A 56133-nucleotide genomic window follows, 5' to 3' on the forward strand; every position below is an offset into this window, starting at 1 on the left:
GCATGCGCAAGCTATTAACCGTGCTCAACGCCATGGTTCGCGACAACGCCTCGTGGCATCTGGAACATGCGACATCCGCTTGACTGCCAACACAGTTGCTCACCTCAATCCTCTCCCCCGTGCACAAATCGGTGAACGGGGGAGAGGAGGCGAAGGCAAGGTCAGGGGCTCAGAGAGCGCTGACGAACGCATAAGCGAACAACGCACAGCCCACCAACCCTAGAGCGACCGAGGCCCACCAGGCCGGGCGCTTGCGCGTGAGGGCGGCCACCGCACCGAGTGCGATACCTACCTGCAACAGCGCCACCGCTTCCGCATAACGATGATGCTGATGCATCAGGTGATCGGCCTCGGCCGATTTGGCGTCGCGCTCGTGTTCGAGTTCGCGAGCCTGGACATCGATTTCGTGCTGTTCCTTGAGGTAGCGGGCCTCATTCTCGGCGAGGTTGGCCGGAGGCGGCTTGTCCACCGCCGTCCAGGCGCCTTGCGCGTTGTGGGCTATCGCGGCCTTGAGGCCTTTCGCCTGGTAATACGCCCACGCATCCGAAGCCTTGGCCTGCAGCGCAGTGGCTTCGGTCTTGAGGATCAGGGCTTCGTTCGCCGTGCTGCCAGCCTGGAGGGAGGTAATGGCGGCCAACGCTGCGAACACCGCCGTGCTGAGCGCAATGGTGCGAAGCAGGTTGCCGCTTTCGCGCTCGACCTCTTCCGCGATGGCCTCGCGGAGCTTGTCGGTATCGATTTCAATCTCTTCGGGCATGGTGTGCGAATCCCCTGGGGCTGGTGGGCGCATTCTACGCGCGCGGTACACATCCTTCGGAATGAGTCGCTTGATGGCGGCACGCTTTCTTGTGATCGGACAAGTCGCGTGGGAAAAAACTTACATGGATGTGCGGCGATCTCCGCTTGGTCGGGCCTGGGGATCGGAGCAAGCTTTCCATGCCCCGCGAGTCCGGCGGTGGGCGAGCCCCGCCTGCGCCAGCCGATGACCGGGGTGTTTTTCTGCATAGCTCATGCCCCTGAGCCTACGCTTGGCGCCCCGCAGTCTGGGGGCGCCTTTTCTATTTGGGGCGACGCTTTCCGCTGCCGTTCCGGTCGGGTCGCACAGTGATGTCTCCGGAAGATCAGAGCGGACATCGTAGGTCGGCCGCCTTGGTTGAGCACCTTCAGTTCGCGTCGGGCGAGATACCCATGGGTGAGAATGCTCTTGGATCATTTGAGCAAAAACATAGGCTTGAGTTCTGATTCTGAGGCGGGAAGGGCGAGGTTTCAGGTCGTAATCGCGGTAGTTCCAACGCGTGATCTAGATAGAACTGACATGTAAGTAGTCTCTCGCCTACAAGTATTTGCGTCGGTAGCCGATAGGACGAAACCGATAAGAAAGGCACTCTTTCGTGGCTCGGTAAGTCAGGCAGAGGCGGCTTCGTCCGTTGGAATCTTCCGATGACCCAGTGTTCTTATTCCTGCCCAGGTGCGCAGATGATCATTTACTCGCTTAAGCAGTCCGATGAAGGCCATTGGAGTGTGTGTCGTTTGGGCTTTTCCCTGTTCAGCAATCTTCGACTGGGGCCGGCCATTACCTTGGCGCGCGAAGTAGCGCGCGACGAACACGCACGATCGGGGCGCCCGGTGTGCGTCGAGATGTCGGGCCCGGAATCCACGATCCGGCTGGCTCAATACGCGCGGCCTCAGCCGGAACCTTTCGTCGCCGCCGCTTGATGGTCGAAGCGGGAGTACCACGCCGGTTTTTCGCGTGGAGATAGTGCGTGGGCCTCAACGCTTGGCCCCGCCGCTTGTTTCACTTTATCGATCTAGGCAAAGTGCCCCGGTCTATCTGCCGGATTCCGCTCATGCCTATGTCGATCCGCCGCATCGCCGCCACTGTGCTGGCGATGGCCGTTCTGCCGCTGCAAGCGGCCACCTTGTTGATTAATGCACACGTGCACACGCTGGATCCGGACAAGCCGGAGGCCAGCGCGCTGGCTTGGGGGGATGACGGTCGTCTGCTGGCCGTGGGCAGCGCCAACGAATTGCAGGCGCAGTACCGCGATGCCAAGCAGGTGGATGCGCGTGGCGCGACGGTGATTCCCGGTCTTATCGATGCGCATGGGCACCTGCTCTCGCTCGGCACGATTCGCAGCCAGGCGGACCTGGTCGGTGCGCGCTCCAAGGCGGAGGTGCTGAAGCGTTTGCAAGCCTGGGCCGCCAAGCTGCCGAAGGATGCATGGCTGGTCGGTCACGGCTGGGATCAGAACCTGTGGCCGGAGAAGCATTTTCCGAGCGCAGCGGATCTGGATGCGGCGTTCCCCGATCGCCCTGTGTACCTGGAGCGCATCGACGGCCACGCGTCATGGGCGAACACGGCGGCGATGAAGCAGGCGAAGAAGTCGCTCGATGGCGATTGGCAGCCGGATGGCGGCCGCATTCTTCGCGTGGGCCAGCGAGCCAGTGGCGTGTTGGTGGATGGTGCGCAAGCGCTGGTGGGGGATGCCATTCCGCCGCTGACGCCTGCACAGACACGCGAGGCCTATCAGCGCGCTTTCAAGGAAGCCGTGGCCGCGGGTCTGACCGGCGTGCACGACGCAGGCGTGAGCCTGGAAGATTTCAAGGTGCTGCAGCAGATGGCGAAGAACGGCGAGATTCCGTTGCGCCTCTACGAGATGGCCGACGGCAATCACGCAGCGCTGGATTGGCTGTGCGCGCAAGGCGGGCAGTGGGCCGACCCAAACGGTCGCCTGCGCATGCACACCGTGAAGCTGTACATGGACGGTGCCCTGGGCAGTCGCGGTGCGGCGTTGCTTACTGACTACAGCGACGATCATGGCAACCGCGGCATCTTTGTGACTTCACCGGAGGATTACCGCGTGGCTGTGGAAAAGGCGCATGGCTGCAAGGTGCAGGTGGCAACGCATGCGATCGGCGATCGCGGCAACCGTACGGTGCTGGACATCTACCAGGCTGTGCTGGGCAAAGATGCGGACACCGATCACCGCTGGCGCGTGGAGCACGCGCAAATCGTCGCGCTGGACGACATTCCGCGTTTCGGCAAGCTGCGCCTGATTGCTTCGATGCAGCCGACCCACGCCACGTCCGATATGCCGTGGGCGGAGCAGCGTCTCGGCGCCACGCGTTTGAAGGGCGCCTATGCCTGGCAGCGCTTTTTGCATGAGCGCGTGCCGCTGGCGTTCGGTTCGGATTTCCCGGTGGAGAGCGTAAACCCGATGCTGGGGTTGTATGCCGCGATCACGCGGCAGGATCTGGCGGGCCAGCCGCCAGGCGGTTGGCTGCCGGACCAGAAAGTCAGCCGTATCCAGGCGCTGGTCGGGTTCACGCGCGCCGCGGCCTATGCGTCCTTCATGGATCACGAGGTGGGCATGCTCAAGGCGGGCATGCGCGCGGACTTCGTGATGCTCGATGCCGATCCGCTGACCATCGAGCCGCGCCAGATAGCTGACCTGAAACCGCTGAGCACCTGGGTGGACGGCAAGGCGGTTTACCGCGCCGACGAAAAAGCCAACACCGCGCGGTGATCTGCGCGGCGTTGGCCTGGGGGGAGGGGAGCTGCCGTGCTTAGGCGGCCTTGCGGGCCATGACGCCGATCGAAGCCTGGGCAGTCGTCAGCGCCTCGGCCTTGTGGTCGGCGCTGACGTTGACGCCTTCCGCACGGACGAATTCCACGTCGGTGATGCCGATGAAGCCGAGTACGGTGCGCAGGTAGGGTTCCTGGAAATCCATCGGCGCGCCGGCCGTGCCTTCGCTATAGATGCCACCGCGGCTGGAGGCGATGATCACGCGCTTGCCCTTGGCCAGGCCCTCGGGGCCGTTCTCGGTGTAGCGGAAGGTCTTGCCGGCCACCAGCACGCGGTCGATCCAGGCCTTCAGTGCGCTCGGGATCGAGAAGTTGTACATCGGGGCACCGAGCACGATGACATCGGCGGCGAGGAATTCCTCCATCACGTCGTTGCCGAGCAGGGCGGCCGGATCGGCGGCGTCGGCCACAGGAGTCCAATGCGGCAGGGGCTGAGCGATCAGGTCGCGATAGGTGACTCGGGTACCCGGCTGTTCGCGGACCAGCTCGGCTACGATGGAAGCGGTGAGGCCGCGGGAAACGGAATGGTTGCCCAGCGAGCTGGCGTCGATATGCAGGAGTTTCATGGCAATTCCTCGATCACGAGCCGGTCTGGCCGGCGACGGGAATAACGATATACTTTGAACAATGGATCGATAAGACAGCGCTTCTAGAACTAATTGTTCGATATTGGAAACAGTGATGACCGTACTGGATGGCGCCCTGCAGGATCTGAACGACCTGTACTTCTTTGCCTCGGTGGTGGAGCACAGTGGTTTCTCGGCCGCGGGCCGTGCGCTGGGCATTCCCAAGTCCCGCCTGAGCAAGCGCATCGCGCAGTTGGAAGAACGCCTCGGCGTGCGCCTGTTGCAGCGGACCACCCGGCGTTTCGTGGTGACTGAAGTCGGTGAGCGCTTTTACACGCATTGCCGCGCCGTGCTGGAAGAAGCGCGGGCTGCGCAGGATGCGGTGGACGAACTACGAGCCGAGCCGCGCGGCGTGGTGCGCGTGAGCTGCCCGAACTCGCTGGCGCAGACCATCGTGGCGCAAGTGCTGCCAGACTTCCTCGCGCAGCATCCCAAGGTGCAGGTGCGCCTGCAGGCGACCAACCGTCGAGTGGATTTGATTGGCGAGGGTGTGGACGTGGCTATCCGCGTGCGCAGCAAGCTGGATACGGATGCCACCCTGGTCATGCGTACCTTCGGCCAGTCGCGCGTGTTGCTGGTGGCCAGCCCGACCTTGCTGAAACAGGTCGGCCGGCCGCAGGTGCCCGGCGATCTGTCGGCCATCCCCGCGCTGGCCATGAACGAGCACGAAGGTGCGCAGAGCTGGGAACTGCTCGATGCGCAGGGCGAGCGGACGGTGGTCGACATCAAGCCGCGTTTGATCTGCGGCGATTTCGCGGTGCTGCTGGAATCAGCGCGACGTGGTGTCGGCATCACGCTGTTACCTGAGTTCGTGTGCGCGCCGGCGATTATGTGTGGCGATCTGGAAGTGGTGCTGCCGGACTGGAGCGTGCCGCAGGGCACCATGCACTTCGTCTATCCCAGCCGCCGTGGCCTGTTGCCGGGTGTGCGTGCCTTCGTGGATTTCCTGGCGGACCGGCTGCCCACCGCCACCCTGCAGACTCAAGAGGACTGCACTAAGCGGCCGCTTACGCCAGTCTGAATTGCACCGCGTGCTAGCATCCCGTTTGGCCTTCCAAACCTCCGAGCCCATGCATATCGAAACCAAGCTTCCGAAGGTGGGTACCACCATCTTCAGTGTGATGAGTCAGCTTGCGCTGGAACACAAAGCCGTCAATCTGGGGCAGGGTTTTCCCGATTTCGAGCCGCCGCAAGCGTTGCGCGATGCGATTACGCGTGCGATGGCCGAAGGTCGCAATCAGTATGCACCGGGTATCGGGCTGGCACCGCTGCGCGAACAGATCGCGCTGAAGACCGAGCGCATGTATGGGCGCAAGGTCAGCGCCGATACCGACGTTACCGTGACTTCCGGTGCCACTGAGGCACTGTTTTCCGCGATCGCCGCCGTGGTGCGTGCGGGCGACGAAGTGATCGTGTTCGATCCAGCCTACGACAGCTACGAGCCGGCAATCGACCTGCAGGGCGCGAAGGCCGTGCATATCCCGCTGACCGTGCCGAGCTTCTCCATCGACTGGCAGCGTGTACGCGATGCCATCACGCCGCGTACGCGGATGATCCTGATCAACAGCCCGCACAATCCGTCGGGCGCTGTGTTGTCGGCGGCCGATCTTGATGCGTTGGCCGCGATCGTGCGCGATACGGAGATCGTGGTGCTCTCCGATGAAGTGTACGAACACATCGTGTTCGACGGCGCGCACCACCAGAGCGTGTTGCGCCATGCCGAGCTGGCCGAGCGCAGCATCGTGGTGTCCTCGTTCGGCAAGACTTATCACTGCACTGGCTGGAAACTCGGTTATGCCGTGGCGCCGAAGGCGTTGTCGGCGGAGTTCCGCAAGGTGCACCAATACCTCACGTTCTGCACCTTCCATCCGGCGCAGCTCGCGTTCGCGGAATTCATGGTCAGCACGCCGGAACACTATCTGGAGCTTCCGGCGTTCTACCAGGAAAAGCGCGACCGCTTCCGCGCGCTGCTCAAGCCGTCGCGACTGAAATTGCTCGATGTGCCGGGCGGTTACTTCCAGTTGGTCGATTACTCGGCGATTCGCGACGAGCCGGACGTGGCCTTCTGCGAGTGGCTGGTGAAAGAGGGCGGCGTGGCAGCGATCCCGTTGGCGCCGTTCTATGAGACCGCGCCCGATACGCGACTGGTGCGCCTGTGCTTCGCCAAGAGCGATGCCACGATGGAGGCTGCGGCGGAGCGTCTATGCAAACTCTGAGAGTGAGCTTGGTGCAAGGTGCCACGCGCTGGCACGATGCGCCGGCCAATCGCGAATACTACGGGGCGCTGGCACGTAGCGTGGCCGGCCAGAGCGATCTGATCGTGTTGCCGGAGACGTTCCTTTCCGGCTTCAGCAACGACACGCGCGCCAGCGCCGAAACCATGGATGGCGAAGGCGTGGCATGGCTGCGCGCGCTGGCGGGCGAAGTGAATGCGGTGATCTGTGGCAGTCTCGCGATTCGCGAGGGCGACACGGTATACAACCGCCTGCTATGGGTGCGGCCCGATGGCAGCTATGCGCAATACGATAAGCGACATCTGTTCCGCATGGCCGGCGAGCACACACGCTATGGCGGCGGCAGCGAACGGCTCATCGTCGAGTTGAAGGGATGGCGGATTCTGCCGCAGGTCTGCTACGACCTGCGCTTCCCGGTGTGGCTACGCAATCGTCGCCTGGAAAGTGCCGCGGGCGGTATGGAATACGACCTCGCCTTGTTCGTCGCCAATTGGCCGGCGCCGCGTCGGCAGCCGTGGCGCACACTGCTGCGTGCGCGTGCGATCGAAAACCTGAGCTACGTGGTCGGCGTCAATCGCGTGGGCGTGGATGGCAACGATCATCCCTATGCGGGTGATAGCGCAGTGCTTGATCCGATCGGCGAGCCGCTGCTGGAACTGGGTTCGCAGGAACAAGTGGTGACGGTGACGCTCGATCCCGCGCCGCTGCTTGCACATCGCGAACGCTTTCCCGCTTGGATGGACGCGGACGAGTTTTCGTTGCGCCTGGACTAAGCGCCCGCCCGCAATCCCTGTAGGAGCGCACCCTGTGCGCGACAGGCTTCCGACGAATGAACCGCCGCCCTGGTCGCCCACAGGGTGGGCTCCTACAGATACGCAAAGGCCGCCTTTCGGGCGGCCTTTGTTCGTGCGTTCAAAGAATGTCGAGGACGGCTTCGGGCGGACGGCCCAGCGCGGCTTTGCCGTTAACGACGACGATCGGGCGCTCGATCAAGCGCGGATGCGTAGCCATCGCTTCGATCAATGCGGTGTCACTTAGCGTGGGATCGTCCAATCCAAGTTCGGTGTACTCGGATTCACCCTTGCGGATCAGCTCGCGCGGGGTCATGCCGAGCTGATCGAGGAGCTGGTTGAGCTCCTCTGCGCTGGGCGGCGTGTCGAGGTAGTTGATCACCTCGCATGCGCAACCGCGCTCCTGCAGCAGGGCCAAGGTGGCGCGCGACTTGGAGCAGCGGTTGTTGTGGTAGATGCGGACGTCGGTCATGGGGCTGCGTCAGCGCTCAACGATTGCCGCTGCCGCCGCGATTGCCGCCACGTCCACCACCGCCACCGCCGTGCGGGCGACCACCGCCACTACCGCCACCACCATGCGGACGGCCACCGCCGCCGCCATGGCCTTGCGGGCGATTACCACCACGTGACTGAGGACGGCCACCCTGGCCTTGGCCTGGACGACCGGCGCCAGCAGCGCCTGCCTGGCCACGGCTACCGCCGCCAGCAGCGCCTGCCGGACCGCGGTTACCGCCGCCAGCCGCACCTGCCGGACCACGGTTGCCGCCACCGGGGCCGCGATTGCCACCGCCAAAACCAGTGTAGGGGCTGCCGCTGCGACCTTCGCCGGTACGCGCACCGGCCGGCTTGCCGGCGCCACCGGTACGACGATTGTTGCCGCCACCGGCGTAACCACCGCCGCCTGCCTGGCCACCACCGTAGCCGCCGCGGCCACCTTCGCGACCGCCTTCACGGCTTTCACCGGCAAACCAGGTGCGAACCGACGGCAGCTCCTGACCAGGGGCCACGCCGCGCTTGCCGCCCGTTTTGCGGCGACCGGCGCCAGCTTGGGGGCCGCGCTCGGGGCGAGCCACGTTGCCGTTCACTTCCTTGCCCGGATGGCGGCGCTGCTGCTTGCCGCGTACGGGTTCTTCGCGGATGCGGTCGAAGGCGCGCAGTTCGCGGGCCTCGTCGTGATGGGCGCTGCTCCATGCGGTGCCGGTGCCGCGCTCCGGACGGTATTCGGTGACATTGCGGGTGGCGCGGCGCTGGTGCAGCACGGGACTCAAGGTGAGCACCGGCTGCGGTGCGCCCAGACCGCTGACCTGGCGCAGCTGCTTGACGGCTTCCTCGCCCAAGGCTTCGCAGTCGCCGCGGCGCAGTGCGCGCGGCAGTTCCACGCTGCCGTAGCGGATGCGCTTGAGGCGGCTGACCAGGAAGCCCTGCGAATCCCACAAGCGGCGCACTTCGCGGTTGCGGCCTTCACGGATCACCACACGGAACCAGCTGTGGCTGCCGCCGCGGCTGATCACGGCGATTTCGTCGAAGCGGGCAGGGCCATCTTCCAGCTCCACCCCGGCTTTCAGCTTCTCGATGATTTCGTCCGGCACTTCGCCGTGCACGCGGCAGAGGTACTCGCGCTCAAGGCCGCTGCGCGGATGCATCAGTGCGTTGGCCAGCTCGCCATCGGTGGTGAGTAGCAGCAGGCCGGTGGTGTTGATGTCGAGGCGGCCCACGGCGACCCAGCGCGCGCCCTTCAGTCGCGGTAGCTGTTCGAACACGGTGGGACGGCCTTCGGGATCGTCGCGAGTGGTCATCACGCCTTCGGGCTTGTGATAGACCAGCACTTCGGTTTCGTCGCGGTTGTCGGTGGCGACGACGAACTGCTTGCCGTCCAGCACCACGCGGTCACCTGCGTGCACGCTCGCGCCAATGCCGGCGGCGGCACCATTCACTTCGACATCGCCGGCCTGGATGCGCTGTTCGAGCATGCGGCGCGAGCCGAGTCCGGCATTGGCCAGTACTTTATGCAGGCGCTCTTCCAGGGCGGGCGTGGTGGCGTCGGTGCGCGATTCGCGCTTAAGGGTCAAAACGGATTTTTGCGGCGCATTCATGCGCGGTACTCCTCGGTATCTTTCGTGGCGTCGCCGTGGTCGGCGTCCGCGGGGTTCCCTGCCTCGGCGGCAGTGACGGTATGGGTCTCGGCAGGCGTGGCCTCGCCGGGTTCGGAAGGCGCAGTGTCGGTCGCGGCCGTCTGCGTGTACTCGGTGACCGGTTCGAGCGGGGCGTGAGCCTCGTCTTCGATGGCGGTTTCAGTGTGATGTTCCTGGCCGGCGACGTTGAATTCGATGTCGTCGGTGTCTTCGTTCGGGGTTTCGTGCGGGGCTTCTTTTGGTGTGGCTTCCGCGCCACTGTCTTCAGTGCTTTCGAGTTCCTCGTCGGGATCGATCGGCAGGTCGCGGACGACGCGTACCGGCATCGGTTCCTCGACGAAACGCAGTTGCGGATCTTCCATGTCGCGGATTTCGGAAAGCGGTGGCAATTCGTCCAGCGACTTCAGGTTGAAGTAGTCAAGGAAGGCGCGGGTGGTGCCGAACAGCGCCGGTTTGCCGGGCACGTCGCGGTGGCCCACCACGCGGATCCATTCGCGCTCTTCCAGCGTCTTGACGATGTTGGAGGACACTACCACGCCGCGGATCTGTTCGATTTCCGGCCGGGTGATCGGCTGGCGGTAGGCGATCAGCGAGAGCGTTTCCAGCAAGGCGCGGGAGTAGCGGCTGGGCTTTTCGGTCCACATCCGCGAGATCCACGGGTGCACGTCCTGGCGCACCTGGTAGCGGAAGCCGGAGGCCACTTCGCGCAGCTCCACGCCGCGACCGGTGCAATCCTCGGCCAGCGCTTCCAGCGCTTTGGCGATCTGCTCGCGGTCGACTTCGTCTTCCTCGCTGAACAGGTCGCCCAGCTGCTGCACGTTCATCGGCTGGCTGGCGGCGAGCAATGCCGCTTCGATAATGTTTTTGAGTTGCTCGATCTGCATGGCCTTGATCGGATGCGGATGCTTTCAGGTACCGACTCAGTCGGCGGCGGAGGCCCGTTCGGGGGCGGCCTCTTCGAGAATTTCTTCGGCGTGCGAGATTTTTGCCTTCACGTAGATCGGAGCCAGCGGCTCCTCCTGCACGATTTCCACAAGCATTTCCTTGGCCAACTCCAGCATGGCCAGAAAGGTCACCACCACGCCGAGCCGGCCTTCCGTGACGTCGAACAGCGTCTCGAAGCGGTGGAAGGTGCTGTCGTCGAGCTTGCTCAGCAGTTCGCCCATGCGCTGGCGCACACTGAGCGCCTCGCGCTTGATGGCGTGATGTCCGAACAGTTCGGCGCGGTGCATCACATCCTTGAGCGCCAGCAACAGCTCCTTCAGATCCAGCGGCGGCGGCAGCTTGATGACCGTGCGCTCGCCGGTATCGGCGTGTACGGCCACCGTGTCGCGTTCCATGCGGGGCAGGGCTTCGATGTCTTCCGCCGCCTTCTTGAAGCGTTCGTACTCCTGCAATCTGCGTACCAGTTCGGCGCGGGGGTCTTCCTCGATGCCTTCTTCCGCAGGCGGGCGAGGCAGCAGCAGGCGCGATTTGATCTCCGCCAGGATGGCCGCCATCAGCAGGTATTCGGCGGCCAGCTCCAAGCGCATCACGTCGCGCATCATGTCGATATAGGTCATGTATTGCCGGGTGATCTCGGCAATCGGAATATCGAGAATGTCCAGGTTCTGCCGGCGGATCAGGTAGAGCAGAAGATCTAACGGCCCTTCGAACGCCTCCAGGATGACTTCCAGCGCATCCGGGGGGATATACAGGTCTTGCGGCATCTGCAACATCGGTTCGCCGCGCACGATGGCCAGCGGCATTTCCTGCTGTTGCGGTACCGACGCAAATGCGTCCTGCGGTGCTGTGACCGGCTGAGGCTCGACTGGCTCAGTGCTCATCAATACATGTCGTTGGGCCGTCCATGACGGCTTGCAGTGCGTTCAACACGTTCGGAACCGTTAGGTTCCACCGGCATTCGCTCAGGAATGTCCCCACTCGGGTGGTGGCCATCTGGCGAACACCCGTGAAACTCATCGCACGATGCCTAGCCGAGGCGCAGTAGGCGCCACCGTCGCGGTACCCCTTGATAAAACCGTGCCAGGGCGGTTTCGATCAGGTTGGCCGTGAGTGACCCTTGTGCGCCTCGATCCGGCCGCCTCAATCCGAACCAGGGTCGCGATAAAGGCACAACCCGAAACACGTGATAGCTGCGTCACGAGCTGTTCAAGAGGTCTGCTGAGTGCATCGGGCGGGTGCTTTGGCTGTCGGGACTAGACCGGCAGGCGTGCACCCTCTGACCCACGCGTTGCCAAGATTAGCGGCTGGGCAGCGTCAAGTCTAGGGATGCTCTGACCCATTCTGCGTCTATGCCGCTTGCGCAGAATGGATCAGAGCATCCCTGGTACACAGCTATGGGGTCTCACAGGCAAAATAGCGGGGCATGCCCGCCGCTGAACGCTCGATCATCCACGTCGATATGGACGCCTTCTACGCGGCGGTGGAGCAGCTCGACCGGCCCGAACTGCGTGGCAAAGCGGTGATCGTGGGTGGCCTGGGTCCACGAGGCGTGGTCTCCACCTGCAGCTATGAGGCGCGCCGTTATGGCGTGCGCTCGGCGATGCCGACGGTTCAGGCCCGGCGGCTTTGCCCGGAAGGGATCTACCTGGTGCCGCGCCCGGCCCGCTACGAGGCGCTGTCGGAGCAGGTGTTCGAAGTGTTTCACCAGGTGACGCCCCAGGTCGAAGGCTTATCGCTGGACGAGGCTTTTCTCGATGTCAGCGCCAGTTTGCGGCTGTTGGGGACGGTCGAGGAGATCGGCCGCTGGATCAAGCAGGCCATTCACGAACGCACGGGCCTGATCGCCTCGGTCGGCATGGGGCCCAACAAGCTATTGGCAAAGCTGGCCAGCGAGATCTCCAAGCCGGATGGTTTTTTGCGCCTACGGGCTGGCGAAGCGGCCACCCGGCTGGCCCCGTTGCCGGTGGGGCGCCTGTGGACCGTAGGCAAGGTGACCGAGCAGGCGCTGCATCGTCATGGCATACGCACTATCGGTGAATTGGCAGCATGTGACCCGGCGCGTCTGACCCGTGCGCTCGGACGTCAGGCGGCCATGTTGCAGGCGCTTGCGCGTGGGGAAGACGAGCGCGCGGTAGAGCCCGTGCGGGCCGAACAGTCCATCGGGGCTGAACATACCTTCGATACCGACCTGGAGCAGCGGGTACTGGCCGAATCCTGGCTGTTGCGCCAATGCGAGCGCGTCGCGGCACGCGCCCGGGCAAGGGATTTACGCGGCATCACCGTGACGGTGAAGCTGCGCGAGCCACCGTTTGTCACGTACACGCGCCAAGCCCAATTGGGGGCTCCCAGCGCATCGGTTACCGAGATTTACGAGGTGGCACGCCGCTTGCTTAGCCTCTGGTGGCAGACGCAGTCGAGACCGCGCCTGCGCCTGCTCGGTGTGAGCCTGTCGGGTTTCGGCACGCGGCCACAAGAGGATATGTTCGCTGTCGATTCGAAAGGTGTCGCGACGGATCAGGTGCAGGACCGGATCAATCTGCGCTTTGGTACGGGTAGCCTGGTGCGCGCGGGGATTTTGCGTACGCGTAAGCAGGATTGAAGCCTTGGGGGTGGCCGTAATGCAGGCTACGGGGCAAGGTGGGCGGGCACTGGCGGATCGCAGTGCAACGGGAGGAGTGGCATGACGAAAGCCGACGGCAAAAACAAGGGCAGTTCGGATCCCGAACAACTGCGCCCGGCGCGTATGCGGATCGAGACCACCGTGCTCATGAGCCGCGGTAGCCAGTCGCAGCCCACGGAGTTGGTGGACATCTCCGCTACCGGCGCTTTGTTGCGGCGTCCGCTGGGCTGGCAGGGCGAAGTGGGCCAGAGCTGGATGCTGGACATGATCTTCGGTCATGACCTGCATATTCACCTTGAGGCTCAGGTGGCGCGGGTATCCGATCGCCACATCGGTTTTGCCTACACACGTATTCCGGAGGACAAGCAGGTCCCGTTGTGGAATCTGCTTGGCGGCTACGCCGACATCCTGGAGATGTGGCACGACGAGTGATTCGTCGCGGCGGCCGCGTTGCGCATCCGCGATGCAGCGTTGCGCATGGAGTACCGAGCCTGTTCACTGTCCCGGAGCGGGCTGGCTTATGTGAACAGGCTCTTGGGAACAGGCCTGTGGGATCAGGCTCGTAGGATCAGGCTGAGGTCGCCGCAGATTTCTTCTCGTCGCGCAATTCGCGGCGAAGGATCTTGCCCACGTTGCTCTTGGGTAGCGCGTCGCGGAACTCGATGATCTTGGGACGTTTGTAGCCGGTGAGATTTTCGCGGCAGAACTCCTTGAGCGCTTCGACGGTGAGGTTCGGGTCCTTGCGCACCACGAACAGTTTCACCACTTCGCCCGAATGCTCGTCCGGCACGCCGACCGCAGCCACTTCGGCCACGCCAGGGTGCGTCATCACAATGTCCTCGACTTCGTTCGGATACACGTTGAAGCCGGACACCAGGATCATGTCCTTCTTGCGGTCGACGATGTAGAAATAGCCGTTCTCATCCATCCTGGCGATGTCGCCGGTGTGCAGCCAGCCATCCGCGCCGAGCACCTTGGTGGTTTCGTCCGGGCGCTGCCAGTAACCCTTCATCACCTGCGGGCCGCGGACCATCAACTCACCCGCTTCGCCCATCGGCAGCGGCTGGCCGTCTTCGGACCAGATCGCCACGTCGGTGGAAGGTACGGGCAGGCCGATCGAGCTGTTGTAGTCCTTCAGATCCAATGGATTGATGCATACCGCGGGCGATGTCTCGGTAAGGCCGTACGCTTCGGCTAGCGCGATACCGGTGACCTTCTTCCAGCGCTCCGCCACCGCACGTTGCACGGCCATGCCGCCACCGAGGGTGAGATGCAGGCGCGAGAAATCCACCTCCGCAAAACCTGGCGTATTGAGCAGGCCGTTGAACAGCGTGTTGACGCCGGTGAGTGCGGTGAACTTCGATTTCTTCAGCTCTTTCACGAAACCGGGCATGTCGCGCGGGTTGGTGATCATCCAGTTCAACCCGCCCAGGCGCATGAACACCAGGCCGTTCGCCGTGAGCGAGAAGATGTGATACAGCGGCAGCGCGGTGATGATCACCTCTTCGCCGGGCTTGACGTTGGTGCCGACCCACGCGCCGGCTTGCAGCATGTTCGCCACCATGTTGCCGTGCGTGAGCATGGCACCCTTGGCCACGCCGGTCGTGCCGCCGGTGTACTGCAGGAAGGCGACGTCATCGTGCGTCAGCGTCACCTTCGGCAACGGATGCGGGGCACCTTGCGCCAGTGCGTCGCGGAAGCTCACTGCATGCGGCAGGTTGAAGGCCGGCACCATCTTCTTGACGTGCTTGAGCACGAAGTTGATCAATGCACCCTTGGGGAAGCCCAGCATGTCGCCGATGCCGGTAGTGATGATGTGCTTCACCTCGGTCTCGGCCACGACCTGTTGCAGTGTGGCCGCGAAATTGTCCAGCACCACGATGGCTTTGGCGCCGGCATCTTCCAGCTGATGCTTGAGCTCGCGCGCGGTGTACATCGGGTTGGTGTTGACCACCACCAGGCCGGCGCGCAGCGCGCCGAACAGGGCGATCGGATACTGCAGCACGTTGGGCATCATGATCGCGATGCGATCGCCCTTGGCGAGTTGGAGTACGCCGGTGAGGTAGCCAGCAAACTGGCGGCTCAGTTCATCGACCTGGCCGTAGCTGAGTTGCTTGCCGAAATTGGCGAAGCCCGGGCGATCACGATAGCGCTCAAAGGATTCTTCCAGCACCGCGGCAACGGAGGCGTAGGCGTTGATGTCGATCTGCGGGGGTACGCCATCCGGATAGTGGGCCAGCCACGGACGCTCGTTGCTCATGTTTGATCCTAAGCTCCTGTATCGACAGCCGCGCGTCGCGGCTTGCGTGCGCATGGGGCATCATAATGACGCGGCATTGGAGCATACGCTCGCGTACAGCAGCAAGCCGCGCTGCAACGAGGTTCTTGTATGCCCCGAATGAAGCAAATCGTTCTTTTTCTGACGCTTGCCGTCGGTGTCGTGCTGGCGTTTTCCGGTTGCCACCGTGTGCCCGACGAAGTGCGCATCCGGCAGGCGATCGACGCAGCTGCCCAGGCTGCGGGGCAAGCGGATGCGGGGGCACTTACTGATCCGCTGACCGACGACTTCGACGGCAACGGCGGCATGATGAGCCGCAAGGACTTCGGCAATCTGCTGCGTTTGGCAAAGCTGCGCGGCGAAACCGTGCATGTGGTGATGGGGCCGGTAGACGTCGAGCCGCGCGGCGATCGCTACGTGGCGCGCTTCACCGTGACGCTGGGCAGCGGCGGCAAGTTGTTCCCGGCCGAGCTGGGTGTGTTCAAGGTCGAAACCGGCTGGCGCAGGGAAGGGCGCGACTGGCATTGCTATACGGCAACCTGGACGCAACAGCTGTAAGACGCTTGCTGGAGCGCACCCAGTGCGCGACAAACCGGCAGGACTGCCTGTTTGCACGGCGAAGCCGCCCGAAGGGCGAGGGCCATGGATGGCCGGAGTGAAAAACACCTGATGTCATCGCTTCGTAGGGTTGACGCGCACAGGGTGCGCTCCTACAAAGAGCATCCCGTGCTGACGAAAACGCCGCCCTGGGGCGGCGTTTTCGTCTTGCCTGTCTCGATCAAGCCGCCTTCTTGCTAGCCAGCTGGCGCAGCACGTACTGCAGGATGCCGCCGTGACGGAAGAACTCGCGCTCCTTCGGCGTCAGCAGCAATACCTTCACCGTGAACTCCTTCTTGCTGCCATCCGCGGAGGTTGCGACCACTTTGGCTTCCTTCGACTCGCCGCCGTTCAGGCCAGTGATGTCGAACGTCTCTTTGCCGGTCAGGCCCAGCGACTGCGCGTTCTGGCCGTCGTGGAACTGGCAGGGCAAGACGCCCATGCCGACCAGATTGGAGCGGTGGATGCGCTCGAAGCTCTCGGCAATCACCGCCTTCACACCCAGCAGCAAGGTGCCCTTCGCCGCCCAGTCGCGCGAGGAACCGGTGCCGTATTCCTTGCCGGCCAGCACCACCAGCGGGGTCTTCTCCGCCTTGTACTTCATGGCGGCGTCGTAGATCGCCAGCTGCTCGCCGCTCGGTACATGCAAGGTGTAACCGCCCTCGACGCCGCTGAGCATCAGGTTCTTGATGCGGATATTGGCAAACGTGCCGCGCACCATCACGTCGTCGTTGCCGCGACGCGAGCCGTAGGAGTTGAAGTCTTTCGGGTCCACGCCCTTGCCGATCAGGAAGCGGCCCGCGGGGCTGTCCCGCTTGATCGAGCCGGCCGGCGAGATGTGGTCGGTGGTGATCGAATCGCCGAACAGGCCCAGCACGCGTGCACCGTGGATGTCCTCGATGCTGCCCGCTTCCTTGCTCATGTCGTCGAAGTACGGCGGATTCTTGATGTAAGTGGAGTCGTCCCACTTGAACAGCGCGCCGTCCGGCGAAGCGATGTTGTTCCAGCGGCTATCGCCCTTGAACACGTCGGCGTAGTTCTTCTCGAACATGGCCGGGTTGATCGCACCGGCGATGGTGTCGGAGATCTCTTTGTTGGTCGGCCAGATGTCCTTGAGGTACACCGGTTTGCCGTCGTTGCCCGTGCCGAGCGCGTCCTTGGTCAGGTCGATGTCCAGCGTGCCGGCCAGCGCGTAGGCAACCACCAGCGGTGGCGAAGCCAGGTAGTTCATCTTCACTTCCGGATGCACGCGGCCTTCGAAGTTGCGGTTGCCCGACAGCACCGAGGCCACGGCAAGGTCGCCCTCGGCGATACCGTGGCTGATCTCGACTGGCAACGGGCCGGAGTTACCGATACACGTCGTGCAGCCATAACCGACCACGTAGAAGCCGACCTTCTCCAGCTCCTTCAGCAGGCCGGTTTTCTCGAGGTAGTCGGTGACCACCAGCGAGCCCGGGCCGAGCGAGGGCTTCACCCACGGCTTGGCGGTCAGGCCCTTGGCCGCGGCTTTCTTGGCCAGCAGGCCGGCACCGAGCATCACCGCCGGATTGGAGGTGTTGGTGCAGGAGGTGATCGCGGCGATCACCACGGCGCCATCGCCGAGCTTGAAGCTGTGCCCGTTCCTTTCCACCAGCACGCCGTTCTCGGTGATCGCATTCGCCGGGTTGCCCACGGCGGTGGCGCCACCTTCGTTGGCGAAGTTGGCGGTATCGCCGTTCTTCGACTTGCGGTTGGCGGTCAGCGGGCCCACGGCGTCACGGAAGCTTTGCTGCACGCCTTCCAACAGCACGCGGTCCTGCGGGCGCTTCGGCCCGGCCAGCGATGGCTTCACGTCGGCCAGGTTCAGTTCCAGCGTGGTGGTGAACTGGGCGTGCGGGGTGTTCTCGTCGTGCCACAGGCCCTGGGCCTGGGCGTAGGCTTTGACCAGCTCGATCTGGTCAGCGCTGCGGCCCGACAAGTGCATGTAGTTCAACGCTTCCTGGTCGACCGGGAAGATGCCGCAGGTCGCGCCATATTCCGGTGCCATGTTGGCGATGGTGGCGCGGTCGGCCAGAGGCAGATGCTTGAGCCCGTCGCCGAAGAACTCGACGAACTTGCCCACCACACCGAGCTTGCGCAGCATCTGAGTGACGGTGAGCACGAGGTCGGTGGCGGTGACGCCTTCCGACAGCTTGCCGGTGAGCTTGAAGCCCACCACCTGCGGAATCAGCATCGACGACGGCTGGCCGAGCATCGCGGCCTCAGCCTCGATACCGCCCACGCCCCAGCCCAGCACGCCGATGCCGTTGATCATCGTGGTGTGGGAATCGGTGCCGAACACGGTGTCCGGATAGGCCCAGCTCTCGCCGTCCTTGTCCGCGGTGAACACCACACGAGCCAGATGCTCCAGGTTCACCTGGTGCACGATGCCGGTGCGCGGCGGCACCACTTTGAAATTATTGAAGGCCTTCTGGCCCCAGCGCAGGAAGGAGTAACGCTCCTGATTGCGCTGAAATTCGATCTCGACGTTCTTCTCCAGCGCCGATTCGGAACCGAATACGTCGACCTGCACGGAGTGATCGATCACCAGCTCGGCGGGTGCCAGCGGATTGATCTGGTTGGCATCGCCGCCCAGCTTCACCACCGCATCGCGCATCGCGGCCAGGTCGACCACGCATGGCACGCCGGTGAAATCCTGCAACACCACGCGGGCCGGCATGAAGGCGATCTCGGTATCCGGCTCGGCCTTGGGATCCCATTTGGCCACCGCCTCGATTTCTTTCGAGGTGACGTTGACGCCATCCTCATGGCGCAACAGGTTCTCCAGCAGGATCTTCATCGAATAGGGGAGTTGCTTGAGGTCGAAGCGCTGACCGAGCTTGGCGAGGCTGGCGATCTGATACGAGCTGCCGTTGACCTTGAGGGTGTCGCGGGTGGCGAATGAATCCAGCATGGGACTAACTCCTGTTGCTTTGAGTCTGGCGGACGCACGAGGCGTAGCAGGGGAATCCTAGAGCAGCGAACGTGAGAAGAATTACAAGGAGGCCCGTCTTCCGTTTGGGGATGCTGTGCAGTTTGGGGCAAACGGCGGAGCGTGCAAGCTACCTGTATGGCTATTCCGGCCTTCGGTCATTGCAAGATTTCGAACGCAGCCGGAAACATCGTCTTGCGTTGCGGCACTTGCTGTGCGGCTGGCAAAATAAGCGGCTGAAATGTCGCCAAAAACGGCATGAGGACAAGGTCTTTGCCCTTGTTCGCACTCAGGCGACCGCCGCCCCTTTCGCCATTCACAGGACGAATCACATGCTCAACGCCTATCGCCAACACGTCGCCGAGCGCGCCGCGCTGGGAATCCCCGCGCTGCCGTTGTCGGCCCAGCAGACCGCCGACCTGATCGAGCTGCTGAAGAATCCGCCCGCAGGCGAAGAGGCATTCCTGGTTGACCTGATCACTCATCGCGTGCCGGCCGGCGTGGACGATGCCGCCAAGGTCAAGGCTTCGTACCTGGCCGCCGTGGCATTCGGCACCGAGAAGTGCGCGCTGATCAGCCGCGAGAAGGCCACCGAGCTGCTGGGCACCATGCTGGGCGGCTACAACATCCATCCGCTGGTCGAGCTGCTGGACGACGCGCAGGTCAGCGGCATCGCCGCCGAGGCGCTGAAGAAAACCCTGCTGATGTTCGACGCCTTCCACGACGTCAAGGACAAGGCCGACAAGGGTAATGCCAACGCCAAGTCCGTGCTGCAGAGCTGGGCCGACGCCGAGTGGTTCACCAGCCGTCCGGAAGTGCCGCAGAGCCTGACCATCACCGTGTTCAAGGTGCCGGGCGAGACCAACACCGACGACTTGTCGCCGGCGCCCGACGCCACCACGCGTCCGGACATCCCGATGCACGCGCTGGCGATGCTGAAGAACAAGCGCGACGGCGCGCCGTTCCAGCCGGAAGAAGACGGCAAGCGCGGTCCGATCCAGCAGATCCTCGATCTCAAGAACAAGGGCCATCTAGTGGCCTATGTCGGCGACGTGGTCGGCACGGGTTCCAGCCGCAAGTCGGCGACCAACTCGGTGCTGTGGTGGACCGGTGAGGACATCCCGTTCATCCCCAACAAGCGCTTCGGCGGCGTGTGCCTGGGCAGCAAGATCGCTCCGATCTTCTACAACACCATGGAAGATGCCGGCGCGCTGCCGATCGAACTCGACGTCTCCAAGATGGAGATGGGCGATGTGGTCGAGCTGCGTCCTTATGATGGCAAGGCGCTGAAGAACGGCGAAGTGATCGCCGAGTTCCAGGTGAAGTCCGACGTGCTGTTCGACGAAGTGCGCGCCGGTGGCCGCATTCCGCTGATCATCGGCCGCGGCCTGACCGCGAAGGCGCGCGAGGCGCTGGGCCTGCCGGCGTCGAACCTGTTCCGCCTGCCGCAGAACCCGGTCGACACTGGCAAGGGCTTCACTCTGGCGCAGAAGATGGTTGGCCGCGCCTGTGGCTTGGCGGAAGGCCAGGGCGTGCGTCCTGGCACCTATTGCGAGCCGAAGATGACCTCGGTGGGTTCGCAAGACACCACCGGCCCGATGACCCGCGACGAACTGAAAGACCTGGCCTGCCTGGGCTTCTCGGCTGACCTGGTGATGCAGTCGTTCTGCCACACCGCGGCGTATCCGAAGCCGGTCGACGTCAAGACCCACCACGAGCTGCCGGCCTTCATCTCCACCCGCGGTGGCATCAGCCTGCGTCCGGGTGATGGCGTGATCCATTCCTGGCTCAACCGCATGCTGCTGCCGGATACCGTCGGCACCGGCGGCGACAGCCACACGCGTTTCCCGATCGGTATTTCGTTCCCGGCCGGCTCAGGCCTGGTCGCCTTCGCGGCGGCTACCGGCGTGATGCCGCTGGATATGCCGGAGTCGGTGCTGGTGCGATTCAAGGGCGAGTTGCAGCCGGGCGTGACGCTGCGCGACCTGGTCAATGCGATCCCGCTCTACGCGATCAAGCAGGACCTGCTCACCGTCGCCAAGCAAGGCAAAAAGAACATCTTCTCCGGCCGCATCCTGGAAATCGAAGGTCTGCCGAACCTGAAGGTGGAGCAGGCGTTCGAGCTATCCGACGCCTCGGCTGAGCGTTCGGCCGCCGGTTGCACCGTGCACCTCAACAAGGAACCGATCATCGAGTACCTCAACTCGAACATCACCTTGCTCAAGTACATGATTGCCCAGGGTTACCAGGACGCCCGCAGCCTGCATCGTCGCATCAAGGCGATGGAAGCCTGGCTGGCCAACCCGCAGCTGATGGAGCGCGATGCGGATGCCGAGTACGCCGCCGTGATCGAGATTGATCTGGCCGACGTGCACGAGCCGATCGTGGCGTGCCCGAACGACCCGGACGACGTGAAGACCCTGACCGACGTGGCCGGTGCGACCATCGATGAGGTGTTCATCGGTTCGTGCATGACGAATATTGGTCATTTCCGGGCAGCGTCGAAGCTGCTGGAAGGTAAGCGCGACATCCCGACCAAGTTGTGGGTGGCCCCGCCGACCAAGATGGACCAGAAGCAGCTGACTGAGGAAGGCCACTACGGCGTGCTCGGCACGGCCGGCGCGCGCATGGAAATGCCGGGTTGCTCGCTGTGCATGGGCAACCAGGCACAGGTGCGCGAGGGTGCCACGGTGTTCTCCACTTCCACCCGCAACTTCCCGAACCGTCTGGGCAAGAACTCCAACGTGTACCTGGGTTCGGCCGAGCTGGCCGCGATCTGCTCGCGTCTGGGCCGCATCCCGACCAAGGCGGAGTACATGACCGACATCGGCGTGATCAATGCCAATGGCGACAAGATCTACCAGTACATGAACTTCGACCAGATCGAAGACTTCAAGCAGGTCGCCGATACCGTCGAAGCCTGAGCTATCTGGTGAGTTGAACGCGAAGCCCGGCCCTGTGCCGGGCTTCGTCGTTTATGCTTTGCCCGGTTCCACGACGGGGCAGGGCAGCGAGGCGGCAGGATGATTTCGACCCATTTATCGGTAGTCTCGCTGCGCGACCTGACCCTGGTGCAGGCGGTGCGGCGACATGGCAGCTTCAACAGCGCGGCCCGCGCCATGCACATTAGTCCGTCCGGTCTGTCGCATCAGGTGCAGAAGGTGGAGCAGGCGCTGGGCACACCTTTGTTCGAGCGTGGCGGCCGGCGCATCGTGCCCACCGCTGGCGGTCAACGGTTGCTGGAGCAGATCGATGCGGTGTTGGTGGCCGCCGAGCATCTGCAACAGGCGGCGCGTGCTGGCGAAGTGGCCTTCGGTGGTGAGTTGCGTCTCGGCGTGCTGGCCACGCTGGGGCCGTATCTGCTGCCACATCTGATCGCGCCGTTCCCTCAGCATTTCCCGGCCGCGACATTGAGCCTGTCCGAGGGCAAACCGCGCGGTTTGCTACGTCGTCTGCATGAGGGCGAGCTGGATGCAGTGCTGGCTCCACCGGCACCCGCCGTCAGCGGTATCGCCATGCGACCGCTTTTTTTCGAGCCCTGGGAAGTGATGCTGCGTGCCGATCACCCTCTGGCCGGCCGCCGCAGCGTGGCGCTGGAACAACTGGACGCCAAAGAGGCGACGCTGATGACGGAGAGCCATGCCGATCACGTGCTAGGTGGCGGCCATGTGCAGGATGTCAGCCTGGAAAGCCTGGCTGCGCTGGTAGGTTTGCGTGGCGGCTACGCCTTGGTGCCCGCCCTGGCTCACGATCGTCTGGCTTCGACGCCGGATATTGCGCTTGCAAAGATCAAGGGACAGGCGCCGGGGCGGGAGATCGCGCTCTATTGGCGCGAAGCTTCTCCATGGCATGGTGACCTGCAGGCGTTTGCCGAGTTGCTGCGCAAGCTGGCTAAGCAGCGGCCGGGCCTCAAGCTAATCGAAACATCGAAACCGCTGTAGGAGCGCACCCTGTGCGCGACAGGCCTTCGGAGCAAGCGTTCCAGATGTCCGGTCGCCCACAGGGTGGGCTCCTCCAGCAAGGCTCGATCTAGCCGTTATCGAGGGTGGCTCCCGTCAACAACCCCCGTGCCAACATGCTGCATTGACGCCGATACAACAGCAGCTGCCACTGGCGACCACCGACCTGACGCCACAGCACGGCCGAGCGCACGGCAGCGAGGAGGCTGGTGCGCACTTTTTCTACCACGTTCGATTGCTGCAGCTGTTGCGGATTGCCGGTGACCATCACGCGCGGCTTGAGTGTAGACAGGGTGGATGCGTACAGCTCGGCCAGGCGCTTGATGACCTGCGGCGAGTCCTTGCCAAAGTGCTCCACCTGGCGCTGTGCGGACACAATGCCTTGCTGCAGGTCGCCGAGCAGCGAGCCATGTCGAGCCAGGCTGCGCTCCAGACGCATCACCGTTACCGCCATGCGGGTGATGGCCATGTCGCGGCCGGTTTCGTCCAATTGGGAAATCAGATTGCGCAGACCCAGCCGTACACCAGCGACATCGCCATAGACGCCTACCACCGATGGCGCATCAATGCGAAACACGCTGCCCAGGCTGGCCTCGAAAGCGCCCTCGTCGCAGCGCCCCTCGTTTGCCAGCTGCTGCGCCAGGGCGGTGGCCTGAAACAGGCCGGCGAGGGCGAGCACGCGCTCTTCATTCATGGCAAAGGTTTCAAACACGTTGGACGGACTCTTCTGCGGGGTCAGGGGCGGCGTTCCAGCCGCCGTAGCGGGCATCGGTGCAGGCGATCACGGCGCCGCCCAGACAGGCGTCGCCGTCGTAAAACACCACGGACTGACCAGGGGTGACGGCGCGCTGGGGCTCCTCGAACAGTACCTCGATGCCGTCGCCGACAAGGCGCACGGTGCAGCTCTGGTCCTGCTGGCGATAGCGGGTCTTGGCGGTGCAGCGAAATTCGGTACCCGGCGCTTCGCCGGCGACCCAATGTGGCATCTCGGCGCGCAGACGGTGCGAGTACAGCCAATGATTCTCGCCGCCCTGGGCGACATAAAGCACATTGGCCGCGACATTTTTGCCCACCACGTACCAGGCCTCGCCGCTGGCGCCATGGCGCCCGCCAATGCCCAGGCCGTTGCGCTGGCCCAGCGTGTAATACATGACACCTTGGTGCTGACCGATCAGCTCGCCTTCGGGGGTGCGCATTTCACCGGGACGGGCAGGGATGTACTGGCCGAGGAATTCGCGAAAGTCGCGTTCGCCAATAAAGCAGATTCCGGTGGAATCCTTCTTGGCGTGCGTAGGCAGGGCGGCGTCCAGCGCCATGCGGCGCACTTGGGACTTCTCGATCTCGCCCACCGGAAACAGGGTGGCCGCGAGTTGCTCCTGACCCAGCGCGTGCAGGAAATAGGTCTGGTCCTTGGCGGCGTCGACCGCGCGCAGCAGGCGGTAACGGCCGTCTTTGAAATCGACGCGGGCGTAGTGGCCGGTGGCGATCTTCTCCGCGCCCAGGGCGCGCGCGTCGTCCAGGAACGTCTTGAACTTGATTTCGCGATTGCACAGCACGTCCGGATTGGGCGTGCGGCCGGCGCGGTATTCGGCGAGGAAGTGTTCGAACACGCCGTCCCAGTACTCGGCGGCGAAGTTGCGGGCGTGGAAGGGAATATCCAGTCGGCCGCACACGGCGACGGCGTCTTTGCGATCGGCGTCGGCAGTGCAAGGACCGTCACGATCGTCCTCTTCCCAGTTCTGCATGAACAGGCCCTCGACCTGATGGCCGGCCCGTTGCAGCAGGAGGGCGGCGACCGAGGAATCCACGCCGCCGGAGATGCCCAGCATCACCTTCACGGGTAACGGTCCGCCGGCAGCAGACTGCCGAGCACGGACAACGGTACGCGCTGTCCGGTAAGCCATGTATCGATGCTTTGCAGTACCAGCGGAGTGCGCACCTGATGGCCCAGTGCGGCGATTTCCGCGCGGGTCAGCCACAAGGCGCGGCGAATGCCTTTGTCCAGCGGGCGCTGTGGGTCGTGGCTGAAGGCGCGGGCGGCGAAACTGAAACGCAGCACGCTCTCGCCATGCTCGGTGCTGCGCCACTGGTTCACGCTGACGAGGTATTCGAGGCTGACCGTCCAGCCGGTTTCCTCAAGTGTCTCGCGCACGGCAGCGCTGGCGAGGCTTTCGCCGTCCTCGAGATGGCCGGCCGGCTGGTTATAGGCGATGCGGCCGTTCACTTCTTCTTCCACCATCAGGTAGCGGTCGCCATCGGCAACCACGCAGGCCACCGTGACACGGGGGCACCAGACGGTTGAGGGAGATGCCTTGGTGTCGTTCATGGGCGTTGATATGGCGCCGACAGCGGCACTGGAAAAGGTGTCATTGTGCCATTACCTGAGAGGATTGGCCGCGCACGGAGCCCAGCCCCTGTTTACGATCTCGACGCGGACTACGTGGAGTTCGTAAACAGGCTCTCCACCATGTCCAGCGGTATACTCCTCACCAAGATCCAGCATCCAGAAACCATGGCGCACGAACCCGAACACGAGCAAGGTCAGGAACACGGCTTGGCGCTGGAAACCTCCCGTCCGGAGGTCGCCCGCCCACCCTTATTTCAGGTGGTCCTGATCAACGACGATTTCACCCCGATGGATTTCGTGGTGGAAGTGCTCCGCAGCTTCTTCAGCCTGGACCAGGAACAAGCGGTACAGGTCATGCTTCATGTACATACCCGTGGCAAGGGTGTGTGCGGCGTGTTTACCAGGGAGGTGGCCGAGACCAAGGTGACTCAGGTGAACGAATATTCACGTGCTCATCAGCATCCGTTGTTGTGCACTATGGAAAAGCTCTGAGCGACCCCATTTCGTGGTCATCGCGGCATTTGCCGCCCTGCCATTCAAGCGGAGAAGGTCCGGATGTTTAGCAAGGATCTCGAAGTCACCATCGGCCAGTGCTACAAGCAGGCCCGCGAGCAGCGCCACGAATTCATGACGGTGGAGCATCTGCTGCTAGCGCTCACCGAAAACCAGTCAGCCCTGGGTGCCTTGCGCGCCTGCGGCGTCGACCTGCCGCGCCTGACCCACGAGTTGGAAAAGATCATCGCCGAGACCGTGCCGGTATTGCCGCACGGCGACGAGCGGGATACCCAGCCCACGTTGGGTTTCCAGCGCGTATTGCAGCGGGCGGTCTACCACGTACAGTCCTCCGGCCGTAAGGAGGTCACCGGTGCCAATGTGCTGGTGGCGATTTTCGGTGAGAAGGATTCGCATGCCGTGTACTTCCTGCACCAGCAGGAAATTACCCGCCTCGACGTGGTGAATTACATCTCGCACGGCATTGCCAAGATTGGCGATGAGCCGTCTGCCAGCATGCCGAGTAGCGAACGCGACGGTGAAGAGGGTGGCGAGCCCAAGGGCAACCCGCTCAGCGAGTACGCCAGCAACCTCAATGAGCTCGCGCTGGAAGGCAAGATCGACCCGTTGATCGGCCGGCAGGACGAGATCGAACGCACCATCCAGGTGTTGTGCCGCCGCCGCAAGAACAACCCGCTCTACGTTGGTGAGGCTGGCGTCGGCAAGACAGCCCTGGCCGAAGGTCTGGCCAAGCGCATTGTCGACGGCGACGTGCCGGAAGTGCTGGAAAATTCCACCATCTGGTCGCTGGACCTCGGCGCCCTGGTGGCCGGCACCAAGTACCGTGGTGATTTCGAGAAGCGCCTGAAAGCGGTGATCTCCCAGCTGAAGAAGCAGTCGGGCGCGATTCTGTTCATCGATGAAATCCACACCATCATCGGTGCGGGCTCGGCTTCGGGCGGCACCATGGATGCCTCGAACCTGATCAAGCCGATGCTGGCCTCCGGCGAGTTGCGCTGCATCGGTTCGACCACCTTCCAGGAATTCCGCGGCATCTTCGAAAAAGACCGCGCGCTGGCCCGCCGCTTCCAGAAGATCGACGTGGTCGAGCCGACTGTGGCCGACAGCATCGAGATTCTCAAAGGCCTGCGCTCGCGTTTCGAAGAACACCACAACGTCGTTTACACCAATGAGTCGCTGAAGGCGGCGGTAGACCTGTCGGTCAAGCACATTCCCGACCGTCTGCTTCCGGACAAGGCCATCGACGTGATCGATGAGGCTGGCGCCCGCCAGCGCCTGCTGCCGGTCGATCAGCGCACCGGCAAGATCGACGTGCCGGAAGTGGAATACATCGTCGCCAAGATGGCGCGTATCCCGGCTAAGCAGGTCTCTGCGTCCGACCGCGATGTGCTGAGGAACCTGGAGCGCAATCTGAAGATGGTGGTGTTCGGCCAGGATGCGGCGATCGAGGCGCTGTCGGCCTCGATCAAGATGGCGCGTTCCGGGCTGGCCGATCCGTCCAAGCCGATTGGCTGCTTCCTACTGGCTGGCCCCACTGGCGTCGGCAAGACTGAGGTCACCCGTCAGCTGGCGATGCAGCTGGGCATAGAGATGATCCGCTTCGACATGTCCGAGTACATGGAAGCGCACTCCGTCTCCCGCCTGGTCGGCGCACCTCCGGGCTACGTGGGCTTCGATCAGGGCGGCCTGTTGACCGAGGCGGTGACTAAGCATCCGCATGCGGTGCTGTTGTTGGACGAAATCGAGAAGGCGCATCCGGATGTGTACAACATCCTGCTGCAGGTGATGGATCGCGGCGTGCTGACCGACACCAACGGTCGCGAGGCGAACTTCAAGAATGTGGTGCTGGTGATGACCACCAATGCCGGTGCGCAGCAGGCGTCGCGTCGCGGCATCGGTTTCGTCAAGCAGAACCATTCGATGGATGCGATGGAAGTGATTCGCCGCACCTTCACGCCGGAGTTCCGCAACCGTCTTGACGCGGTGATCCAGTTCAACGCGCTGGATTTCGAACACATCCTGCGTGTGGTCGACAAGTTCCTGATCGAACTGGAGTCGCAGCTGACCGAGAAGCACGTCAGCCTGGATGTGGACGCCGAAGCCCGCCATTGGCTGGCCGAACATGGCTTCGATCCGCAGATGGGCGCCCGCCCGATGTCTCGTGTGATCCAGGAGAAGGTAAAGCGCGCGCTGGCCGACGAACTGCTGTTCGGCAAACTGTCGGAGGGTGGCAAGGTGAGGCTGAGCGTGCTCGACGGCGAGCTGAAGGTAGAAACCGAGGCAGCGGAAAAATTGCCGGCCGTGGTCTCCTGACACGATCGCCAGGCAAACGAAAAGGCCGCGCTAACAGCGCGGCCTTTTCGTATTTGTAGGAGCGCACCTTGTGCGCGATCCCGGTGTGATACTGCTCCGTAGGCTATTCGCGCACAGGGTGCGCTCCTACGGGCATCACTTCATGCGGTACGTGATACGACCCTTGGTCAGGTCGTACGGAGTCATCTCCACCTTCACCTTGTCGCCGGTGAGGATGCGGATGTAATGCTTGCGCATGCGACCGGAGATATGGGCGGTGATCACGTGCCCGTTTTCCAGCTGCACGCGGAACATGGTGTTGGGCAGGGTCTCTTGGACCGTGCCTTCCATTTCGATGACGTCGTCTTTGGCCATGCGTTCCGGTCGGTGAGTGTGCAGCCGTCATGGCCGCTTAAGCGGTCGATTATGCCACGGAAGTTCGAATGGTTAAAGAATCATCAGCTGAAGTGCTCATCGAGCTTGCGCCGGATCTCCTGCTCGACCATGCCCTTCAGTGGGGCCAGCATCATGCCCAGCTCCGCCGTGACCTGGATGGCGTCGCCGCTGACCGCAATGGAGCCATTCACTCCGGGCCGGGAGAAACTCAGCGTATCACCCTGCCAATGCCCCTCCATACCGAACTTCTCATGCATGCGTGCAGCCACTTTTTCGACCACGGCGCGGGCCTCGGCGATGGAAAGCTGGTGCGGGCGGCGGATGTCGATCTTGGGCATGAGATGAAGTCCAGGCGGTAAAGCCGTAGATAGTAAGCCAATCTTTATCGGACTGTTCCCATCATCTGTTAGAGTCCCGCCGTCTATTGACTGGTTCACAGATGCGTATCGAGTTCTCCAATTCGGCCCGCGAGGATTTCCGCTGGGAGCAGCCTCTGCTGAGGATCGGCAGTGCGCCTGACAACGATTTGGTCCTCGCCGCCCATCAGGCGGGCAGCCATCATTTGCGCATCCAACAGGATCGCCGCGGTTGGGTATTGCAGGTGCTACCCCAGGGCAATCGCATCTACGTAAACGCGCGTCCGGTACGCGAGTGCGCCCTGCTGCGTCCTGGCGACATCCTGAGCGTGGGCGACTGCCGCATGTTATTGCGCTCGGACGATGAGCCCACCGCGCGCGCGCCGATCAGCGTGCCTCCACTGGAGCGTTGCATCGTCGCGTTGCGCGCCGTGGCCGGACCGCTATCGGGGCGCGTACTGCCTCTGCAGGACAAGCTGGAGCTGGGGTCTTTGGGGCGCTACCCGCTGGAGCTGCCGCAGGGTGAAAGCGCATCGCTGCGGCTGGTATGGCGCGACAGCCAGCTATGGCTCGAGACGATGCAGGCCTCGGCGCGCTATCCGCTGCGCGTCAACGGCGTCGTTGTGGAACAGGTTGCCCTGCAGCCCGGTGACCAGATAGGCCTCGCCATGCATCGTTTTGTACTGGATGCACCGGGCATGGAACCGGAGCCTGAGATCACGATGCCCGAGCCAGCACCAGAACACTTGCCCGAAGAAGACGCTGGCCCGCGCGGCGAAGTGTGGTGGTTGATCGTCACTGCCGCAGTGCTTGCGTTGGGTATTGCTTTGATCTTGCTCGTTCGTTTCTAGGGCAACCATTTCTCGGTTGACCTTGGGTTGCTGCGCCGCGCCATAATGCTGGGATTACCCCCCAAGAGGCGTCGTCTGTGAGCAGGGTTTGGAATTTCAGTGCAGGACCGGCCGCTATCCCCACGGCGGTGCTCGAACGCGCACAGCGCGAGTTGCTGGACTGGAATGGCAGCGGTGCTTCCGTAATGGAGCTGTCCCATCGCGGCAAGCTGTTTATCGCGCTGGCCCAGCAGGCCGAGGCCGATCTGCGCGAGCTGATGGGCATTCCGAACGACTATGCCGTGCTGTTCTTGCAGGGCGGCGCTACCCAGCATTTTGCGCAGATTCCGATGAACCTGGCGGGTGAGGGCGATAGCGCCGATTACATCGTCAACGGTCATTGGGGCGAGAAGGCTGCCAATGAAGCGGCGCCGTATCTGCGCGTGAACATTGCTGCCAGCAGCAAGGCCGAGCAGTACCTGCGTCTGCCGCCGCGCGAATCGTGGCAGCTCGATCCAGGTGCCGCTTATGTGCACTACACGCCGAACGAGACGATCCACGGCGTGGAATACCGCGATATTCCGGATGTCGGCGAGGTGCCGCTGGTGGCGGATTTCTCTTCCAATATTCTGTCCGAACCGCTCGATGTCAGCCGCTTCGGGCTGATCTATGCCGGTGCGCAAAAGAACATCGGTCCGTCGGGCCTGGTCGTGATGGTGATCCGCCGCGATCTGCTGCAGCGCGCCTCGCGGCCGATGGCCAAGATCTTCCGCTATGCCGAGCAGGCGGCGAACGACTCCATGCTCAACACACCCAACACCTGGGGCTGGTATCTCGCTGGGCTGACCTTCCAATGGCTGAAGGAGCAGGGTGGCGTTGCCGCGATGGCCGAACGCAACCGCACCAAGGCGGAGCTGCTCTATCAGGCCATCGATGGCTCCAGCGGCTACTACCGTAACCCGGTGGATGTCCCGGCGCGCTCGCGCATGAATGTGCCCTTCACTCTGCACGACAGCGCGCTCGATGCGGATTTCCTGAAGGAGTCCGACGCAGCGGGGTTGATTGGATTGAAGGGACACAAAGCGCTGGGCGGCATGCGCGCCTCGCTCTACAACGCCGTGCCGGTCGAGGCCGTGGAAGCGCTGGTCGGGTTCATGAAGGATTTCGCCGCGCGACACGGTTAAGTCGCTGCAGGGTGTCCTTTTCGGAATCGAATCGGGCACTATGCAGGAATCATTTGGACATCTTTACTCCCAGACAGCCAGACCATGACCGATCAGGACAAGACCGACCAGGGACAGACCGGTAGCTCGCTTTCGCAGGTGCGCGAACGGATCGATAGCATCGATCGCCACATCCAGGAACTCATTTCTGAGCGCGCCAATTGGGCGCAGGAAGTGGCTCGCGTGAAAGGCGAAGGCCTTTCGGCCATCGACTATTACCGCCCCGAGCGCGAGGCCCATGTGCTGCGTATGGTGGTGGATCGCAACCACGGCCCGCTGTCGGATGCCGAGATGGTGCGGTTGTTCCGCGAAATTATGTCCTCCTGCCTGGCGCAGGAAGACCCGCTCAAAGTCGGCTTCCTTGGCCCGGAAGGCACTTTCAGCGAGCAGGCTGTGCGCAAGCATTTCGGCCACGCCGCTTATGGCCTGCCGCTGGGCAGCATCGAGGAAGTGTTCCAGGAAGTCGCCGCGGGCCATGCCGATTTCGGCGTGGTGCCCGTGGAGAATTCCGGGCAGGGCATGATCCAGGTCACGCTGGACATGTTCCTCACCTCCGATGCCAAGATCTGCGGTGAAGTCGAGTTGCGTGTGCACCAGTGCCTGCACTCGCAGGGCGGTCGCATCGAGGACATCAAGCGCATTTACGCGCACGCGCAGTCGTTGCAGCAGTGCAAGACCTGGTTGCGCATCAACCTGCCGGGCGTGGAATCCATCGCGGTGAGCAGCAATGCCGAAGCGGCGCGTCTGGCACGTCACGCCGACGATGCCGCAGCCATCGCGGGCGAAACGGCGGGGCGTGTCTATGGCCTCAAGACGATCGCCAGCGCCATCGAAGATCGCGCGGACAACACCACGCGCTTCCTGGTCATCGGTCGCTCGCTGTTTCCACCGTCGGGCAACGACCGCACCTCGCTGCTGATCACCGTCAACGACAAGCCGGGCGCACTGTACGACGTGCTCAGCCCGTTCGCCTCGCATGGCGTAAGCCTCAACCGCATCGAGTCGCGCCCGGCCCATACGGGGAAATGGCAGTACGCCTTCTTCATCGACGTGTCCGGTCACGTTGAGGACGCGCCGATCCAGGCGGCCATGCAGGAAATGGGTGCCGCCGCAGCCAAGGTGCGTGTGCTCGGCTCCTACCCGGTGGCCTTGCCCTGACTGTTTTGTGGCGGCCGCGAGCGCCTGCCGCTGGAGATTCTTCGTGACTCGACTCGACTGGAATAGCCATCCCGGCCGCGCGCTGCAGGGCAGCGTGCGGGTGCCGGGCGACAAGTCCGTATCCCATCGTTCGCTGATGCTTTCCGCATTGGCGGATGGGCGTTCGCATATTCGCGGTTTCCTCGAAGGCGAGGACACCCGCGCCACCGCCGCCGTGCTGCAGCAGCTGGGCGTGCGTATCGAAACGCCAGCCGAAGGCGAGCGCGTGGTGCACGGCGTAGGGCTGCATGGTTTGCGCGGTACGACGCAGGCGCTGGATTGCGGCAATGCCGGCACTGGCATGCGTCTGCTGGCCGGCCTGCTGGCCGGCCAAGCCTTCGATAGCACGCTCGTCGGCGATGCCTCGTTGTCAAAGCGGCCCATGCGGCGCGTGACCGATCCCTTGGCTTTGATGGGTGCGCGTATCGATACGCAGGATGGCCTTCCGCCGCTGCGCGTGCATGGTGGGCAGCCGCTCAAGGGCATTGCTTATACGTTGCCGGTCGCCAGTGCGCAGGTGAAGTCGGCCTTGTTGCTGGCGGGTTTGTACGCCGATGGCGAGACCGAGGTGATCGAGCCGCATCCCACGCGCGATTACACCGAGCGCATGCTGGCTGCCTTTGGCTGGCCGATCGCTTTCGCCCCGGGGCGCGCACGTCTCACTGGGCGCCATAGCCTGAAGGCGACGAACGTCGACGTGCCCGCGGATTTCTCTTCGGCCGCTTTCTTCCTTGTAGCCGGCAGTATCGTGCCCGGCTCGGAACTTCGGCTGCCTGCGGTGGGGTTGAACCCGCGCCGCACCGGTTTGCTGCAGGCACTGCGCCTGATGGGCGCGGATATCCGCATCGAGAACGAGCGCGAGAGCGGTGGCGAGCCCGTGGGCGATCTGGTCGTGCGCCACGCGCAGCTGCATGGCGTCGAGCTGCCCGAAGCCCTGGTGCCGGACATGATCGACGAGTTCCCTGTGTTGTTCATCGCCGCTGCCGTGGCCGAAGGACGGACGGTGGTGCGCGGCGCGGCGGAGCTGCGCGTGAAGGAATCCGATCGCATTGCCACCATGGCGGCTGGTTTACGTGCCATCGGTGCGTCGATCGAGGAGACGCCGGATGGCGCCATCATCGACGGTGGCGCGCTCCGTGGCGGCGAAGTGGATAGCCATGGTGACCACCGCATCGCGATGAGTTTTGCAGTGGCCGGCCTGGTGGCGCAGAGCGCGATCCGTATCAAGGATTGCGACAACGTGGCCACCTCGTTCCCGGGCTTTCTTGAGCTGGCCAACGGCTGCGGTTTCGCGCTAGCCAAGGCCCGCTGAGCTGGCTCTCGTCTGCTTGGCGTGTTGCGGTTAGGCTTGGCGACTTCCGAACGAGGTCGCCATGTCCGCCACCGTACCGCCCTTTATTGTCGCCATCCCCGCCCGTTACGGTTCCACGCGTTTGCCGGCGAAGCCGTTGCGTGCGATCGATGGCGTGCCGATGGTGGTTCGCGTGGCGCAACGTGCGCTGCAGGCGGGCGCGGCCCAAGTGGTGGTGGCTGTTGACGATGCACGCATCGCCAACGCGCTGGCTGGGCAGGGTGTGGATGTCTGCATGACGCGCAGCGATCATGCTTCGGGCAGTGATCGTCTGGCCGAATGCGCAACGCACTATGGCTGGGCCGACCACGCCATCGTGGTGAATCTGCAGGGTGATGAGCCGTTCGCACCGGCCGCCGGTATTCGCGAAGTGGCTCGGGCTCTGGCGGAGGACGACGCGCCAGTCGCCACACTGGCCACGCCAATTACCGAGGCGCATGAGTTGTTCGATCCGAACGTGGTCAAGCTGGTTCGCGCCTCTAACGGGCGCGCGTTGTATTTCAGTCGTGCGCCTATGCCATGGGCGCGAGATGCTTTCGCCCTCAGTCACGATGCGTTGCCGGCCGACGTGCCGTTCCTGCGCCATATCGGCATTTATGCCTACCGCGCGGGCTTCCTGAAGCGCTATGCGAGCCTCAGTCGTACGCCGTTGGAGCAGGCTGAGTCGCTGGAGCAACTGCGCCTGATGGAGCACGGTCATGCCATCGCCGTGCGCCTCACGCCGGAGCCCTTCCCGCCGGGTATCGACACCGAGGCGGACCTGATACGCGCCGAACAGTGGTTGCGCAGCCAGGCATGAGTGCGCCGCGAGTGTTGTTTGTTTGCCTCGGCAATATCTGCCGCTCGCCTCTGGTTGAGGTCGTGGCGCGCAAGCGTTGTGTGGAGGCCGGGCTCGACGTGGTGGTTGCCTCTTGTGGCACGGGTTCCTGGCATGTGGGGAAGGGCGCTGATGAGCGGATGCGCCGCGCCGCCGCGGCAGCCGGCTTCGATCTCTCCGCGCATCGCGCACGTCAGCTGCGGCGATGTGACCTTGATGATTTCGACCTGGTGCTGGCGATGGATCAGGACAACCTGTATGGCGTGGAACGCCTTGCAACACCGCAGTCGCATGCGGAAACGGGGTTGTTTCTTGAGTGGAGCGGCGCCGCTCCGCCGGTCGAGTTTCCCGATCCGTACTTCGGGAGTGCCGATGGCTTCACTGAATCCGTCGCTCTGGCCGAGCGCGGAGTGGCCGGCCTGATCGAGCGTTTGCGTCATCGTTGATGCGGCATCGTGGAATGAAATCGAAGCAAACCGGCTAGAATTGCTCTCATGCAGCCCACCTCGTCGCAAGCCTTCGATGGCAAGGCTTTTGTCCGCACCCTGACCACTTCGCCCGGCGTCTACCGCTACTTCGACGCGGAGGGCGACCTGCTCTACGTCGGCAAGGCCGGCAACCTGAAAAAGCGCGTTGGCAGCTACTTCCTCAAGCCGAGGATGGAGCCGCGCATCGCCGCCATGGTGTCGCAGATCGCGCGGACGGAAATCACCGTGACGCGCACCGAGGGCGAGGCGCTGCTGCTGGAATCGCAGCTGATCAAGTCGCTCAAGCCGCGCTACAACATCCTGCTGCGCGACGACAAAAGTTATCCATATATCTATCTCTCCGGTGGTGAGGATTATCCGCGGCTGGCCTTCCACCGCGGTGCGCGCAACATGCCGGGGCGCTACTTCGGGCCGTACCCGAGCACGTTTGCCGTGCGCGAAAGCCTCAACCTGATGCAGAAGCTGTTCAAGGTGCGGCAGTGCGAGGACAGTTATTTCCGCAATCGTTCGCGTCCCTGCCTGCAACACCAGATTGGCCGCTGTACGGCGCCGTGCGTGCAGTTGATCACCGTGGACGATTACCGCAATGACGTACGCCATGCGGAGATGTTCCTAGAAGGACGGAGCAGCGCGGTGATCGACGAGTTGGCCGGCACGATGGACCAGGCGGCCAAGGCGCTGGAGTTTGAGCGTGCCGCGGCGATGCGCGACCAGGTCGCGGCCCTGCGCAAGTTGCAGGCACAGCATCATGTGCAGGGCGCCAGCGCGGACATGGACGTGATTGCCTGCCGCATCGAATCGGGCATGGCCTGCGTCAGTGTGTTGTTCTTCCGCAACGGCATCAGCCTGGGCACACGCGACTTCTTCCCGCGCCTGCCACTGGATGCGGAGCCGGCCGATGTGATGGCCCAGTTCATCGCGCAGTACTACCTGGATCGTCCCGTGCCGCGAGAGCTGATCCTGGGCGAGGCGGTGGCGGATCAGGCGATTCTGGCCGAGTTGCTGGCCCAGCAATCCGGCCATGCGGTGGATCTCAAATCCAGCGTGCGCGGCGAACGCGCGCGTTTCCTGCAGATGGCCGAGCGCAATGCGCAGGCGTCACTCACCGCGCGCCTGGCCAGTCGCCAAGCCCTCGGCGCTCGCTTCGACGATTTGCAGAAGCTGCTGGAGCTGGACGAATCGCCGCGCCGCATCGAGTGCTTCGACATCAGCCACACCATGGGCGAAGCTACCGTGGCTTCGTGCGTGGTGTTCGGGCCCGAGGGGCCGGAGAAGTCTCATTACCGCCGCTTCAATATCAGTGGGATCACGCCGGGCGACGACTATGCCGCCATGCATCAGGCGCTGACCCGCCGGTTCCGCAAGGTGGCGGAGGGCGAGGGCGCCTGTCCGGATATCTTGCTGATCGACGGCGGCAGCGGCCAGGTGGCGCAGGCGCTGGAGGTGCTGCGAGAGCTCGGCGTCAGCGGCGTCCATGTGGTGGGCGTGGCGAAAGGCCCCGGCCGGCGTGCCGGCGAGGAAACCCTGGTGCTGGCCGATTCGGGACGCAACCTGCATCCGGGGCCGGCGTCGCCGGCGCTGCATCTGGTGGCCGCGGTGCGTGATGAGGCCCACCGCTTCGCCATCAGCGGGCATCGCAAGCGCCGTGAGAAAGCACGCGAACGCAGCGTGCTGGAAGACGTCCAGGGCATCGGGGCGCGGCGGCGCACGGCCCTGCTCAAGGCCTTCGGCGGGCTTGCCGGTGTGGAGGCGGCGGGCGTGGAAGAGCTGATGCAGGTCAAGGGCATTGATCGCGGCCTGGCCGAACGCATTTATGCGGTGCTGCATGGCTGATGAGCGCGTGCGACACTGAGCCCATGAACGCGAAGGTACCTATGCGCATCAACCTGCCGACCTGGCTCACCCTGTTCCGCGTGGCGCTGCTGCCGGTGATGGTTGTGGTGTTCTATTGGCAATTTCCCGGCCACAACATCACGGCGGCGATCGTGTTCCTGCTGGCCGCCTTTACGGACTGGCTGGACGGCTATCTTGCCCGCCGCTTGAACATGGCCTCGGCCTTCGGCGCATTTCTCGACCCCGTGGCCGACAAGTTGATGGTCGCGGTCACGTTGTTCCTGCTGGTGGAGTCGCACCGCGGAGGCTGGCCGGGCATCCTGATGGCCGTAACGGCGGCGATCATCGTCGGTCGCGAAATCAGCGTCTCTGCCCTGCGCGAATGGATGGCCGAAATCGGCATGCGCGCCACGGTGAAAGTGGCCTTTGTCGGCAAGATGAAAACGGTGATGCAGATGATCGCGCTGGTGGTGCTGATCGTGCAGCACGAGAAGAGCGCCGAGGCGTTGCGGCTCTACCACATTGGCGAAGCATTGCTGGTCGTGGCAGGCGTGCTGACCATCTGGTCGGGCCTGCATTATCTGCGCGCGGCGTGGCCGATCCTGCGCGGGGAGCAGCCCCGTCGTGATCTTGCTGACGAAGACGCATAAGGTTTATTGCAGAGGCTTGACGACGCTTGTTTAGCCATTACAATGCGCGACTCCGATGCGGGAATAGCTCAGTTGGTAGAGCACGACCTTGCCAAGGTCGGGGTCGCGAGTTCGAGTCTCGTTTCCCGCTCCAGATTCAAAACAAAGCCCCGGCCTAGCCGGGGCTTTGTTGTTTTCAGTCCATGGAATCGGACTTATGGGCAGCCTGCGCAGATGTCCGAAATGTGAAAAAAACACATCGGGACTCTTCACAAATGCCGATGTTCTGCTATGATTTCTGACTCCGATGCGGGAATAGCTCAGTTGGTAGAGCACGACCTTGCCAAGGTCGGGGTCGCGAGTTCGAGTCTCGTTTCCCGCTCCAGTTTTCAGCAAAACCTCGGACTCCCGGGGTTTTGTTTTTTCAGCGAAGCGTGATCTTTCCGGTTACGATTCGTGCGCAATGGCCAGGTGGCAGAGTGGTCATGCAGCGGCCTGCAAAGCCGTGTACGCCGGTTCGATTCCGACCCTGGCCTCCATTGCGTAGTGGTTCGTTCGAACCAACAAAGCCCGCCGCGTTGCGGGCTTTTTGTTGCCTACCGCATGAGCTTTATTCATGCGGCAGGCTTGGTTACGGAAGCTTATGAACAAAGGTCTGCATGTTAGGATGCGGGCCGCCTGAATGGTGCCTCGGCGCGAAGTGTGTCCGTGTCACTGACTTCCTGCCCGGATGGCGAAATTGGTAGACGCAAGGGACTTAAAATCCCTCAGCCGCAAGGCTATGCGGGTTCGATTCCCGCTCCGGGCACCATTAAAATCAACAACTTACGATACTGGCCCGGTGTGCCAAAGGCCGCTGTGTAAAATTCGGTGTAAAAATCAGCGCCGTTTTCCGGGCTTACCGGGCACCGTCACGACCGGCAGCTCTTTGTCGTAGTCGTCGATCATCCGCTCCGATTTGTGTCCGCTGGCATGCTGCTTGTCGTGGCGCGTGCCCGGCGTATCGGTGATGTCCTTGCGCTTGTTGTCGTGGGTTCCGAAGCGTTGCCCCTCGGTGATCACGCCGGCCTCGATAGCCAGCTTTACCATTGCCTGCCACCGACTCTGGAACGTCCCAGGCTTCACCTGCGCGCCTTCCTGGGTGACCAGCACAATGCGATCCTTTGCATGGAGCTGCTGGGGGCATGCCCCGACGCTTCAAGATCAGCCGGCGCCGCTCGATTGCTGCATCCCACGCGGCACGGAGGCGCGGCGTCCAGGCGACGATATTGTCGCGACTGCCTTTGCGGCGGTTCGTGCGCAAGCCCTCGGGCAGCCCGGCATCTTCGGTGAGTGTGGTGACCTCAATGCTGCGGAGGCGGCAGAGGTACATCAGCTCCGCGCTCATCCAGAGATAGGGCGCAAGGCTGCCCTTGCGTTGCGACGTATAAGTGGCGCGCTCCTTCGCGAAGGTGATCAGGGCATCCCATGCGTCATTTTCTGGGAGGCGCTGGCGTTCCGCTCCTTCATCTGTTTGAGGCCCTTTACCGGGTTACGAGGCATCTTCCCGTAGCGCACGCCCCACGAGTAAATCAGGCGCACGTAGCGCATAAAGTGGTTTGCTTTGGTGGGCGTGCCTTCGTCCTTGGCGATGCGCGACACGAGCGCCCGATAGAGGGGGGGGCGAGCTTTGCCGCCGGCAGTGTGCCGAGCGGGCCAAGGCGCGTTTTCTGCTTTGAGGCGACATTCTGGTACTTGATATAGCCGTCCTGGGTGACCTTTGCCAGCTGCGAAAACTCCAACCGAACCAGTAACGCGCAATGCAGCACGAACAGCATCAGAGCCATTTTGGAGCAGGTGGCCAACGTCGGCCAGCAAGTTCTAAGCGTCGAAGGCTGCTCGTTCAAATCGCTGGGTTCATATGTTCCAGATGTGAGTCGCCCCTACATTGCTTTCACTGGTCCCCTCGCGGTCAATAAGGACAACTTCTACGAGCGCGCCAACATCTACGAAGATGTTTTTGAGCGACCCGCATTCCTCGGTCAGGGGAACATGACCTGGGTCCAAGTTTCGAAAGCCTCGAACACGACCCTGGCAAATGCCACGGACACAGCCATACCTTTCGACACGGTCGATGGTGTGCTCACTTGGTTCGGAGACTTCCTTGGCAGCGGCGTGGTCATTCCGGAAAATGGGACCTACGCTTTCTCGGCGCATCAAACTTTTACTAGCCCTGCGGCCGGACACAAGCGGCTCAAGGTACAGATTAACGGTGTGACTGTGGCCAGCGGATCGGCTGAAAGCTGCGACGATAGTGTGACGGCGTCAGGCATTCAGCAGCTCAAGCAGGGCGACGTCATCGGCGCGTCAATACGGCAAGAGACCGGCGCATCTCTCACGCTGGCTGGTTCAGCTGTTGCTACGTCCTACCTGATGGCTAAGCGAATTGCCTGACGCCGTGTTTGCGCTGGAGGCTTTCGCTCCACGGAGCAACATCCTGCCTAAGGCAATGCCCGGATTCTCGATGTAGCGCTCTATGCCCCATGCGAGGCCATAGGCTCCCGCGATGACAATCACAAACATCAGGCCGGCTCGCGCGGGGCCGTTCATGCTTGCTACTCCGGGAAGCGGGAAGATATAGCTGCCGGCCAGGGCAATGAAGAAGCCGTGAAAGAGGTACACAGAGTAGGATGCTCGGGACATATAGGAGACGACCCGCGTCTCGCTGACGGTGTCAATCCATTTCCTTGCCCTTGCGCCTTCGCTGGTGGTGATATGGAGCCATATCAGGACTAGGGCGAACATGACCCACGTTTCATGGCCATAGATCCAGACCTGGGAAAGAGATAGAGCTAGGCAAACAGACCATGTCGCGGCGCGATCGAGTAGCGAAAGCACCTTGCCTTGCATGCGAGCTATCAGCATGCCGATCAGAAAGAATTGGATCTTGAGCAGCAGCAACGATGGCTCGACAAATAGTCCGTGGCCACCGCGCATGCCGTGAAGCGTGTCGGCGTATTTGGCAAAAGGCAGGCATATCGCGCACAAGGCTATAGCTACCTTCAAGGGCCCAAGACGTCGCATTGCCAGAAGAATGAATGGGAAGGCCAGGTAGAACTGCATCTCCAGGCCCAGACTCCAGTCGGGCAGGAACGTTGAGAAAGCGTAGTCCGGTAGAAGCCCAAAGAGGAACGTGACATGGAGTGCGAGATTCGTGGCGGTGTAATGCACGAACGCCGGGTCATAGATCTGTTCGCCACCCCATGCAGGGTTCTGGTGCCTGAGCATGGTGTAGCCGCCAAGAAACGCCCCTGACAGGAGCACGGCGACAGCGAGCGATAGGTAGTACGCCGGCGCGATACGGAAGTATCGGCGCACATAGAACCGTAGCCACGTCGATGGCTTGGACATCGGCTCGACGACCTCGCGCTCATCGGCGTGCACCACCATCAGATAGCCCGAGATGACCATGAAAAGGTCGACGGCTAGCTTGGCGCTTGGCAGCGGAATGCCGTACCAACCGGCCCAGATCATGGAGTGCGCCGATACGACCCAAAACGCGGCCAGCGCACGAAATCCGTTGATGAACCTGAATCGATGCACGCTGGCAATGTCCCTTTCCCGATTCCGCATAGTACCAGCGGTGAGTTGAGGACCTCGTAGCTCACGCCGTGAGACTCTGCCGGCTTAGGCTCGCCACCATGGGCACGCAGGTCGTCATCGAATGGGAGCGGCTGAGCCTTCATGGCGCGCCGCTGGATCACTATCTTGCCAGGCTTGTTGAGCCGCATGTGACGCGCGGTTTCCGGTCTGCAATTCGCTACTTCGTAGCGGGCACCATGGCGCTGCCTGACATAGTGCTCCGTCATGGTCACCGTGGTGCGGCCAAGCTGCTGCTGTGCCTGCCGGATGTCTCCGGCCGAATCGGCCTGGTGCCGGCCTTGGCGCGCAGATCCCGGAACTGGAAGGCCTTGGGCTCGATCCCTACCGACTCCCGCGCGCAGTAGAAAGCGCCCTGCAGCATGCTGTACGTCAGCGATTGCCCCCATCCCCGCCGATCACCTGGCGCGTAGCCTGGACCTTGTAGGAAGCTTTGCACGCTGCGATCCGGGCCAGCAGGTCCGCGGGCTGCCCACTTACCTGAATGCGACGTTTAGTTTTGGTCTTTCCCTGGGCGACGTGCAGGAAGCTGTCACGTATATCGCGCTCGTCCATCTTCAGTTGCCTCGCACCTTGGCCTGGCCTCCACGTCGGCGTAGATAGGCTTTGACGTGCTTCGCCTAGGTCGCGTTGGCGTGAAAACTCGGGGGGGCGCGACTGTTCAGGCCACTCTTAGCTGGCGGACTGCGCCGCTATCGTGCTGCGTATGGCCTCGGGCCAAGGGGCTGCCTTCCAGCGTCGAAGATCGACGCACACCAGCTCAACATCGCCCTCGACCAACAGCACTTGCTCGCACCAAGCCTCTTGGCGGAACCGTAAGGTGGTTGGGTCCGATTCATTCACTTGAGTTCGAATCACGAGTTGTGCATCCAAGCCCGCTGGGCGGCAATAACGTAGTTGCACCGCACGCACGGCAAAGACCAAACCCATTTGCTCTTTGACTACTTGTTGCGAAAAGCCCCGGTGGCGAAGCCAGTCGGCACGGGCCTGGTCGAAGTACCTCAGATAGCTACCGTGATAGACCACTCCCCCGGCATCGGTATCGGCGTAGCACACGCGGATAAGGGTGTTGCCATCATCCATATGCCTCTCCCAATGTCAGAGCATCCCTAGCACGAATCGAAGTTGCGAACGCTTTCTCGGCTCTTTATTTCAGTTGCAGGAAAGGCTCTGCTGCTCTTCGGGATCGGCTCATCTTCACGCATAGTGAGTACCTTGTTTAACTGTGCATGGTAGTGAATGAGTGCGGGCTCATGGCGCCCAAACGTCAGGTGCGACTGTGCTCCGGATGACAAGCCTCGCTGGATCCCTTCAGCCAAGGGAAAGTCCTCGCCATCCACGGTGCGCAACAGCAGCTCCATGTTCCGATCCCAGTGACCTCGCGCCTTGGGATTGTCGGCTAGCGAAGGGGAGTAGATGGAAGCCTCAGCACGACACATGGCCGGGTTTCCGCTGGGGTCCGGGAATACCCGCCAGACTTCCAGATGATCACGCTGCCAAATCAACAAGCTGTTAGGAAACAGCACATAGATGACAACCGAGTGATCTAACAAATTCCAGGTGGCCTCCGGCTGCCCACGCAATGCATGAATGGTCTTTCGAGGGTAGACGATCATGCAATGTTCGCCGAACGCTTCAAACACACCCAGCCCGGGAATAAACAGAGAGGCGATGGTGTCGCCATGCAGAAAGGGAAAGTGCGTGTTTTCCAAGAAAGTCTCGACGACTATCTTCCAATTCATTTGCCTGCAAAGGCGGCGGGTTTCGTAGTGGAATAGGCTGCCTAGCGCATAGGCGTCGATTTCACTTTCCAGCCCTTGCAGGTCGACAGGCTGCACGACATCGGCATAAGGGTGGACCCAGATCAATCCGTTTGCTTCGGTGACGGGAACCCGCGCCAGTCTTCGGTCGGAAGGACTTAGACCCGGGAACGCTCCGCGCGGCGAGAGCTGCCGCGGTAGGCCTTCCACATCATAGGACCACGCATGGTAGGGACAGACAAAGCTTTTCGCCCCACGGCCACATTCTTGTACCAAGGGTGCGCCCCGGTGGCGGCAGACATTCAGAAAGGCATTGATTCGACCGGAGGGTGTACGAACCAGCAGCAGCGACGTGCCGCTCAGGTCATCCACCACGTAGTCGCCCGGCGCTTGAAGCCGGCAAGTTAGCCCCACAAGAAGGCCACGTCGGCGGAATAGATGCTCATTCTCCAGGGACTGGTGCGCACTGGAAAAGTAAGCCTGCACGGGGTTGAGTCCCACGGACGCGCTCAGATCGGTGGTCCCAGCGTCGATATGCGCAAAGATTCGCTTGATGAGACTCACCTGGCGACTATGCAACATCCTCCCTCTCCCTATGTTTGCTCATGTAGGGAACCTCGAAAGCTGAGGTGTCCCCTCGTTTTGAGTCGTCATTCCGGCGCAGGCCGGAGGCGCTTCACAACGGCGAGGCTGGTCATCCAGTTTCAATAAGCCGTGCGAAGCACACAAAAACTGTTTTGAGTGCGTCGCACGGCACTTCTGCTAGGCAGTCTTATGGAGACGCCGTGGCTTCACGCGCATTGAATCGTGGCGACTACATCTGAACGATGTATTGCGGATAGCGTTCGAAGTCGTGGCCGTTCCAGCGCGAACACTGGTGGCAACTGGCGTACTCCGATGAGGACGAGCACGGGCATCACCCATGAGGCGATGCAAGCAAGCCGAAATCCTTCGCGAGTCCTCATATCAAGTTCGCCATCCGTACTTTCCTGTCTCGGGCAAGCCGATCTCTACCATCCGACCGGGCAAGCACGAGCAAAGAGCCTACGCCCGGATATTCATTGCCATCTGTGATGCATCTCTCATCAGAGGCGGCGCCTGGTGAAGGGGGCTCCGCGCTGACGTCGCCCCCGTTTCCGTAGACATTAAAACTGGAGTTCGGCGGTTTCGGGGGCCATCGTCGGACCTCCACCGCAATAAGCGAGGGCGAGTCCATGGGATTACGCCGGGGTGACGAAGTAGGGGGGGATCGCGAGCACCCACCCCTCTCCTCAATCCTCTCCCCTGTGCACAAATCGGCGAACAGGAGAGAGGAAGCAGGGGCGTCGCCGGGAGTTTCTCAATCGCCTGATAGGACTAAAATCCCCGTAGCTACAAGACTAGGCCGATTCGCTCCGGGCTTCGGGCACTACACCGTATTCCCGTGTTGACCGGACGTCATGAATGCCAGCTTGTGACGACATGGCGTAGGTTTCAGCTGACAGACCCGCGGGTAAGGATCAAAGATACTGGGTTTCCGGATAATCCAGCTGGCCGATGTGCGCCGGTCGGGGAAGGGGAGAAAGCGCTATCCGTTACAAACGTATTCGATGTATGAGTGCTTGCATTGGTCATGCATGCAGCCTAATTTCAGATGCCACACCCAAGGAGGCGGCGAAGTGATCAAACTGGTTTTGGTTGACGATCACGAGCTCGTGCGTACGGGTTTTCGGATGATTCTGCAGCAGCAGCCCGATATCCATATCTGCGGTGAAGCAGGTACGGCCGAGGAGGGGTTGCGCCTGATACGCACCCATGAGCCGCAGATCGCTCTGGTCGATGTGCATATGCCTGGCATGAGCGGCATCGAGCTGACCGAGCGTGTGGTGCGCGCCAAGATGGCGACACACATCATCATCATAACGGTGGTCGATGATGCGAGATTTCCTAAGCGCCTGCTGGATGCCGGTGCCTTTGGTTACCTCACCAAGGGCTGCACGGCGGAGGAACTGCTCATTGCGGTGAGGCAGGTGGCGGGTGGTCATCGCTATCTCGCTCCTGCGGTGGCGCAGCAGCTTGCGCTGGCGACGCTGGATGGAGATGGCTCGCCGTTCGATGCGCTGTCCAGCCGCGAACTGGAGGTGGCCATGATGCTGGTACGTGGCAAGGCGCTTACAGCGATCGGTGAGCAGCTCAATCTCAGCCCCAAGACCGTGTCGACCTATAAGCAGCGTCTGATGGAGAAGTTGCAGGTGGATCATGTCGTGAGCCTCGCCCACTTGATGACTATCCACGGCTTGCTGGATACGCATAACAATCAAGTTGGCGGCTGAGTCGGTCGCCATGCAGATAAAGAAAAAGCCGGACTTTCGTCCGGCTTTTTCTTGGGCTATCGGCCGATGAAGATCAGCTACCGGAGGCGCTGGTTTTGTCCTCGGACGGCTTGCTCTCAGGCGGCCTGCTCTCAGATGGCCTGCTCTCAAATGGCTTGTTCTCGGTCGGCGACGGCGTGGCGGCGACATCCGGCTGCACGTGGAAGTCCGTATGTCCCAGCAAATCGCCCTGCGTGGGCAACTTGGTCACAGGCGGCAGCACAGGGGCTTCCTCCGCGGCGGGCTTGGCGGTTTCTTCTTCGGTTTTGACCGGTACTTCCACCATCGGGGCGGGCTGGTGCGCCGGAGCCTCGTGAAGCGCGACGGTCTTCTCCTGCTCGCTCACGGCGGGTGCCACGGGCTCCACCATCTGGGGCGGCGCGCTGTCAGCCATGCGGGGCTCGTTGTCCGTCACTGGTGTATGCGGCGTGGCGACCTCAGTGGCCAAGGGCGCATCGCTCTGTGCTGTCGGCAGGTGAGGGGTTACGGATTCGGCTACGGCCGGTTGGCTCACTTCCGTTTCCATTTTTGCTGGAATGGGCGGAAGGGTCGGCAGGTTGAAGGCCACCGGCGTCGGCGCCGAGGTTTCCACGACCGGAGCCTCATGCTCAACAGGGAAGGAGGCCGATGGCATCGGAGCGGCGGGGGCTTCCACTTTCTTGGCGATCTCAGCGGCAGCCACGACAGCTGCAGCTCCAGCGACTGCCGTGCTGACCTGGGAGCGGGCTTCCGTCACGGTTGGGGCGGTCTGATGGCCTGCCGTCGTGCCAGCGATCGCAGCCTGGTCGCGATCCTCGTCGTCCAGGTCGAACTCGTTGTCGTGCTGAGCCTCGGTTCCAGCGGCACCGGTCGGCGTGGCATCTTCATGGCGACGGCGGCGACGGCCACCACGACGACCACGACGGCGACGCGCCTGGCTGCCTTCAGCCTCCGCTGCACCCACTTCGACGGTATCCGGTGCCACGGCATCGGTCACTGGCCTGGCGACCATGGCTTCCTGGACGGCCTCGGTCAACGGTGCGGCGGCCGGACGCTGGGCCTGTTGCTGCGGCTGTGCCTGACGAGGCTGGCGCTGCTCCTGCTTCGGCTTGTCCTGCTCCTGGCGCGGTGGCTGGGCCTGCTTGCGTTCTGCCTGTGCGGCCTGCTGCTCGGCGGCTGGCTTGGGCTGGCGCTGCGGTTGTTCCTGCTTGCTCGCGGGTGCTTGTGTCTGCTGCGGCTGACGCGGCTGCTGTTCGGCACCGCGCTGACGGCCGCCCTTGCTCTGCTGCTGGCCCTGCTGCTGGCCGCCTTGCTTGGCCGGCTGCTGGTCCCGACGCTGCTGCTGACGGCCACCTTGCTGCGGGCGGCCACGTTCGTCGCGACGGTTGCCGCGCGCCTGCGACGGGGCTTCCTCGCGCTTGGTTTGCGGAGCAGGCGTGGACGGGGCGGCACTGCTACGGAACCAGCCAAGCAGGCGGGAAATCACGCCGCCACTCGGGGCCGGTGCGGCGGCTGACGGTCGACGGCTGGCCGGCGCGGCGGCAGCTGCCGGAGCGGTCTCTTCTTCGCGCACTGGCGCCGGAGAAGCGGGCACGATGCCGCTGACGGCCGGTTGCTCGCTGCTACCCAGGGCCTGACCCATCTTGGGGATCGGCGACGTCTCGACGGTGGTCAGGCGCTCATAGCTGGGCTTGCTGTGCTCGCCCATGTCCACTTCGCGGATGCGCTGAATTTCGATATGCGGCGTCTCGAGCTTGTCGTCGGCCACGATCACCACGTGCACCTTGTTGCGTAGTTCGATCTCGACCACGCTGGCACGTTTTTCGTTGAGCATGAAGTTGGCCACGGTCGGCGGGGCCTGCACCAGCACTTGGCCGGTGTTGTCCTTCATGGCGTGTTCTTCGATCAGGCGCAAGGTGGACAGCGCCAGCGACTCCACGCCGCGGATGTGGCCGTGACCTTCGCAGCGTGGGCACACGATCTGAGTGGCTTCGCCCAGGCTCGGGCGCAGACGCTGGCGGGACATCTCCAGCAGGCCGAAGCGCGAGATGCGGCCGATCTGTACGCGGGCGCGGTCCAGCTTGAGGGCGTCTTTCAGGCGTTCTTCCACTTCACGCTGATGCTTGGGGCTGTCCATGTCGATGAAATCGATCACGATCAGGCCGCCGGCATCGCGGATACGCAGCTGGCGGGCGATTTCCGCCGCCGCCTCGCAGTTGGTGTTGAACGCGGTTTCCTCGATGTCGCTGCCCTTGGTGGCCTTCGACGAGTTGATGTCGATGGCGGTCAGCGCTTCGGTCTGGTCGATCACGATCGAGCCGCCGGAAGGCAGACGCACCTGGCGGTCGAACGCGCTCTCGATCTGCGTTTCGATCTGGTAGCGCGAGAACAGCGGGGTCTCGTCGCGGTACATCTTGAGCTTGCGCAGGGCGTTCGGCATCACCTGCTGCACGAACTCGCGGGCGTCGTTGAAGAGCGACTCCTCGTCGATCAGGATCTCGCCAATGTCGTTGCGCAGGTAGTCGCGCAGGGCGCGGATGAACAGCTTGGATTCCTGATAGATCAGGAACGGCGCCTTCTGCGAGCTGGCCGCCGCGGAAATCGAGCGCCACAACTGGAGCAGGTAGTCCAGGTCCCACTGCAGCTCCTCGGCGTCGCGACCCATACCGGCGGTACGCACGATCAGGCCGACATCGTCGGGGACGGTCAGGTGTTCCAGGGCTTCTTTCAGGGCCTGCCGGTCTTCACCTTCGATCCGGCGCGAGACGCCGCCGGCCTTCGGGTTGTTCGGCATCAGCACCATGTAGCGGCCGGCGAGACTGATGAACGTGGTCAGGGCGGCGCCCTTGTTGCCACGCTCTTCCTTCTCGACCTGAACGACGACTTCCTGGCCTTCCTTCAGCAGCTCGCGGATGCTGGCCTTGTTCGGGTCCAGACCCTGGGCGAAATACTCCCGGGCAATTTCCTTCAGCGGCAGGAAGCCATGGCGTTCGGCGCCGTAATCGATGAAGCAGGCTTCGAGGGAGGGTTCGACGCGAGTGATGCGGCCTTTGTAAATGTTGGCCTTTTTCTGTTCGCGGGAGGGGATTTCGATATCGAGATCGTAAAGGGTCTGGCCATCGACGATGGCCACACGCAACTCTTCACGCTGAGTTGCGTTGATCAACATGCGTTTCATTGTGATTTTCCTTGGCTTGCCGCGCGTCGCGTGCCGCGGTGGCGCCGTTGGGGCGGCCTGCCGGGGATCGCGCCGCTGCGGTTAAGCGGCAAAAAGACGGCACCGTTTCCGGCTCCGGGGTGATTCGTGGCATTGCGCTTGCCGCTCCGATTCTTCTTATGAATCGGACAAACAGCAACCCGAACCGTTACGATGAAAGGGAGCAGCGACCGGCTGCCAAGGAGGCGGCCGGCGCTATCCTCGCCGGCGTCACGGGCGGGCGCCCTTACCCAAGCCGGACTTCGGCGGGTAGGACGTAGCGCCGGCCGAGTATCCTATTTAGTCAGGTTTTTTTCAATGCAGACGGTAACTTCCCACGATGCACCTCAAGGTGTGCGTCAAGTCGAGATCGGCCCCGAGCGGGACGGTCAGCGTATCGATAATGCGCTGATGACTCTGCTCAAAGGTGTGCCGAAAAGCATGATTTATCGGCTTTTGCGCACCGGGCAGGTCCGAGTCAACGGGAAACGGGCCAAGCCGGATACCCGTCTCATCGCCGGCGATATGCTGCGCATCCCGCCGGTGCGGGTGGCCGAGCGCCCGGTTGATCAGGGGCCGTCGCCCGGCATGGTGTCGTCCGTCGCCGATGCGGTGATTTTCGAGGACAAGCACTTTCTGGTCATCGACAAGCCCGCCGGCATTGCCAGCCACGGCGGCAGCGGTGTGAGCCATGGTGCTATCGAACTGCTGCGGGCCGCCCGCCCGCAGGAGCATCTGGAGCTGGTCCATCGACTGGACCGGGATACCAGCGGCGTGCTGGTTTTTGCCAAGACCCGCGCCGGTTTGACCGGTCTGCAGGCTGAGATCCGCGCCGGCACGGTGACCAAGCAGTACCTCTGCTTGATGGTCGGTCACCCGTCCAAAGCCAAGTTCGACGTCAATGCACCGCTGATGAAGTCGGTGCTCCAGGGCGGAGAACGCATGGTAAGAGTGTCCGATAACGGCAAGCCATCGCTCACTTTTTTCCGCGAAATGGAGCAGTATCCGGGCGCCCGACTGATGCAGGCCACGCTGGGAACCGGGCGTACCCATCAGATTCGCGTGCACGCCGCGCATATCGGCCATCCGCTGGCGGGCGACCCGAAGTACGGCGACAAGGACATGAATAGGCGCTTCCGTGAGATGGGCCTGCAGCGATTGTTCCTACATGCCTCGCATATGAGCTTCGAGCTGGATGGGCGAGCCTACAGCTTCTCCGCTCCCATGCCAGATGACTTGAAGGATTTCCTGGATGTGCTTGCTGTAAAAGGAAAAAGGCTGCGCTATCTACAGGAAAAATCGCGCACTGACTTCTAAGGATCGAAGCAGGCCACCGGTAAGTCCGCTTTCGACGAGCAGCGCACAGACGGCGTGAGCGAGTGCGATCGGCAGCAAGGCGCGCGATCGCAGGAAGCACCAGGCCCACCAGAGTTCGGCCAGCAGGCAAAGCTGCATCAGGGCGCCGTTGGGGGTGTGGAGAAGGGCGAACAGCGTGGCTGTGACCAGCAGCGTCACGGAGCGTGGCCATGGCAGCCGTTCCAGTCGCCGCATCACCACGGCCAGTGCTGCCCATTGCTGCAGGGTGGCCCAGGCCAGATAAGTCAGCACATGGCGTCCGCCTGGCCCGGCGAAAGCCTGGCCCGACCACGCGATCAGCCCCAGCGCGACCGGAGCCATGGCCAGCGGCCAAGCCCAGTCGCGCCAGCTTCCGCTTAGCCAGCGCCAGTCCGCTGGACGCCGACGCCATTCGATCACCGCGGCGTACAGCAAGGCGGCCACAAAGGCGATCACCGCCGGGATCGACGGATGAAGTCCCCATTGCAGCCCGGCGATCAGCCATAGCGGACCGGTCATGAATGCAGCGACCTCCAGCCAGGGAGGCGTTTTTCCAGGTGGCGGCCTCGCAGCGAGCCAGGCCAGCAGCAACAGGTAGGTTCCGCACATGGTCCAGCCGAACCAGGCCGGCATCGCCCCCTGCTCGCTGGGAAGAAGCGCCACCCCGGCCGGAACGATCAGCGCTGCCGGCCAGTGCTGGCGGAGCCGATCGCGGAGAGTGAGCCATGTTTCAGGGGCGGCAGATGCGGGCAGGTGGAACAGCGGGGTGGCCGGTTGCCGATCGCCGAGGCTCAATTGAGCGATGCGCTGCTCCGCGATCGGCAAGTCCGCTGGCAGTTCAATGGCCGCACCGGCATCGACGGCAGGTGCAGGCGGGTCTGCGATCAGCGCCGCATCGCGCAAATGCAAGGTGGCGCCAGTTGGCAAGTGCGGCCGCAAGCGCAGCATATGGGTGAGGACACCCAGCGACGGGCACCGCTCTCCCGCCACCGTCTGCCACAGGACCTTGCGCAGATCGACGGTCAGCTCGGTGGCACCCTGGGTCAGCTCCGCCGCGGAAGTCGCAAGACAGGTCGCACCTTGTTCGCTGGCCTGCAGGATCAGGCCAAGTTCGCCATCGGCGCTGCTTTCCACATGCAGGCGTAGCAGCGGCCAATGCGCAAGATCCACCGGCTGCATCAGCGGCAGCCCCAGATCGTAAGGGCTGCCGTCACGGCTGGTGATACGCAGGCGCCCATCGTCGAACGCCGCCGTCGCTGCGCCGAATGGGTGGCCGGCAACCAGGTCGGGTGGTCGCCGCAGCGACCAGATCCAGAGGGGCTGGTGATTCTGCAGAGCGTGCAGCTCCCGTCCCGCCTCGCGTTGCAGCTGTACCATGGTCACTTGCCTGGACAGCGCGTGCATGACCAGCAACAGCAGCGCCACCGCCAGTGCAAAACCGGCGATGGAGGCGACCCGGTGAAAGGTGCGGCTCATGCTCAGCGGGCCAGCAAAGCCTCGACGCGGGCTGCGCAGATGAAATCGTTGAGCGACAGTCCGCCCACATCATGCGTGGACCAGAGCAGGTGGCAGTGCCCGTAGCCCGCCTCGATGTCCGGATGATGGTCTTCGTGATTGGCCATGAAGCCGACGGCGTTGATGAAGCCGAGGGTGTGATGGAAGTTGGCGAACTTGAAGTCCTTCACGATGGACTTGCCGTCCGCGCTGGCAACCCAGCCTGGAAGCTGTGCCAGCAGCGTCGAGACCTGCGCGGCGTCTAGTGCATGTTCCTTACCCTTGCGCGGGGTGCAATGCTGGCTGGCGAGATCGGCGTAGCTCATGAGTGTCTCCAGATGTCATTCTTAAAGAGGCGAAGCGTCGAAGTTGTGCCTGCAAAAGTCAAAGCCACACGCGATGTTGAAACAGGACTAAAATGGTGCTGTTTCGGTGGCCAGGCGTTTGATGGCCGCCAAGGTTATCTGGAGCAAGCATGATCGACATTTCCGAACGCGCGCAGCAGCACTTTCTGCGCCTCCTTTCGCAACAAGGCATCGACGGGCTGAGCATCCGCTTGCGCGTGACCTCGCCGGGCACCCCTGCCGCCAACTGCGAGCTGGAATTCTGCGAGCCTGACGAGCTGACCGGCCGTGAGTGGACCATCGAATGCAACGGTTTCCTGTTCCAGATCGACGGTGAGAGCGCTTCCTGGCTGGATGGCGCCAGTATCGATTACGAGCCGAACCCCACGGGCGGCCAGCTCAATATCCGCGCCCCCCGTATCAAGGGCGAGCTGCCGGGCATGGATGCGGGCCTGGTGGAGCGTGTGCGCTACGTATTGGAAGCCGAGATCAATCCGCGCATCGCCGCCCACGGTGGGCGCATTAGTTTGCTGGAAGTGAGTGCTGCGGGGGTGGTCGTGCTGCAATTCGGCGGCGGCTGCCACGGCTGCGGCATGGTCGATGTCACGCTCAAGCAAGGTGTCGAGAAGACCTTGCGCGAGCGAGTGCCGGAGATCACCGAAGTGCGCGATGCCACCGACCATGCGGGCGGCAGCAATCCTTACTACCGCAAGCATGAAGGCCAGTCGGCGCTCAGCTGATTCGGCTTTCTATGCAAACGCAAAAAGAAGGCCCGCCTAGGCGGGCCTTCTTTCGTTCTGCATCTGGCGAGGGATTACTTGTCGCCCTGGATGTGGCCCTTCAGGCCATCGAGCTTGGTGGGCAGGCTCGAGAAATAGGCGGCGACGTCCTCGATGTCCTGTTCGGACAAGGTGGCAACGAAGCCCTTCATGATCGGGTTGTTGCGGTGGCCGTCCTTGTACTCATGCAGCACCTGCTGGATGTACACGTTGTACTGGCCGGCCAGGCGCGGGTACTGCGGATCGACCGCATTGCCGTCAGCACCGTGGCAGGCAAAGCAAGCGGCAGCCTTCTGCTTGCCGGCATCGATACTGCCGCTAGCGAACAACTGGGTGGAAGCGAACGCCAGGACGGCGCCGAATGAAAGCAGGGTGAGCGCACGTTTCATGCGGAATCCTTGATCCTAGGCTACTTACTTGGCGAGGCTGGAAAGGTAGGCGGCGATATCGTCGATGTCCTTGTCGGACAGACTCTGCGCCTGGGCCACCATGGTCGGATGGGTGCGGTCGCCGCTCTTGTAACCATGCAGAGCATTGATGATGTACTGCTCGTTCTGGCCGGCGATCTTCGGCACCGGGTAACGCGGGTAGGCGTTCTCGTAACCGGGCACACCGTGGCAGCCGTTGCAGGTATAGATCAGTTTGCGGCCGCTGGCCTTGTCGCCCTCGGCATGAACGCTGCCAGTGACGAGTAGTGCGGCAGCGACGGTCAGGCCGAGCAATTGCAGTCGAGTCATCGAGATTATTTCCACGATTCCGGCGGGTACATGGCGGTAAGTCGCGGAAGTATAGTGGTTGGGTCCAAGCAGGGACAACACGCTGCAACAACCGGCCACAGGGGCTGTTCGCCTAACCGGCCGGTTCGCCAACACTTTCGCCAACACTTACGTAAGGAACAGGGGATGCGGGAAATCATGTCGATAGGCCGTTCGGCGGCTATCCGGGGATGGGCGGTGGCGATAGCCCTGCTGTTCGCCAATGGGTTGGCCGCCGAGGAGGCTGAAAAAGGGGGGATTTCTTCCTATCACATCGTCGGCTACGTGGCCGATGCATCGCCGCTGCCGCCGATCAATGCGCACAAGTTGGACGTCATCAACTACGCCTTCGGCACGATCGACGACAAAGGCGACATCGTATTGAAGAGCCCCGTCGCCACATCCTCGCTGGCGACGCTTACTGCGCTGCGCAAGGTCAATCCCCAACTCAAGGTCGTGCTGTCGGTGGGCGGCTGGACCGCGGGTCATTTCTCCGAGGCCGCGCTCACCGACGATGCTCGGCAGCGATTCGCTGAGGATGCGGCGAAGCTGCTCGAGCAACACGACCTCGATGGCCTGGACATCGATTGGGAATACCCGACCTTGCCTGGCGGTGGCATCAGTCATCGTCCCGAGGACAAGCGCAACTTCAGTTTGCTGCTGGAAACGGCGCGTGCCCGCCTCGACCAATTGGGTAAAGCACACGGTGGGCGCCATTACGTGCTGACCATCGCCGCGGCGGACAGCGAGTTCGTCGCGGGTATCGAGCTGGAGCGCGCGGCGCGGTCGCTCGACTGGATCAATCTGATGACCTACGACTTCCACAACAGCCTGACGCCGACGACGGGGCATCATGCCGGCCTGTATCCATCGGCGCTGGACCCCGCGGGCGACCGTGCCGCCGATAAAGCGGTGCGCCAGTTCATGGATGCCGGCGTGCCGGCGCGCAAGCTCATCCTCGGGGTGCCGTTCTACGGACGCGCCTTCACTGGCGTTGATCCGGCCCATGACGGTCTGCAGCAAAAATACGCCAAGTTCTCTGGTGCCCCTTCATGGCGCGACCTGGTCGCCAACTACATCGACAAGAACGGTTACACGCGGCATTGGGATGCCAAGGCGCAGGTGCCTTATCTATGGAATCCCGCCACCCGCACCTTCGTCAGTTATGACGATCCCCAGTCGTTGCGCATCAAGATGGCTTACGTGAAAACGCAAGGCCTCGGTGGCGTCATGTACTGGGAGCAAAGCCTGGACAGCAACGAGCAATTGATCGACGTGCTGGTCGATGCGTTGCATGTAGGAGCACACCCTGTGCGCGATCAGGCCTCGAAGGCATCTACGCCGTAGGGTTGTCACTCGGTCCATCCATGGCCCTCGCCCAAACCGGCAATCCTGCCGGTTTGTCGCGCACAGGGTGCGCCCCTACAGGGTTTCGGTCATCGATAAGAACAAGCTCTTTTAGAGCAGGCTCTTTCAGAACAGGCTCTTGAAGATATGAATGCCGGCGCTGTATTCGCCCACGATGGTGCCCAGGCAGACCAGTAGGAAGTTGAGCAGGGTGCGGGCGATGCGGTTCTTCCACCAACCGCTCCAGTGGCCGATGTCGTCACGCAGGGTATCGAAGTCGGCCACACGCGGTTTGCGCACCCAGGCTTCCGTCATGGCGCTGATGGCGCCGGAGGGAATGCCGGGGCGGAAAGGTTTGATCGGCGCAGCAATCGCTGCAGCAAGAATGCTGAGTGGATGCCCGCCGGCGATCACCGCGCCAAGCGCCGCGAAGCCCGCGGTGAACAGCACCCAATCGCGCAGTGCTTGCGCGCCCAGCGCCGTATTGCGATGGAAAGCGAAACCAATGGCGACGAACACCGCCAGCACCAAACCGATGGCCAGCCATTTCGGCCAGCGCGCCTTGGGCGGCAATTGGGCAAGTTCGGCGGCCTTGGCCGTGGGATCTTCCTGCTGACGGCGCAATAGCTCGCACAGACCCTTGAGGTGGCCGGCGCCAATCACCACCAGCACACGGCGGTGTTCGCCGAAACGCGCTTGCGCCGCTTCCTCGCGCAAGCGAGCCGTCATGTAGGCGTCGCGCTCGCCGATCAGGCTGCGGTAGAGCGGCTCGGATTCGCTGGCGAACTCGCTGAATGCGCTCTCGAGCATGTCACCCTGTTTGAGCTTCTCGATTTCCTTTTCTTCGATCTCTTCGCGCTCGAACACGCTGGCGAGCAGGCCACCCATCAGGCCGAAGCGCTGCCAGAAGCCCACGCTGCGCCAGGCGCGCTTGAGTGTGGTGCCCACATCGCGATCCACCAGCCACACCGGCAGGCCACGCAACTCGGCACCATCCATCGCCGCCTTCATTTCTGCACCGGGCTGGATGCCGTATTGATCGGCCAGGCGTTTCTGGAACGACGACAGCACCAGGCTGGCCGCGACCATGCCGGCTTTACCCTGGCGAATGACCTGGAACAGGTCCATCTTCTTGAGCGCTTCCGGGTCGCGCATGCCCTGCGCGCGGCTGGCGCAGAGCTCTACGGCGATCGCATCGAACGACTCCTGTGCCAGCAGGGCATCGACGGCTTCCACGCTCGCGCGTGACACGTGCGCCGTGCCCAGCACTACGTACTCCACGCCATCGCGTACCACGCGCTCGATCGGCTGGCCCTGCAAGGCAGGCGGCAAGGTATCGGTGGTGGCGTCCAGGCTCATGCTTATGATCGGTCGTTAGTGGGGAAAGCACTGCATGGGGACCGTTGCCGCACGGCACAAGCCATGCGGCCAACAGCGTTCATGCACTCAGTCGCGGAAACGCTTGAGCAAGTCGCCATAGGCGTCGATGCGGCGGTCGCGCAGGAACGGCCAGATGCGGCGCACGTGCTCGCTGCGCGCCATGTCGATATCGACCACCAGCAGTTCGCGCTGGTCAGTGCTGGCTTGGGCCAGGAATTCACCCTGCGGGCCGGCGACAAAGCTGGTGCCCCAGAACTGAATGCCCGCACCGACGCCGGAAACATCCGGCTCATAACCTGTGCGATTGCACGCCAGCAGCGGCAAGCCGTTGGCCACCGCGTGGCCGCGCTGCACCGTCACCCAGGCTTCGCGCTGGCGATCCTTCTCGGCCTGCGCGTCGTTCGGATCCCAGCCGATAGCGGTGGGGTAAAGCAATAGATCGGCGCCGGCCAGCGCCATCAGGCGCGCGGCTTCCGGATACCACTGGTCCCAGCAAACCAGCACACCGAGGCGGCCCACCGAGGTGTCGATCGGGTCGAAACCCAGGTCGCCCGGCGTGAAATAGAACTTCTCATAGAACGCCGGATCGTCCGGGATGTGCATCTTGCGATACTTGCCGGCGATCTTGGCCGAGCGGTCAAACACCACTGCCGTGTTGTGATACAGCCCGGTGGCGCGCTTCTCGAACAGCGAGGCCACCACTACCAGCTTCAATTCCTCAGCCAGCTTGCCGAGGCGCTCGGTGCTGTGGCCCGGAAGGCTTTCCGCAAGGTCGAACTCCGAC

52 protein-coding genes and 4 tRNA genes (1 of these 56 only partly in view) are annotated in these 56133 nt (G+C 62.9%); 30 read left to right on the forward strand and 26 right to left on the reverse strand.

All coding sequences use genetic code 11. The features are described 5' to 3' along the window. Positions 1–169: 169 nt before the first annotated feature. Positions 170–757, reverse strand: a complete 588-nt coding sequence (locus OUZ45_RS19200) for a DUF4337 domain-containing protein (protein ID WP_266171934.1) — start codon at positions 755–757, stop codon at positions 170–172. Between the two features lie 683 nt (positions 758–1440). On the opposite strand from OUZ45_RS19200, the gene OUZ45_RS19205 reads away from it, so the two are divergent. Both OUZ45_RS19205 and OUZ45_RS19210 read left to right on the forward strand, forming a co-directional pair. Beyond that, positions 1441–1716, forward strand: coding sequence for a hypothetical protein (locus OUZ45_RS19205; RefSeq protein ID WP_266171935.1), 276 nt, complete (start codon positions 1441–1443; stop codon positions 1714–1716). Between the two features lie 131 nt (positions 1717–1847). Next, entirely contained in the window at positions 1848–3527 is a 1680-nt protein-coding gene (locus tag OUZ45_RS19210) for an amidohydrolase (RefSeq protein WP_266171936.1), read from the forward strand. A gap of 40 nt (positions 3528–3567) precedes the next feature. On the opposite strand, the gene OUZ45_RS19215 is transcribed toward OUZ45_RS19210, so the two are convergent. Beyond that, positions 3568–4152: an FMN-dependent NADH-azoreductase gene (locus OUZ45_RS19215; RefSeq protein WP_266171937.1), complete on the reverse strand. Its 585-nt coding sequence runs from the start codon at positions 4150–4152 to the stop codon at positions 3568–3570. Positions 4153–4267: 115 nt separating this feature from the next. Here OUZ45_RS19215 and OUZ45_RS19220 point away from each other — a divergent pair, with 115 nt between their 5' ends. From OUZ45_RS19220 to OUZ45_RS19230, 3 genes are read left to right on the forward strand one after another with little or no spacing between them, the layout of a single operon-like run. After that, the gene (locus OUZ45_RS19220; RefSeq protein ID WP_266171938.1) at positions 4268–5233 is read left to right on the forward strand and encodes a LysR substrate-binding domain-containing protein; all 966 of its coding nucleotides are present in this window, start codon (positions 4268–4270) and stop codon (positions 5231–5233) included. 49 nt (positions 5234–5282) lie between these two features. Then, entirely contained in the window at positions 5283–6428 is a 1146-nt protein-coding gene (locus OUZ45_RS19225; RefSeq protein ID WP_266171939.1) for a pyridoxal phosphate-dependent aminotransferase, read from the forward strand. Beyond that, on the forward strand, positions 6416–7219 hold the full coding sequence (locus OUZ45_RS19230; RefSeq protein ID WP_266171940.1) for an amidohydrolase: 804 nt from the start codon (positions 6416–6418) through the stop codon (positions 7217–7219). Before OUZ45_RS19225 ends, OUZ45_RS19230 begins: the two co-directional genes overlap by 13 nt. Positions 7220–7358: 139 nt before the next feature. On the opposite strand, the gene arsC is transcribed toward OUZ45_RS19230, so the two are convergent. Genes arsC through OUZ45_RS19250 form a run of 4 tightly spaced genes read right to left on the reverse strand, consistent with a single transcriptional unit; the run spans position 7359 to position 11195 of the window. Next, entirely contained in the window at positions 7359–7709 is a 351-nt protein-coding gene (arsC, locus tag OUZ45_RS19235) for an arsenate reductase (glutaredoxin) (RefSeq protein WP_266171941.1), read from the reverse strand. A gap of 16 nt (positions 7710–7725) precedes the next feature. Further along, complete coding sequence (locus OUZ45_RS19240) at positions 7726–9330, reverse strand: pseudouridine synthase (protein WP_266171942.1); 1605 nt, start codon at positions 9328–9330, stop codon at positions 7726–7728. Continuing rightward, positions 9327–10253, reverse strand: coding sequence for an SMC-Scp complex subunit ScpB (scpB, locus tag OUZ45_RS19245; protein ID WP_266171943.1), 927 nt, complete (start codon positions 10251–10253; stop codon positions 9327–9329). The genes OUZ45_RS19240 and scpB overlap by 4 nt, the downstream gene beginning before the upstream one ends. A 36-nt stretch (positions 10254–10289) precedes the next feature. Further along, positions 10290–11195 carry a segregation and condensation protein A gene (locus OUZ45_RS19250; RefSeq protein WP_266171944.1) on the reverse strand — a complete coding sequence of 302 codons (906 nt, stop codon included), beginning with the start codon at positions 11193–11195 and terminating at the stop codon, positions 10290–10292. A 542-nt stretch (positions 11196–11737) separates the two neighbouring features. On the opposite strand from OUZ45_RS19250, the gene dinB reads away from it, so the two are divergent. Further along, the gene (gene dinB / locus OUZ45_RS19255; protein ID WP_266171945.1) at positions 11738–12913 is read left to right on the forward strand and encodes a DNA polymerase IV; all 1176 of its coding nucleotides are present in this window, start codon (positions 11738–11740) and stop codon (positions 12911–12913) included. An 81-nt stretch (positions 12914–12994) separates the two neighbouring features. Beyond that, positions 12995–13366 carry a PilZ domain-containing protein gene (locus tag OUZ45_RS19260; protein WP_266171946.1) on the forward strand — a complete coding sequence of 124 codons (372 nt, stop codon included), beginning with the start codon at positions 12995–12997 and terminating at the stop codon, positions 13364–13366. Between the two features lie 136 nt (positions 13367–13502). On the opposite strand, the gene OUZ45_RS19265 is transcribed toward OUZ45_RS19260, so the two are convergent. Then, positions 13503–15194, reverse strand: a complete 1692-nt coding sequence (locus OUZ45_RS19265) for an AMP-binding protein (protein ID WP_266171947.1) — start codon at positions 15192–15194, stop codon at positions 13503–13505. A 129-nt stretch (positions 15195–15323) separates the two neighbouring features. On the opposite strand from OUZ45_RS19265, the gene OUZ45_RS19270 reads away from it, so the two are divergent. Further along, positions 15324–15770, forward strand: a complete 447-nt coding sequence (locus tag OUZ45_RS19270) for a hypothetical protein (protein ID WP_266171948.1) — start codon at positions 15324–15326, stop codon at positions 15768–15770. 220 nt (positions 15771–15990) lie between these two features. Here the strand turns inward: OUZ45_RS19270 and acnA are convergent, their stop codons facing one another. After that, entirely contained in the window at positions 15991–18741 is a 2751-nt protein-coding gene (gene acnA, locus OUZ45_RS19275; protein ID WP_266171949.1) for an aconitate hydratase AcnA, read from the reverse strand. A 350-nt stretch (positions 18742–19091) separates the two neighbouring features. Between acnA and acnB the strand changes: the two genes are divergently transcribed. Next, positions 19092–21683, forward strand: coding sequence for a bifunctional aconitate hydratase 2/2-methylisocitrate dehydratase (acnB, locus tag OUZ45_RS19280; protein WP_266171950.1), 2592 nt, complete (start codon positions 19092–19094; stop codon positions 21681–21683). 99 nt (positions 21684–21782) lie between these two features. Continuing rightward, on the forward strand, positions 21783–22700 hold the full coding sequence (locus OUZ45_RS19285) for a LysR family transcriptional regulator (RefSeq protein ID WP_266171951.1): 918 nt from the start codon (positions 21783–21785) through the stop codon (positions 22698–22700). Between the two features lie 88 nt (positions 22701–22788). On the opposite strand, the gene hflD is transcribed toward OUZ45_RS19285, so the two are convergent. The 3 genes from hflD to OUZ45_RS19300 are packed head-to-tail and all read right to left on the reverse strand — an operon-like array spanning position 22789 to position 25044. Continuing rightward, a complete protein-coding gene (gene hflD, locus OUZ45_RS19290) occupies positions 22789–23412 on the reverse strand; it encodes a high frequency lysogenization protein HflD (protein ID WP_266171953.1) in 624 nt (207 codons plus the stop codon). A 10-nt stretch (positions 23413–23422) separates the two neighbouring features. Continuing rightward, the gene (gene mnmA, locus OUZ45_RS19295) at positions 23423–24556 is read right to left on the reverse strand and encodes a tRNA 2-thiouridine(34) synthase MnmA (RefSeq protein ID WP_323137583.1); all 1134 of its coding nucleotides are present in this window, start codon (positions 24554–24556) and stop codon (positions 23423–23425) included. Then, a complete protein-coding gene (locus OUZ45_RS19300) occupies positions 24553–25044 on the reverse strand; it encodes an NUDIX hydrolase (RefSeq protein WP_266171954.1) in 492 nt (163 codons plus the stop codon). The genes mnmA and OUZ45_RS19300 overlap by 4 nt, the downstream gene beginning before the upstream one ends. A gap of 186 nt (positions 25045–25230) precedes the next feature. On the opposite strand from OUZ45_RS19300, the gene clpS reads away from it, so the two are divergent. Together clpS and clpA are read left to right on the forward strand one after the other, a co-directional pair. Continuing rightward, positions 25231–25557 (forward strand): ATP-dependent Clp protease adapter ClpS, encoded by a 327-nt coding sequence (clpS, locus tag OUZ45_RS19305; protein WP_266171983.1) that lies wholly within the window; start codon positions 25231–25233, stop codon positions 25555–25557. 63 nt (positions 25558–25620) lie between these two features. After that, a complete protein-coding gene (gene clpA, locus OUZ45_RS19310; protein WP_266171955.1) occupies positions 25621–27891 on the forward strand; it encodes an ATP-dependent Clp protease ATP-binding subunit ClpA in 2271 nt (756 codons plus the stop codon). A 135-nt stretch (positions 27892–28026) separates the two neighbouring features. Here clpA and infA read toward each other — a convergent pair whose 3' ends face one another. Then, positions 28027–28245, reverse strand: coding sequence for a translation initiation factor IF-1 (gene infA, locus OUZ45_RS19315; protein ID WP_019466733.1), 219 nt, complete (start codon positions 28243–28245; stop codon positions 28027–28029). Between the two features lie 83 nt (positions 28246–28328). Next, the gene (locus OUZ45_RS19320) at positions 28329–28604 is read right to left on the reverse strand and encodes a polyhydroxyalkanoic acid system family protein (RefSeq protein ID WP_266171956.1); all 276 of its coding nucleotides are present in this window, start codon (positions 28602–28604) and stop codon (positions 28329–28331) included. Positions 28605–28705: 101 nt separating this feature from the next. Here OUZ45_RS19320 and OUZ45_RS19325 point away from each other — a divergent pair, with 101 nt between their 5' ends. The 12 genes from OUZ45_RS19325 (at position 28706) to OUZ45_RS19380 (ending at position 37801) form a co-directional block, all read left to right on the forward strand. Then, positions 28706–29473 (forward strand): FHA domain-containing protein, encoded by a 768-nt coding sequence (locus tag OUZ45_RS19325; RefSeq protein WP_266171957.1) that lies wholly within the window; start codon positions 28706–28708, stop codon positions 29471–29473. Between the two features lie 77 nt (positions 29474–29550). Next, complete coding sequence (gene serC / locus OUZ45_RS19330; RefSeq protein WP_266171958.1) at positions 29551–30636, forward strand: 3-phosphoserine/phosphohydroxythreonine transaminase; 1086 nt, start codon at positions 29551–29553, stop codon at positions 30634–30636. Between the two features lie 84 nt (positions 30637–30720). Then, positions 30721–31833 (forward strand): prephenate dehydratase, encoded by a 1113-nt coding sequence (gene pheA, locus OUZ45_RS19335; protein WP_266171959.1) that lies wholly within the window; start codon positions 30721–30723, stop codon positions 31831–31833. Positions 31834–31876: 43 nt separating this feature from the next. Then, positions 31877–33184, forward strand: a complete 1308-nt coding sequence (aroA, locus tag OUZ45_RS19340) for a 3-phosphoshikimate 1-carboxyvinyltransferase (RefSeq protein ID WP_266171960.1) — start codon at positions 31877–31879, stop codon at positions 33182–33184. Positions 33185–33245: 61 nt separating this feature from the next. Further along, positions 33246–34022 (forward strand): 3-deoxy-manno-octulosonate cytidylyltransferase, encoded by a 777-nt coding sequence (gene kdsB, locus OUZ45_RS19345; protein ID WP_266171961.1) that lies wholly within the window; start codon positions 33246–33248, stop codon positions 34020–34022. Further along, positions 34019–34486, forward strand: a complete 468-nt coding sequence (locus OUZ45_RS19350) for a low molecular weight protein-tyrosine-phosphatase (protein ID WP_266171962.1) — start codon at positions 34019–34021, stop codon at positions 34484–34486. Before kdsB ends, OUZ45_RS19350 begins: the two co-directional genes overlap by 4 nt. Positions 34487–34534: 48 nt before the next feature. Continuing rightward, positions 34535–36361, forward strand: a complete 1827-nt coding sequence (gene uvrC, locus OUZ45_RS19355; RefSeq protein WP_266171963.1) for an excinuclease ABC subunit UvrC — start codon at positions 34535–34537, stop codon at positions 36359–36361. A 41-nt stretch (positions 36362–36402) separates the two neighbouring features. Next, the gene (gene pgsA, locus OUZ45_RS19360; protein WP_266171984.1) at positions 36403–37011 is read left to right on the forward strand and encodes a CDP-diacylglycerol--glycerol-3-phosphate 3-phosphatidyltransferase; all 609 of its coding nucleotides are present in this window, start codon (positions 36403–36405) and stop codon (positions 37009–37011) included. A gap of 57 nt (positions 37012–37068) precedes the next feature. Beyond that, positions 37069–37144: transfer RNA gene (locus OUZ45_RS19365), tRNA-Gly, on the forward strand. Positions 37145–37299: 155 nt separating this feature from the next. Then, positions 37300–37375: transfer RNA gene (locus tag OUZ45_RS19370), tRNA-Gly, on the forward strand. Between the two features lie 80 nt (positions 37376–37455). Beyond that, a tRNA-Cys gene (locus OUZ45_RS19375) sits at positions 37456–37529 on the forward strand. Positions 37530–37714: 185 nt separating this feature from the next. Next, positions 37715–37801 (forward strand) — tRNA-Leu (locus OUZ45_RS19380). 68 nt (positions 37802–37869) lie between these two features. Here OUZ45_RS19380 and OUZ45_RS19385 read toward each other — a convergent pair. Together OUZ45_RS19385 and OUZ45_RS19390 are read right to left on the reverse strand one after the other, a co-directional pair. Next, positions 37870–38142, reverse strand: a complete 273-nt coding sequence (locus tag OUZ45_RS19385; protein WP_266171964.1) for a site-specific integrase — start codon at positions 38140–38142, stop codon at positions 37870–37872. 303 nt (positions 38143–38445) lie between these two features. Continuing rightward, positions 38446–38631, reverse strand: coding sequence for a hypothetical protein (locus tag OUZ45_RS19390; RefSeq protein WP_266171965.1), 186 nt, complete (start codon positions 38629–38631; stop codon positions 38446–38448). Positions 38632–38742: 111 nt separating this feature from the next. Between OUZ45_RS19390 and OUZ45_RS19395 the strand changes: the two genes are divergently transcribed. Then, positions 38743–39423, forward strand: a complete 681-nt coding sequence (locus OUZ45_RS19395) for a hypothetical protein (RefSeq protein ID WP_266171966.1) — start codon at positions 38743–38745, stop codon at positions 39421–39423. Here OUZ45_RS19395 and OUZ45_RS19400 read toward each other — a convergent pair. Next, complete coding sequence (locus OUZ45_RS19400; RefSeq protein ID WP_266171967.1) at positions 39379–40602, reverse strand: acyltransferase family protein; 1224 nt, start codon at positions 40600–40602, stop codon at positions 39379–39381. The two genes, OUZ45_RS19395 and OUZ45_RS19400, sit on opposite strands and share 45 nt — an antisense overlap. 68 nt (positions 40603–40670) lie before the next feature. Between OUZ45_RS19400 and OUZ45_RS19405 the strand changes: the two genes are divergently transcribed. Continuing rightward, entirely contained in the window at positions 40671–40976 is a 306-nt protein-coding gene (locus OUZ45_RS19405; RefSeq protein WP_266171968.1) for a hypothetical protein, read from the forward strand. Positions 40977–41001: 25 nt separating this feature from the next. On the opposite strand, the gene OUZ45_RS19410 is transcribed toward OUZ45_RS19405, so the two are convergent. The 3 genes from OUZ45_RS19410 to OUZ45_RS19420 all read right to left on the reverse strand — a co-directional run bounded on the left by OUZ45_RS19410 (position 41002) and on the right by OUZ45_RS19420 (position 42971). Continuing rightward, complete coding sequence (locus OUZ45_RS19410; RefSeq protein ID WP_266171969.1) at positions 41002–41184, reverse strand: hypothetical protein; 183 nt, start codon at positions 41182–41184, stop codon at positions 41002–41004. Positions 41185–41301: 117 nt separating this feature from the next. Further along, positions 41302–41712 carry a YbgC/FadM family acyl-CoA thioesterase gene (locus OUZ45_RS19415; RefSeq protein WP_266171970.1) on the reverse strand — a complete coding sequence of 137 codons (411 nt, stop codon included), beginning with the start codon at positions 41710–41712 and terminating at the stop codon, positions 41302–41304. 26 nt (positions 41713–41738) lie between these two features. Beyond that, positions 41739–42971 carry an aromatic ring-hydroxylating oxygenase subunit alpha gene (locus OUZ45_RS19420; protein WP_266171971.1) on the reverse strand — a complete coding sequence of 411 codons (1233 nt, stop codon included), beginning with the start codon at positions 42969–42971 and terminating at the stop codon, positions 41739–41741. A 1076-nt stretch (positions 42972–44047) separates the two neighbouring features. Here OUZ45_RS19420 and OUZ45_RS19425 point away from each other — a divergent pair. Further along, positions 44048–44701 (forward strand): response regulator, encoded by a 654-nt coding sequence (locus tag OUZ45_RS19425; protein ID WP_266171972.1) that lies wholly within the window; start codon positions 44048–44050, stop codon positions 44699–44701. A gap of 73 nt (positions 44702–44774) precedes the next feature. On the opposite strand, the gene OUZ45_RS19430 is transcribed toward OUZ45_RS19425, so the two are convergent. Then, positions 44775–47897 carry an Rne/Rng family ribonuclease gene (locus OUZ45_RS19430; protein ID WP_266171973.1) on the reverse strand — a complete coding sequence of 1041 codons (3123 nt, stop codon included), beginning with the start codon at positions 47895–47897 and terminating at the stop codon, positions 44775–44777. A 336-nt stretch (positions 47898–48233) separates the two neighbouring features. Here OUZ45_RS19430 and OUZ45_RS19435 point away from each other — a divergent pair, with 336 nt between their 5' ends. Beyond that, a complete protein-coding gene (locus tag OUZ45_RS19435) occupies positions 48234–49232 on the forward strand; it encodes an RluA family pseudouridine synthase (protein ID WP_266171985.1) in 999 nt (332 codons plus the stop codon). Here the strand turns inward: OUZ45_RS19435 and OUZ45_RS19440 are convergent. After that, complete coding sequence (locus tag OUZ45_RS19440; protein WP_266171974.1) at positions 49203–50726, reverse strand: CPBP family intramembrane glutamic endopeptidase; 1524 nt, start codon at positions 50724–50726, stop codon at positions 49203–49205. The two genes, OUZ45_RS19435 and OUZ45_RS19440, sit on opposite strands and share 30 nt — an antisense overlap. Before the next feature lie 2 nt (positions 50727–50728). Further along, positions 50729–51070 (reverse strand): 4a-hydroxytetrahydrobiopterin dehydratase, encoded by a 342-nt coding sequence (locus OUZ45_RS19445; RefSeq protein ID WP_266171975.1) that lies wholly within the window; start codon positions 51068–51070, stop codon positions 50729–50731. A gap of 149 nt (positions 51071–51219) precedes the next feature. On the opposite strand from OUZ45_RS19445, the gene OUZ45_RS19450 reads away from it, so the two are divergent. Then, entirely contained in the window at positions 51220–51828 is a 609-nt protein-coding gene (locus tag OUZ45_RS19450; protein WP_266171976.1) for an NfuA family Fe-S biogenesis protein, read from the forward strand. 74 nt (positions 51829–51902) lie between these two features. On the opposite strand, the gene OUZ45_RS19455 is transcribed toward OUZ45_RS19450, so the two are convergent. Both OUZ45_RS19455 and OUZ45_RS19460 read right to left on the reverse strand, forming a co-directional pair. Further along, a complete protein-coding gene (locus OUZ45_RS19455; protein WP_266171977.1) occupies positions 51903–52256 on the reverse strand; it encodes a c-type cytochrome in 354 nt (117 codons plus the stop codon). 24 nt (positions 52257–52280) lie between these two features. Further along, entirely contained in the window at positions 52281–52604 is a 324-nt protein-coding gene (locus OUZ45_RS19460) for a c-type cytochrome (RefSeq protein ID WP_266171978.1), read from the reverse strand. Between the two features lie 165 nt (positions 52605–52769). On the opposite strand from OUZ45_RS19460, the gene OUZ45_RS19465 reads away from it, so the two are divergent. Beyond that, on the forward strand, positions 52770–53969 hold the full coding sequence (locus tag OUZ45_RS19465; RefSeq protein ID WP_266171979.1) for a glycoside hydrolase family 18 protein: 1200 nt from the start codon (positions 52770–52772) through the stop codon (positions 53967–53969). Between the two features lie 126 nt (positions 53970–54095). On the opposite strand, the gene OUZ45_RS19470 is transcribed toward OUZ45_RS19465, so the two are convergent. Then, positions 54096–55328: a TraB/GumN family protein gene (locus tag OUZ45_RS19470; protein WP_266171980.1), complete on the reverse strand. Its 1233-nt coding sequence runs from the start codon at positions 55326–55328 to the stop codon at positions 54096–54098. 87 nt (positions 55329–55415) lie between these two features. After that, positions 55416–56133, reverse strand: partial view of a carbon-nitrogen hydrolase gene (locus tag OUZ45_RS19475; RefSeq protein ID WP_266171981.1) — the 3' portion only. Its footprint extends 173 nt past the window's final position; the window shows 718 of its 891 coding nt (coding positions 174–891); its start codon lies off the right edge, out of view; its stop codon occupies positions 55416–55418.

The organism is Dyella subtropica (assembly GCF_026283965.1).
GTDB lineage: Bacteria > Pseudomonadota > Gammaproteobacteria > Xanthomonadales > Rhodanobacteraceae > Dyella_D > Dyella_D subtropica.

Bases quoted from the DNA above. Each gene is read 5' to 3' on its own strand.
- OUZ45_RS19400 (WP_266171967.1), bottom strand. From the start codon at position 40,602: ATGCGGAATCGGGAAAGGGACATTGCCAGCGTGCATCGATTCAGGTTC.
- OUZ45_RS19205 (WP_266171935.1), top strand. From the start codon at position 1,441: ATGACCCAGTGTTCTTATTCCTGCCCAGGTGCGCAGATGATCATTTAC.
- OUZ45_RS19285 (WP_266171951.1), top strand. From the start codon at position 21,783: ATGATTTCGACCCATTTATCGGTAGTCTCGCTGCGCGACCTGACCCTG.
- OUZ45_RS19435 (WP_266171985.1), top strand. From the start codon at position 48,234: ATGCAGACGGTAACTTCCCACGATGCACCTCAAGGTGTGCGTCAAGTC.
- OUZ45_RS19415 (WP_266171970.1), bottom strand. From the start codon at position 41,712: ATGGATGATGGCAACACCCTTATCCGCGTGTGCTACGCCGATACCGAT.
- OUZ45_RS19455 (WP_266171977.1), bottom strand. From the start codon at position 52,256: ATGAAACGTGCGCTCACCCTGCTTTCATTCGGCGCCGTCCTGGCGTTC.
- OUZ45_RS19420 (WP_266171971.1), bottom strand. From the start codon at position 42,971: ATGTTGCATAGTCGCCAGGTGAGTCTCATCAAGCGAATCTTTGCGCAT.
- OUZ45_RS19350 (WP_266171962.1), top strand. From the start codon at position 34,019: ATGAGTGCGCCGCGAGTGTTGTTTGTTTGCCTCGGCAATATCTGCCGC.
- uvrC (WP_266171963.1), top strand. From the start codon at position 34,535: ATGCAGCCCACCTCGTCGCAAGCCTTCGATGGCAAGGCTTTTGTCCGC.
- OUZ45_RS19200 (WP_266171934.1), bottom strand. From the start codon at position 757: ATGCCCGAAGAGATTGAAATCGATACCGACAAGCTCCGCGAGGCCATC.
- OUZ45_RS19240 (WP_266171942.1), bottom strand. From the start codon at position 9,330: ATGAATGCGCCGCAAAAATCCGTTTTGACCCTTAAGCGCGAATCGCGC.
- OUZ45_RS19440 (WP_266171974.1), bottom strand. From the start codon at position 50,726: ATGAGCCGCACCTTTCACCGGGTCGCCTCCATCGCCGGTTTTGCACTG.
- OUZ45_RS19450 (WP_266171976.1), top strand. From the start codon at position 51,220: ATGATCGACATTTCCGAACGCGCGCAGCAGCACTTTCTGCGCCTCCTT.
- OUZ45_RS19230 (WP_266171940.1), top strand. From the start codon at position 6,416: ATGCAAACTCTGAGAGTGAGCTTGGTGCAAGGTGCCACGCGCTGGCAC.
- OUZ45_RS19215 (WP_266171937.1), bottom strand. From the start codon at position 4,152: ATGAAACTCCTGCATATCGACGCCAGCTCGCTGGGCAACCATTCCGTT.
- hflD (WP_266171953.1), bottom strand. From the start codon at position 23,412: ATGAATGAAGAGCGCGTGCTCGCCCTCGCCGGCCTGTTTCAGGCCACC.
- OUZ45_RS19460 (WP_266171978.1), bottom strand. From the start codon at position 52,604: ATGACTCGACTGCAATTGCTCGGCCTGACCGTCGCTGCCGCACTACTC.
- acnA (WP_266171949.1), bottom strand. From the start codon at position 18,741: ATGCTGGATTCATTCGCCACCCGCGACACCCTCAAGGTCAACGGCAGC.
- arsC (WP_266171941.1), bottom strand. From the start codon at position 7,709: ATGACCGACGTCCGCATCTACCACAACAACCGCTGCTCCAAGTCGCGC.
- pheA (WP_266171959.1), top strand. From the start codon at position 30,721: ATGACCGATCAGGACAAGACCGACCAGGGACAGACCGGTAGCTCGCTT.
- OUZ45_RS19325 (WP_266171957.1), top strand. From the start codon at position 28,706: ATGCGTATCGAGTTCTCCAATTCGGCCCGCGAGGATTTCCGCTGGGAG.
- OUZ45_RS19430 (WP_266171973.1), bottom strand. From the start codon at position 47,897: ATGAAACGCATGTTGATCAACGCAACTCAGCGTGAAGAGTTGCGTGTG.
- OUZ45_RS19410 (WP_266171969.1), bottom strand. From the start codon at position 41,184: ATGGACGAGCGCGATATACGTGACAGCTTCCTGCACGTCGCCCAGGGA.
- OUZ45_RS19260 (WP_266171946.1), top strand. From the start codon at position 12,995: ATGACGAAAGCCGACGGCAAAAACAAGGGCAGTTCGGATCCCGAACAA.
- OUZ45_RS19445 (WP_266171975.1), bottom strand. From the start codon at position 51,070: ATGAGCTACGCCGATCTCGCCAGCCAGCATTGCACCCCGCGCAAGGGT.
- OUZ45_RS19265 (WP_266171947.1), bottom strand. From the start codon at position 15,194: ATGAGCAACGAGCGTCCGTGGCTGGCCCACTATCCGGATGGCGTACCC.
- pgsA (WP_266171984.1), top strand. From the start codon at position 36,403: ATGCGCATCAACCTGCCGACCTGGCTCACCCTGTTCCGCGTGGCGCTG.
- OUZ45_RS19250 (WP_266171944.1), bottom strand. From the start codon at position 11,195: ATGAGCACTGAGCCAGTCGAGCCTCAGCCGGTCACAGCACCGCAGGAC.
- OUZ45_RS19465 (WP_266171979.1), top strand. From the start codon at position 52,770: ATGCGGGAAATCATGTCGATAGGCCGTTCGGCGGCTATCCGGGGATGG.
- OUZ45_RS19320 (WP_266171956.1), bottom strand. From the start codon at position 28,604: ATGCCCAAGATCGACATCCGCCGCCCGCACCAGCTTTCCATCGCCGAG.
- kdsB (WP_266171961.1), top strand. From the start codon at position 33,246: ATGTCCGCCACCGTACCGCCCTTTATTGTCGCCATCCCCGCCCGTTAC.
- OUZ45_RS19270 (WP_266171948.1), top strand. From the start codon at position 15,324: ATGCCCCGAATGAAGCAAATCGTTCTTTTTCTGACGCTTGCCGTCGGT.
- OUZ45_RS19210 (WP_266171936.1), top strand. From the start codon at position 1,848: ATGCCTATGTCGATCCGCCGCATCGCCGCCACTGTGCTGGCGATGGCC.
- OUZ45_RS19405 (WP_266171968.1), top strand. From the start codon at position 40,671: ATGGGCACGCAGGTCGTCATCGAATGGGAGCGGCTGAGCCTTCATGGC.
- OUZ45_RS19225 (WP_266171939.1), top strand. From the start codon at position 5,283: ATGCATATCGAAACCAAGCTTCCGAAGGTGGGTACCACCATCTTCAGT.
- dinB (WP_266171945.1), top strand. From the start codon at position 11,738: ATGCCCGCCGCTGAACGCTCGATCATCCACGTCGATATGGACGCCTTC.
- scpB (WP_266171943.1), bottom strand. From the start codon at position 10,253: ATGCAGATCGAGCAACTCAAAAACATTATCGAAGCGGCATTGCTCGCC.
- acnB (WP_266171950.1), top strand. From the start codon at position 19,092: ATGCTCAACGCCTATCGCCAACACGTCGCCGAGCGCGCCGCGCTGGGA.
- OUZ45_RS19220 (WP_266171938.1), top strand. From the start codon at position 4,268: ATGACCGTACTGGATGGCGCCCTGCAGGATCTGAACGACCTGTACTTC.
- clpS (WP_266171983.1), top strand. From the start codon at position 25,231: ATGGCGCACGAACCCGAACACGAGCAAGGTCAGGAACACGGCTTGGCG.
- infA (WP_019466733.1), bottom strand. From the start codon at position 28,245: ATGGCCAAAGACGACGTCATCGAAATGGAAGGCACGGTCCAAGAGACC.
- OUZ45_RS19300 (WP_266171954.1), bottom strand. From the start codon at position 25,044: ATGAACGACACCAAGGCATCTCCCTCAACCGTCTGGTGCCCCCGTGTC.
- OUZ45_RS19470 (WP_266171980.1), bottom strand. From the start codon at position 55,328: ATGAGCCTGGACGCCACCACCGATACCTTGCCGCCTGCCTTGCAGGGC.
- clpA (WP_266171955.1), top strand. From the start codon at position 25,621: ATGTTTAGCAAGGATCTCGAAGTCACCATCGGCCAGTGCTACAAGCAG.